The organism is Dysgonomonas sp. 37-18 (genome assembly GCF_001899125.1).
Classification (GTDB): domain Bacteria; phylum Bacteroidota; class Bacteroidia; order Bacteroidales; family Dysgonomonadaceae; genus Dysgonomonas.
The window spans coordinates 57,672-115,342 of record NZ_MKVC01000004.1 but is presented as its reverse complement, the minus strand read 5'-3'; the positions used below and the strand labels follow the sequence as shown (position 1 = coordinate 115,342).

Annotated in this window: 52 protein-coding genes (2 of these 52 cut by a window edge); 27 read left to right on the top strand and 25 right to left on the bottom strand. The window is 34.5% G+C overall.

Features of this window, described 5'->3' with window-relative positions; all coding sequences use genetic code 11:
* From BGO84_RS01535 to BGO84_RS01450, 18 genes are all read right to left on the bottom strand, one after another.
* A protein-coding gene (locus BGO84_RS01535; RefSeq protein ID WP_291027039.1) for a hypothetical protein crosses the window boundary here: on the bottom strand, positions 1–73 show its start. It extends 1,133 nt beyond the left edge of the window; the window shows 73 of its 1,206 coding nt (coding positions 1–73); it begins with the start codon at positions 71–73; the stop codon falls past the left edge of the window.
* 50 nt (positions 74–123) lie between these two features.
* Complete coding sequence (locus tag BGO84_RS01530; protein WP_291027037.1) at positions 124–1,077, bottom strand: hypothetical protein; 954 nt, start codon at positions 1,075–1,077, stop codon at positions 124–126.
* A 62-nt stretch (positions 1,078–1,139) separates the two neighbouring features.
* Positions 1,140–1,835: a WbqC family protein gene (locus BGO84_RS01525; RefSeq protein WP_291027035.1), complete on the bottom strand. Its 696-nt coding sequence runs from the start codon at positions 1,833–1,835 to the stop codon at positions 1,140–1,142.
* Complete coding sequence (locus BGO84_RS01520; protein WP_291027033.1) at positions 1,832–2,953, bottom strand: DegT/DnrJ/EryC1/StrS family aminotransferase; 1,122 nt, start codon at positions 2,951–2,953, stop codon at positions 1,832–1,834. Before BGO84_RS01520 ends, BGO84_RS01525 begins: the two co-directional genes overlap by 4 nt.
* A gap of 6 nt (positions 2,954–2,959) precedes the next feature.
* Complete coding sequence (locus BGO84_RS01515) at positions 2,960–3,814, bottom strand: glycosyltransferase (RefSeq protein WP_291027031.1); 855 nt, start codon at positions 3,812–3,814, stop codon at positions 2,960–2,962.
* A gap of 65 nt (positions 3,815–3,879) precedes the next feature.
* On the bottom strand, positions 3,880–4,725 hold the full coding sequence (locus BGO84_RS01510; protein WP_291027029.1) for a glycosyltransferase: 846 nt from the start codon (positions 4,723–4,725) through the stop codon (positions 3,880–3,882).
* 10 nt (positions 4,726–4,735) lie between these two features.
* Positions 4,736–5,524 (bottom strand): glycosyltransferase family 2 protein, encoded by a 789-nt coding sequence (locus tag BGO84_RS01505; protein ID WP_291027027.1) that lies wholly within the window; start codon positions 5,522–5,524, stop codon positions 4,736–4,738.
* Entirely contained in the window at positions 5,521–6,426 is a 906-nt protein-coding gene (locus BGO84_RS01500) for a glycosyltransferase family 2 protein (protein ID WP_291027025.1), read from the bottom strand. The genes BGO84_RS01505 and BGO84_RS01500 overlap by 4 nt, the downstream gene beginning before the upstream one ends.
* Positions 6,427–6,428: 2 nt before the next feature.
* On the bottom strand, positions 6,429–7,226 hold the full coding sequence (locus tag BGO84_RS01495) for a glycosyltransferase (RefSeq protein ID WP_291027023.1): 798 nt from the start codon (positions 7,224–7,226) through the stop codon (positions 6,429–6,431).
* A gap of 22 nt (positions 7,227–7,248) precedes the next feature.
* A complete protein-coding gene (locus BGO84_RS01490) occupies positions 7,249–8,100 on the bottom strand; it encodes a glycosyltransferase (protein WP_291027021.1) in 852 nt (283 codons plus the stop codon).
* Positions 8,101–8,176: 76 nt separating this feature from the next.
* Positions 8,177–9,289: a glycosyltransferase family 4 protein gene (locus tag BGO84_RS01485; RefSeq protein WP_291027019.1), complete on the bottom strand. Its 1,113-nt coding sequence runs from the start codon at positions 9,287–9,289 to the stop codon at positions 8,177–8,179.
* 6 nt (positions 9,290–9,295) lie between these two features.
* Positions 9,296–9,940: a class I SAM-dependent methyltransferase gene (locus BGO84_RS01480; protein WP_291027017.1), complete on the bottom strand. Its 645-nt coding sequence runs from the start codon at positions 9,938–9,940 to the stop codon at positions 9,296–9,298.
* A gap of 61 nt (positions 9,941–10,001) precedes the next feature.
* Positions 10,002–11,279 (bottom strand): polysaccharide ABC transporter ATP-binding protein, encoded by a 1,278-nt coding sequence (locus tag BGO84_RS01475; RefSeq protein WP_291027015.1) that lies wholly within the window; start codon positions 11,277–11,279, stop codon positions 10,002–10,004.
* A gap of 12 nt (positions 11,280–11,291) precedes the next feature.
* Complete coding sequence (locus BGO84_RS01470) at positions 11,292–12,098, bottom strand: glycosyltransferase (RefSeq protein ID WP_291027013.1); 807 nt, start codon at positions 12,096–12,098, stop codon at positions 11,292–11,294.
* Positions 12,092–13,039, bottom strand: coding sequence for a hypothetical protein (locus tag BGO84_RS01465; RefSeq protein ID WP_291027011.1), 948 nt, complete (start codon positions 13,037–13,039; stop codon positions 12,092–12,094). Before BGO84_RS01465 ends, BGO84_RS01470 begins: the two co-directional genes overlap by 7 nt.
* Positions 13,039–13,899 carry an ABC transporter permease gene (locus tag BGO84_RS01460; protein ID WP_291027009.1) on the bottom strand — a complete coding sequence of 287 codons (861 nt, stop codon included), beginning with the start codon at positions 13,897–13,899 and terminating at the stop codon, positions 13,039–13,041. The genes BGO84_RS01465 and BGO84_RS01460 overlap by 1 nt, the downstream gene beginning before the upstream one ends.
* 161 nt (positions 13,900–14,060) lie before the next feature.
* Positions 14,061–14,282 (bottom strand): hypothetical protein, encoded by a 222-nt coding sequence (locus tag BGO84_RS01455; RefSeq protein ID WP_006843518.1) that lies wholly within the window; start codon positions 14,280–14,282, stop codon positions 14,061–14,063.
* A gap of 177 nt (positions 14,283–14,459) precedes the next feature.
* A complete protein-coding gene (locus tag BGO84_RS01450; protein ID WP_291027006.1) occupies positions 14,460–16,127 on the bottom strand; it encodes an AMP-binding protein in 1,668 nt (555 codons plus the stop codon).
* Positions 16,128–16,317: 190 nt separating this feature from the next.
* Between BGO84_RS01450 and mtaB the strand changes: the two genes are divergently transcribed.
* The 4 genes from mtaB to BGO84_RS01430 all read left to right on the top strand — a co-directional run bounded on the left by mtaB (position 16,318) and on the right by BGO84_RS01430 (position 20,282).
* Positions 16,318–17,628, top strand: a complete 1,311-nt coding sequence (mtaB, locus tag BGO84_RS01445) for a tRNA (N(6)-L-threonylcarbamoyladenosine(37)-C(2))-methylthiotransferase MtaB (protein ID WP_291027003.1) — start codon at positions 16,318–16,320, stop codon at positions 17,626–17,628.
* Positions 17,629–17,630: 2 nt separating this feature from the next.
* Positions 17,631–18,545: a lysophospholipid acyltransferase family protein gene (locus BGO84_RS01440; protein ID WP_291027000.1), complete on the top strand. Its 915-nt coding sequence runs from the start codon at positions 17,631–17,633 to the stop codon at positions 18,543–18,545.
* Complete coding sequence (locus BGO84_RS01435; protein WP_291026997.1) at positions 18,542–19,570, top strand: glycosyltransferase family 2 protein; 1,029 nt, start codon at positions 18,542–18,544, stop codon at positions 19,568–19,570. The genes BGO84_RS01440 and BGO84_RS01435 overlap by 4 nt, the downstream gene beginning before the upstream one ends.
* 88 nt (positions 19,571–19,658) lie before the next feature.
* Positions 19,659–20,282, top strand: coding sequence for a DUF4294 domain-containing protein (locus BGO84_RS01430; RefSeq protein ID WP_291026994.1), 624 nt, complete (start codon positions 19,659–19,661; stop codon positions 20,280–20,282).
* An 85-nt stretch (positions 20,283–20,367) separates the two neighbouring features.
* On the opposite strand, the gene BGO84_RS01425 is transcribed toward BGO84_RS01430, so the two are convergent.
* Positions 20,368–22,017, bottom strand: coding sequence for an alkaline phosphatase (locus BGO84_RS01425; RefSeq protein ID WP_135104375.1), 1,650 nt, complete (start codon positions 22,015–22,017; stop codon positions 20,368–20,370).
* A gap of 520 nt (positions 22,018–22,537) precedes the next feature.
* Between BGO84_RS01425 and surE the strand changes: the two genes are divergently transcribed.
* Both surE and lpxB read left to right on the top strand, forming a co-directional pair.
* The gene (gene surE / locus BGO84_RS01420; protein ID WP_291026991.1) at positions 22,538–23,311 is read left to right on the top strand and encodes a 5'/3'-nucleotidase SurE; all 774 of its coding nucleotides are present in this window, start codon (positions 22,538–22,540) and stop codon (positions 23,309–23,311) included.
* Between the two features lie 26 nt (positions 23,312–23,337).
* Entirely contained in the window at positions 23,338–24,480 is a 1,143-nt protein-coding gene (gene lpxB / locus BGO84_RS01415) for a lipid-A-disaccharide synthase (protein WP_291026988.1), read from the top strand.
* 17 nt (positions 24,481–24,497) lie between these two features.
* On the opposite strand, the gene BGO84_RS01410 is transcribed toward lpxB, so the two are convergent.
* Genes BGO84_RS01410 through BGO84_RS01400 form a run of 3 tightly spaced genes read right to left on the bottom strand, consistent with a single transcriptional unit; the run spans position 24,498 to position 26,346 of the window.
* Positions 24,498–25,460 carry an alpha/beta fold hydrolase gene (locus tag BGO84_RS01410; RefSeq protein WP_291026985.1) on the bottom strand — a complete coding sequence of 321 codons (963 nt, stop codon included), beginning with the start codon at positions 25,458–25,460 and terminating at the stop codon, positions 24,498–24,500.
* 12 nt (positions 25,461–25,472) lie between these two features.
* Positions 25,473–26,093: a hypothetical protein gene (locus BGO84_RS01405; protein WP_291026982.1), complete on the bottom strand. Its 621-nt coding sequence runs from the start codon at positions 26,091–26,093 to the stop codon at positions 25,473–25,475.
* A complete protein-coding gene (locus tag BGO84_RS01400; protein ID WP_135104380.1) occupies positions 26,083–26,346 on the bottom strand; it encodes a DUF2089 family protein in 264 nt (87 codons plus the stop codon). The genes BGO84_RS01405 and BGO84_RS01400 overlap by 11 nt, the downstream gene beginning before the upstream one ends.
* A 181-nt stretch (positions 26,347–26,527) precedes the next feature.
* Here BGO84_RS01400 and BGO84_RS01395 point away from each other — a divergent pair, with 181 nt between their 5' ends.
* The 18 genes from BGO84_RS01395 to BGO84_RS01310 all read left to right on the top strand — a co-directional run bounded on the left by BGO84_RS01395 (position 26,528) and on the right by BGO84_RS01310 (position 48,445).
* On the top strand, positions 26,528–27,601 hold the full coding sequence (locus tag BGO84_RS01395) for a glycosyltransferase family 4 protein (protein ID WP_291026979.1): 1,074 nt from the start codon (positions 26,528–26,530) through the stop codon (positions 27,599–27,601).
* A 394-nt stretch (positions 27,602–27,995) separates the two neighbouring features.
* The gene (locus BGO84_RS01390) at positions 27,996–28,826 is read left to right on the top strand and encodes a polysaccharide biosynthesis/export family protein (RefSeq protein WP_298940134.1); all 831 of its coding nucleotides are present in this window, start codon (positions 27,996–27,998) and stop codon (positions 28,824–28,826) included.
* A gap of 5 nt (positions 28,827–28,831) precedes the next feature.
* Positions 28,832–31,174 (top strand): tyrosine-protein kinase family protein, encoded by a 2,343-nt coding sequence (locus BGO84_RS01385; RefSeq protein ID WP_291026973.1) that lies wholly within the window; start codon positions 28,832–28,834, stop codon positions 31,172–31,174.
* Positions 31,131–32,141: an SDR family oxidoreductase gene (locus BGO84_RS01380; protein WP_291026970.1), complete on the top strand. Its 1,011-nt coding sequence runs from the start codon at positions 31,131–31,133 to the stop codon at positions 32,139–32,141. Before BGO84_RS01385 ends, BGO84_RS01380 begins: the two co-directional genes overlap by 44 nt.
* Positions 32,142–32,146: 5 nt before the next feature.
* Positions 32,147–33,412 carry a nucleotide sugar dehydrogenase gene (locus BGO84_RS01375; protein WP_291026967.1) on the top strand — a complete coding sequence of 422 codons (1,266 nt, stop codon included), beginning with the start codon at positions 32,147–32,149 and terminating at the stop codon, positions 33,410–33,412.
* The gene (locus BGO84_RS01370; RefSeq protein WP_291026964.1) at positions 33,409–34,461 is read left to right on the top strand and encodes a hypothetical protein; all 1,053 of its coding nucleotides are present in this window, start codon (positions 33,409–33,411) and stop codon (positions 34,459–34,461) included. Before BGO84_RS01375 ends, BGO84_RS01370 begins: the two co-directional genes overlap by 4 nt.
* A gap of 1 nt (position 34,462) precedes the next feature.
* A complete protein-coding gene (locus tag BGO84_RS01365) occupies positions 34,463–35,539 on the top strand; it encodes a CapA family protein (protein WP_291026961.1) in 1,077 nt (358 codons plus the stop codon).
* Between the two features lie 5 nt (positions 35,540–35,544).
* Positions 35,545–36,750, top strand: a complete 1,206-nt coding sequence (locus tag BGO84_RS01360) for a glycosyltransferase (protein WP_291026958.1) — start codon at positions 35,545–35,547, stop codon at positions 36,748–36,750.
* 58 nt (positions 36,751–36,808) lie between these two features.
* The gene (locus BGO84_RS01355) at positions 36,809–37,975 is read left to right on the top strand and encodes a hypothetical protein (protein ID WP_291026955.1); all 1,167 of its coding nucleotides are present in this window, start codon (positions 36,809–36,811) and stop codon (positions 37,973–37,975) included.
* 55 nt (positions 37,976–38,030) lie between these two features.
* Positions 38,031–39,575, top strand: coding sequence for a murein biosynthesis integral membrane protein MurJ (gene murJ / locus BGO84_RS01350; RefSeq protein WP_291026952.1), 1,545 nt, complete (start codon positions 38,031–38,033; stop codon positions 39,573–39,575).
* A gap of 7 nt (positions 39,576–39,582) precedes the next feature.
* Positions 39,583–40,599, top strand: a complete 1,017-nt coding sequence (locus BGO84_RS01345) for a nucleoside-diphosphate sugar epimerase/dehydratase (RefSeq protein WP_291026950.1) — start codon at positions 39,583–39,585, stop codon at positions 40,597–40,599.
* Positions 40,596–41,714 carry a capsular polysaccharide biosynthesis protein CapF gene (locus tag BGO84_RS01340; protein ID WP_291026948.1) on the top strand — a complete coding sequence of 373 codons (1,119 nt, stop codon included), beginning with the start codon at positions 40,596–40,598 and terminating at the stop codon, positions 41,712–41,714. Before BGO84_RS01345 ends, BGO84_RS01340 begins: the two co-directional genes overlap by 4 nt.
* A gap of 24 nt (positions 41,715–41,738) precedes the next feature.
* Complete coding sequence (gene wecB / locus BGO84_RS01335; RefSeq protein ID WP_291026946.1) at positions 41,739–42,872, top strand: UDP-N-acetylglucosamine 2-epimerase (non-hydrolyzing); 1,134 nt, start codon at positions 41,739–41,741, stop codon at positions 42,870–42,872.
* A 114-nt stretch (positions 42,873–42,986) separates the two neighbouring features.
* Entirely contained in the window at positions 42,987–44,132 is a 1,146-nt protein-coding gene (locus BGO84_RS01330; protein ID WP_291026944.1) for a glycosyltransferase family 4 protein, read from the top strand.
* A complete protein-coding gene (locus tag BGO84_RS01325; protein ID WP_135104389.1) occupies positions 44,132–44,737 on the top strand; it encodes a sugar transferase in 606 nt (201 codons plus the stop codon). Before BGO84_RS01330 ends, BGO84_RS01325 begins: the two co-directional genes overlap by 1 nt.
* Before the next feature lie 10 nt (positions 44,738–44,747).
* Entirely contained in the window at positions 44,748–45,329 is a 582-nt protein-coding gene (locus tag BGO84_RS01320; RefSeq protein ID WP_135104476.1) for an acetyltransferase, read from the top strand.
* Between the two features lie 4 nt (positions 45,330–45,333).
* Positions 45,334–46,473, top strand: a complete 1,140-nt coding sequence (locus BGO84_RS01315; protein ID WP_291027151.1) for an aminotransferase class I/II-fold pyridoxal phosphate-dependent enzyme — start codon at positions 45,334–45,336, stop codon at positions 46,471–46,473.
* 16 nt (positions 46,474–46,489) lie between these two features.
* Positions 46,490–48,445 (top strand): nucleoside-diphosphate sugar epimerase/dehydratase, encoded by a 1,956-nt coding sequence (locus BGO84_RS01310; protein WP_291026941.1) that lies wholly within the window; start codon positions 46,490–46,492, stop codon positions 48,443–48,445.
* Positions 48,446–48,507: 62 nt separating this feature from the next.
* Here the strand turns inward: BGO84_RS01310 and BGO84_RS01305 are convergent, their stop codons facing one another.
* The 3 genes from BGO84_RS01305 to BGO84_RS01295 all read right to left on the bottom strand — a co-directional run bounded on the left by BGO84_RS01305 (position 48,508) and on the right by BGO84_RS01295 (position 54,145).
* Positions 48,508–49,827, bottom strand: coding sequence for a TolC family protein (locus BGO84_RS01305; protein ID WP_291027150.1), 1,320 nt, complete (start codon positions 49,825–49,827; stop codon positions 48,508–48,510).
* A gap of 114 nt (positions 49,828–49,941) precedes the next feature.
* Positions 49,942–52,977 (bottom strand): efflux RND transporter permease subunit, encoded by a 3,036-nt coding sequence (locus BGO84_RS01300; protein WP_291026939.1) that lies wholly within the window; start codon positions 52,975–52,977, stop codon positions 49,942–49,944.
* Between the two features lie 67 nt (positions 52,978–53,044).
* Positions 53,045–54,145, bottom strand: a complete 1,101-nt coding sequence (locus BGO84_RS01295) for an efflux RND transporter periplasmic adaptor subunit (protein ID WP_291026938.1) — start codon at positions 54,143–54,145, stop codon at positions 53,045–53,047.
* Positions 54,146–54,529: 384 nt separating this feature from the next.
* Here BGO84_RS01295 and BGO84_RS01290 point away from each other — a divergent pair, with 384 nt between their 5' ends.
* From BGO84_RS01290 to nadB, 3 genes are all read left to right on the top strand, one after another.
* Positions 54,530–55,738 (top strand): hexokinase, encoded by a 1,209-nt coding sequence (locus tag BGO84_RS01290; RefSeq protein WP_283687637.1) that lies wholly within the window; start codon positions 54,530–54,532, stop codon positions 55,736–55,738.
* A gap of 141 nt (positions 55,739–55,879) precedes the next feature.
* The gene (gene nadA, locus BGO84_RS01285) at positions 55,880–56,884 is read left to right on the top strand and encodes a quinolinate synthase NadA (protein ID WP_291026936.1); all 1,005 of its coding nucleotides are present in this window, start codon (positions 55,880–55,882) and stop codon (positions 56,882–56,884) included.
* A gap of 86 nt (positions 56,885–56,970) precedes the next feature.
* Positions 56,971–57,671 carry the start of an L-aspartate oxidase gene (gene nadB / locus BGO84_RS01280; RefSeq protein WP_135104396.1) on the top strand. 883 nt of this gene lie beyond the right edge of the window, so only the first 701 of its 1,584 coding nucleotides appear in the window; it begins with the start codon at positions 56,971–56,973; its stop codon lies off the right edge, out of view.

Genomic DNA, 57,671 nt, shown 5'->3' with positions numbered 1-57,671 from the left:
TCTTCTTAATATTTTGAGCATTAAGATTCCAGAATAATGAACTGAAAATAATCAAAGATAAACAACGGGTCATAATTATAGGATATGCTGTTTTATGTTGTTAATATTTATTTGTATCACAAATCAGCTATTTATCACATTTATTATTCTTTCCATATCCTCTTCATCATATCGATGATCGCAAGGTAGAGGCAGCAGGTAGTTGACTATCTTATATTCGGCAGAGCCTTTCTCTACAAGTCCTAGTGTTTCCTTCCAATATGTAGATACATATATTTTGTTATCAATCAGTTTCTTTCTTAAATCACGATCTTCTGAATAGAACATATAACTCAGCGGGCACGTATCTGAGGGAAAGTTATCATATTCAAACTTATTATCTTTCCCCAAGACATAATGTAAATAGTTAAAGTTTTTTATCTGTCTTTCTTTCAGATTTTCGTAGTCTATGTTAGATAGTAATGCAGAAGCAAGATTCGACATACGTTTTATTGGTTGACCAACGAGGCTTGTGCAGTAGTCAAGATAATCCTGATAGGCAGCACTGGCATTACCGTATTCGATCCGTTTCATCAAATGTGTCATATGAGGAATAGAGAAGTCTAGCTCAAGCTCTTCACTAAGAAAGGTATCTGTATATAGATAAGCTCCGTCCGGGAGTCCAAAAAATTTGCGTGGAGAATATATTGTGTCGATACTTTCGTAAGGTTTCGAAAAGAAAGCATGCGTATTATCAACTATCAATTGTTTTCCAAATTCTTTGACAAGCTGCAAAACGGTGCAACACTTTATGCCGTAAGTGTCGGAATAAAAAAATACTTCATCTTCTTTTAATTCTTTATCGAAAATAGGATTGAGGCGGGAATCTACAGAATAGAATTCAGATTCGATCCCTAGTTTCTTTATAGGTTCCCAGATAACTTCAGAATTCAAGTAAGGAATATATATCTTTTTATATTTCTTTGCTCTTAGTATATATTCAAGACAGTTGCGAGCAGTATTTAGCTGTAATGCTCCTTTATGATAATGTTCTCCTTTGCGAAGTTGAAGTTCGAAGTATCCTCCTATCTCTTTCATGTCTTTAATATTTTCTATGAAGTATTACCTTTGATTAATAAGATTTTCGCTTTTTTGTAACGTTAAATCAATTTATACTCATTTAGCATATCTTGTGTTTCTGCCAAACTGTTGAACATCATAACGTCTATAATCGATAGCCAAGGGATGAAATCATTATTGAATTGTTTATAAGCAACAAGATTGGATGATAAGAAGCGGAGGCTTACTCCCTTTTTCTCGAAGTCCTTTGGATGGTACAGTTCTTGTCCGCCAATTGCATTATAATAATCTTTTGCTCCTAGAGTCTTACATATAGCTATTACCTTATCTTGTCCCGCAAGAGTTTGATCTATATCAATTGTTGATGAAATAATAATTTTAGTATGAATATTCAGATATTTACAAACCTCTTTGATTGAATTATAAATATATAAGAAAAGATTTTTCTCTTTGTAGTTGATAATATCTTCCACAATTGGTATCACCTGCTCAAAATAAGGAGCCTTGCGATATGATTCTCTTATCTGATTTATTAATTTTTTCTTATCGAAAGAATCGGCTACAGAGCGATCTTTTATATCCAGATAATCGGAATCTTTTTCTACCGATATTGAGATTAGCGTATCCTTGTTGTTTTGTAGGATGCGATTACGGTTGATCCATCCTTTTTTTGTATATTTAGCATTATCGTATATTACATACTTATCTACGGCATTCAGTAGCTGAAAATAGCCAATGTATGGCATAAAATAAGGCTGCATTATTCCTAAAATCATTTTTCCCAAGGTTTATTTTTAATTAGCTCGCATATTTTTCCTACTTCTTCAAACTCCAAATCTGCGTACATCGGTAAGCATACAATTTCTTTAGACACTTGTGCTGCAACGGGCAGGTTGCTAACACTGGCAGAAGGAAGTCCTCTATATGTCGGGAAATCACTTATAAGAGGATAGAAATAACGGCGTCCGAATATATCATACTCCTGCAACTTGAAATACAGATCATCACGATTCATGCCATACCCAGCTGTATTTACTCGTATTGGATAATAAGGGTAAGTATGCTCTACTCCTTCGCCGACAGTCATATAAGTGATTCCTTTCACATCTTTTAGCAGGTTGTCATATAATTTAGCTAGCTCTAGACGTTTAGCGATATAATTATCTACATGTTTCAATTGCAGTGAGCCATAAGCTGCTTGCAATTCATTCATCTTCGCATTTATACCCGGCTCAATAACAGTTGTTTCGTTCCTGAATCCGAAGTTTTTTAATAAATCGATACGCTGTTTCGTCTTTTCATCCTGACAAACAATCGCACCTCCTTCTATTGTATTGTAAACCTTTGTTGCATGGAAACTGAGAATAGATAAATCACCCCAATTCATTACCGACTGTCCATCTTTTTTAACAGCAAAAGCATGAGCAGCATCATATATTACACGTAGCCCGTAGGTGTCTGCTATGCGTTGTATTTCTTCTACATTGCACGGATTGCCATAGACATGCACCGGCATGATGGCGGTTGTCTTTGGCGTAATGGCCGCTTCTATCTTTTCCGGATCTATATTATAGTTCTTACTATCTATGTCTACAAATACAGGCTTGATGTTGTTCCACCACAATGAGTGTGTTGTTGCAACAAAGCTGAATGGAGTGGTGATAACTTCACCTGTGATACGTAAGGCCTGTAATGCTGTTATTAATGCCAGTGTCCCATTGGCGAATACAGAGATGTGCTTAACGCCAAGATAATCTGCCAGTTCTTTTTCGAACTGTTCATGAAACGGACCATTGTTTGTCAACCATTTATTATCCCATATTTTTTGCAGATAGGGAATAAATTCATCCAAAGGTGGAATCGCCGGTTGGGTAACCATTATTTTTTTGTTCATAATCTTTTACCTAATAAGTTTATTGTATAAGTTTCTAATCCATAAAGGAGTAAAGCTCTTTATTCTGCCTCTGAAAGATTTATCTCCGTAAAGTAAAATTTCGAGTCTCTGTTTATGTTTTGTGAAGGTTTCTGTATAGTTATAGTTCAAATACTTGTCGTATTTATTTATCAGCTCGATAACCTTTGCACACTGGTCTTTTTCGTCCATCCGCGACCATTGTCCGTTATCATGTATCCTATATGCCGAAGTTACGTCTTTGAGATATAGCAAGGGTGCAAATTGTCCCATATACATCCCTAGCATCCAATCGGCTATTTCCATATCAAACAGTTTTGGGTCTAATTGCTGTATATATTTTCCTCTGAATACGCAACAAGACAGATTACCTATGCGGTTTCCCAATGCCAACTGATCGGTAGTGATCAGTTCATAGTCTGTATCAAGAGTCCAGTCAAATGTTTCTTCTCTATGTTGATCTTCAAACAGACATATGTGCCTGTTGTAACTCATAGAGGAGTTTGGTATCTTCTCCAGATGGTTGATATGATTCTCCAGGTGGGATGCCTTTACCCAATAGTCGTCACCTTCCATGATGGCAACATAGTCTCCTGTACATGTTGCAAAAGCCTGTTGGTAATTGCGTATATATCCTACATTTTGTCCTTTATGTAAATAATGGAAAATAAATTTTGTTTTCGATTCATACTCCTTTATAATCTCTACAGTATTGTCGGTAGAGCAATCGTCGGCAACAATAATCTCAACATTGTGAGATGTTTCCTGCATCAAAATACTCTCCAATGCCGGACGTATATAATTGCTGTGATTGTATGTAATGAGTATGATATTTATCTTCATATTTTGTAAAACTCTGTTCTTACATTCGAATATTGTCCAATGGTCTTTTCTCTGTAAAAATACAGTTATGAAAAGAGCTTTCTTAATACTTTTTGTACAAAACGGAATGGTTTGTATATCATTCTACCCAATTTGTATTCTGGGGTATGATAATGCCAGTAAAGTTCTTTATTGTATGTTTCTGCTTTAATCCGATCTCTAACAGGATTCAAATACTCAAGAAACAAAGGTATATGATTCTTAAACATTTGTAAAAGCATTGCATCATTTTTATCTGTTTCACGGAATATACGCATCGATCGTGAAACTTCTTTTATCCTATAATAATAGTGAAAGTCATTAAGTTTTATAACCCTATCATTCGGTGTGATCAACGAAAGGTAAAAATCCCAGTCCTCTATACCGTCAAACATATTCGGATTGTAACCTCCGGCTTCAAGAAAGTCCGATTTTCGGAATATGGCTGAATTGTAGATTTGGTTCTCTGTAAGCATTTTTTCAAATACAAAATCCGGATTTATCTTTTTTTCATTTACATCGCCAAATAATATTGTATCACTATATATTAGTTTTATCTCAGGGTCTTTTGTAAATGCCTTTATTGCCTCGCTAAAATAATGAGGACCTAACTTATCGTCTCCATCCAAAGGAACTATATATTCTCCAATAGCTTGAACAACTCCATAGTTTCTGGTATCACAAACCCCGCTGTTTTTTTTCCAAAAATATTTGAACCGCTTGTCTTTTTCTATCCATAGTTTTGCAACTTCTTCTGTATTGTCAGGAGAACCATCATTAACCATAATACATTCCCAATGAGGATAATCCTGATCGAGAAGTGATTGTAGTGCCTCAGGCATATATTTAGCCTGATTATAGCACGGCATGATAACGGATATGATAGGGTTCATAATATAAAGTTTATAGTTTAAGCCATTTTAGTAAACCTAGCTTCTTTAAGTACCTTACACTTGTTGATGTTTTTAATTTATATAGCTCTTGTCTTTTCTCTATCCAATCTTTGTACAAAGCATTGTAGAGAGGATAAGAGTGAGCTATATGTTCGTTGCGCTCATCTATAAGCAATTGCTTGTTTGAAGCATTCGAACTGATTCCATCAATATAGAAAGTAGAGAAATAACCATCAATATGTCTGTATGTACATCTTAACAGGCATATAGCATCCATAAAGAAAGCCCAGTCTGAAGTTATCTTTTTTTCTTCCGAATAATATCCATATTTTACCAAAAGTTCTTTTTTTATAAAAGAAGCTGTGTGTGGCAGCGTGTCTTCTGCAAAATATTTAAAATCAGGATTGCTGGGATATTGTTTTATATAGCTTGTCTTTGATAAACTATCAGCAATTTCCATATCAAAATATACGATATCTTCCCCTGTAATTTGGGATATAATCGATTGTAAATCACAATCCTCTTTTATAACATCTCCACTGTTTACGAACAATATATATTGCCCTTTTGCTTGCCTGATCCCTTTATTCATAGCATTATATATGCCAGAGTCAGGTTCGCTGATCCAAAAGTTTATTTTGCTTTCATATTTTTTTATAACATCAACACTTCCGTCGGTAGAGTTCCCATCAATAACAATATATTCAATATCATACAGATCATTAGAGATAACGCTATTAATTGTTTTCTCTAACCCCGCGGCATTGTTATAGTTAATTGTTACAATAGATACTTTCATCTTGTTATGAGTCTAGATATTAATCTTTTGAGTTCGTAAAAAGCAACCATCGGGCGTTCCTTTATAAACATTGATAAAATAGCTTTGTTTACAGAATTCGAGTATGAAAACTTTAATTTATATGATTGCCATTTGTAATACCAATTCTTGCTATATTCTTTATCTAACTTCAAATGTAGCCTTTTTACTATAATTTCGGAAACTTTATAACCCTCTAATATTCCCAGTCCTCTGTCTTCGGATTTGTTTGATACATTTACCGAATGTGTTCTAAAATAATTTAGATACTCTTTTACTTCAGACACCGTAACTTCTCCCTCACCGCAAAAGCTGCCCCATAATAACCAGTCACCACAGTATTTGAAATTTACAATATTGTTCCACAGATTTGCGGCTATAGCATCTTTCTTGAAAATTACCATACTGGCATTACAAATAGGATTGCTATATAACAAATAGTTCTTAGTGAACTGATTGATATTCATCGAGTAATCGGGTAGGATAGCGGGTTGCTGCGTTACTGTATTGTTCCCTTTGTCAACGATTGTCGTAAGAGCAAAGCAGAGTACTGAATTATATTTAGAAATAAAATCCATCGTTTTTTCAAGAAACGTAAGCTCTGCATAATCGTCACTTTCAGCAATCCAGATATATTCTCCTTGGGCTAACTCAATCCCTTTCTTCCACTGTTTAAATGTAGAACCGGAATTAGTCTCATTATATATAATATGTGATATATGAGAATTACTTCTATATTCTTCAATTATATCTTTACTATTGTCCGGTGAACAATCATCCAAGATTATCAGCTCAAAGTCCTGGTATGTCTGATTTAGTATTGATTCAATACGTTGTCTCAGATATGGAGCATGATTATAATTGGGAAGAATAACTGATACCATTTTTAGCTGTTTTTAATATCTATTTTCCAGGAGTTGGAATCGCTTGCCGTTTTGAAATAATATATCTCTTCATCTTTTAGATTCTGGTCGTCAATATACCATCCCTTATGTTGTGCTGTATAATCTCCGGCTATTCTTATTGCCGAATAAAAATTCAACAAATTATATTGATATTGTGGTGGATATAAAGCAAACGTTGTATCCAGTTCATTCAAATACAAATTTTCTCCAACGAGATTCTCCCAATGCTTTTTTTCCCACTCTAAAACTTTTGCCTTATGTTGGTAATAGTCAGGAATATCATCAATCTTGAGAGCAAAACCAACTTTGGTAATATGTTTATTATTATCCAGTATACTTATCATTTTATATAAATATTCTAGCGGTAGATTTGCGTTTGGGATAATATCCGAATCTGTTACAATATGATATCCTTTAGAGTATTTCTTATATAAATCTTGATTTTCCCAAAAAACCATGTGACCATAGTTTTTGTGCATATATTCTATCTTAATATCCTTTTCGATCTCTTTATAGTATTCTAAAAGAGGTGGATATGTTGAATTATTGTCAACTATAACAATGTTTTTATGTCTTCTTTCCTGTAAAAATTTTACAAGGATTTTTAAATCGGCGAGACGGTTATAGTTAATTATAATTATAGGAATAATCAGAGGATCATTTTTTTGTTGACGGACCGTCTTATTGAAAAGATAGATCAAAGAATTCTTTCGACGATTGTAGATATACTCTTTCCAAAAAGAATATGAAAACAAACTCAAAAAAACAACCCTTTTCATAAATAAAAATAAATTAATTCTATTATTTTATCAATCCGAACTTCTGTTTGATATTTCGTAAAAAATCATTTAGTTTACTGTATTTCTTTACTTTTTCATATTTATTTTTGAGAATTTCATATTCATATCTAGTAACAAAATTTTCTAAGAAGAAATCTTCGATATTTATACCTCTTCTTTTTGCTGCACTAAGTATTGTAAACCATTTCCAGTAGTATGCTTTATCTGAATTAGATAAAGTTGATATTCCAGAGTTATGAACTCTATAATAATAAAGAAACTTGTCTAGGAAGAATGTTTTCCCTGTTTCGTACAATTTATAATATAAATCTTGATCTACAGCTCTAATTAAATATGAATCTATTCCATCTGTCTTGTCATAAAAGCTCTTTTTGAAAGAAGCAAATGCAGTAAACTCTCCATACATATTGAAAAACATTTTTTCTCCAAAAGGTACATTTTTTGCTGCCGAATATTCCCCTAGTATTTCTAGTTTTTCATCACAAAAATAAAGTTTGGAATGTACTAGAGAACAATCTGGATTTTGTTCATGAGCTGCAATCATTTCAGCCAAAGCGTCTTTCGATAGAATGTCATCCGGATCTAAAAAACCACAGATTACTCCAGAAGCTTCATCAACACATCTTCTTTTGGTATATCCACATCGTTTGTTTTCTGTATTACGAAAAACTTTTATTTTCTCATTCTTTTGATAGTTATCATAAGCATCGGATGACGAATCTGTCGAAAAATCGTCTACAATAATTATTTCCCAATTATTATATGTCTGATCGAATATACTCTGGATAGCATCCTCGATATATATTCCATTATTATAATTGGCTATAAGAACAGAGAATAATGGATTATTCATTTTATCAAAATATATTCAATTCTACATCTATATTATTTTCTATAAAAATATCATCAACATTAAATTGATAGTCTTTTTATTTTGCATATTCAGAGATAATAGAGTTTAAATTATCTATATGAATTTTCATACTGAAATTTTCATAAATATTCATTCTTCCCTTTTCTCCCATCTCTTTTGCTTTAAGTTCATTTTCTAATATATATATCATGTTTTGAGCCATGCCGTCAACATCATGCTCATCTACAAGTAAGCCTGTTTCCCCATCTATTATCACGTCAGGGATTCCTGCATGTTTTGTTGATATTACCGGAAGAGCCGCAGCAGAGGCTTCAATAATAGCAACTGGGGTTCCTTCCATATCGCCATCGATTGCTGTTAAGGAGTGTTGCACAAAAGCTCGAACTTTCTCATAATAGCTCATCAATTCTTGATGTTTGGCTTGCCCTATAAATATAATGTTTTCTTCGATCTTTAGATATTTTGAAAGATTGATACATGTATTTAGTAGTACTCCATCTCCAGCCATATATAGCTTAGCCCTCGGAAACTTCTCTAGCACCTTTTTAAAGGCCAGTATTGTAAGATATGGTGCTTTTTTGTCAACAAAGCGTCCAATAGATAGAAATGCTTCTGACTTATATGAGGGGGTAACGGAGAAGAAATTATCTTCAGGACCATAGGTGATATACTTTAGCTTCTCAGGAGGGCATCCTATTTTAATTAAATTCTGTTCCATTATTTTAGAGACAGCTATGATAACTGAGGCATATTTAAACATTTCTTTATAAGCATCCCTGTATTCCTCCAAAACTCTTGTCATCGAAGCATCATATCCATGGAAATGAACGATAAGTGGCAATCCCATTTTTTTGCATATGTCCATCATTGCATATCCTGTAGGACCATATTCTGCATAAACAATATTAATTTTTTCCCTTTTGAAGCTTTTTTCTAATGCTTTATATTCTGGTGATGGAATATTCTTTATCTGAAATACATTTGCCTTAATATAATCAGCTAATCTTTCTTTGGATGATATCCACAAATGACCACTCCCTTCTAGATGTGTAGGGAAGTGCCCACCATAATAAAACTTCACATTTCCTTCGAAATTTTTTTTATGGTTTTGAATGAATGTTTCTGAATATGCATTCAAGTTAGGAGAAATTAGAGCTATATTTTTCATAAAAGTCTATTTTGTAGCTGTGGCAAATAAATTAGGGATCATCAGTCCTTCGTAGAAGTTCGTAGGTACAGTATCTTTTTTTATTAAAAATTTTATGATTGGTTTTAGAATCTTGGACAGGATTTTTTGTTTTTGACTAGAAATACCACTTCTTTTGACCCATAATCCTAACATTTGTGCCATACTTGCATGCCATCCTCCACTAGATTTAACTTCAATATTTCTGAATCCGACATCTTCTAAGAGCCGACGTAAAGCAAACGGAGTGTATCTATATTCATCATGTGGTGTTTCATGTAGTGGCCATAAGAAGGGAACAGTCAGCAGAATATATCCATCTTTTTTCAATACCCTGTACATTTCTTTCAATACTAGCTCGGGCATAGGGCAGTGTTCTAACACTTCTGTAGCTAAAAGTGTATCATAACTCTCGTCCTTAAATGGCATTTCTTTGCCATCCCATGTATAGTCAGGTTTTATTATCGTGTCGTATTCCATAGCAGTCTCTATATCAAGACCTATATATGTATTCACTTCACTATTTTCTAATATATACTTCTTATATGGCATTTTACCACATCCTACATCCAATAAGGTCCCCTTTAATGATGGTAAAGTATTTTTAACTACATTAAAAATAAAGCTACGCATTAAATATCTATCCAAATTATCTGAGGTAAAAGGAATATTAATAAAATTATCGTATGGTTTCTTATTTGCCATCATCTATTTTTTTTACATTCCATATTGAGTCCTCTACATAAGTCGCATTTCTTGGTCCCCAATAATAATCACGAATTTCTCCAAAAACTTTAACCTCAAAAGGAGTAATATTTTCTATGGTTTCATATTTTTCTCGAGATATCCTATCTGAAAAATGAACGATCAAACTATATGTCCCCGGGTATAGATGTACGAATGGAATAGAAGATTTTAACCTATATATTCCTTCTTCATCACAAAAAGGGTTTTCTTCATATAAGTTCAATATATGGGTTATCGGTACCCCTTCGCTATTAAGTACTTGGTAAGAGACAGCTGCTGACGGTATTCTGTAGGGAGTATGAACATCGATAATAATATCCATCGGTTTCCCAAATTGTTGAATATTATTATTGTGAGATGTTTTACATTCAACTCTAATCACATTGGGTTTGTTATTATTTATCTTGCGTTGATATATATTCTCTTGAGTTCCACTCATAGATAAATATTTCTGAATAACAACATCTGTTCTGTCATAAGTACAAACCTGTCCATTTTCTAATAAAACACTGTTCTGTGTTAATGTTGAAACGGATTGCATATTATGACTTACAAACAATACTGTACGACCATCTCCTTTCGACACATCTTGCATCTTGCCAATCGCTTTTTTCTGAAATTCGGCATCTCCTACAGCCAATACTTCATCCACAACGAGTATTTCGGGTTCCAAATGTGCTGCAATCGCAAAGCCAAGACGAACTGTCATACCCGAAGAGTAACGTTTAACAGGGGTATCTATATATTTCTCTACGCCTGCAAAATCTACAATCTCATCTAGTTTTCTCTTTATTTCAGCTTTAGTCATTCCCATGATTGAGCCATTCATGAAGATATTTTCACGACCGGTCATTTCGGGGTGAAATCCTGTCCCTACCTCCAATAGAGATGCTATTCGACCTTTGGCTCTAATTGTTCCGGTAGAAGGAGATGTTACTCTCGATAATATCTTAAGCAAGGTTGATTTTCCTGCACCGTTTTTACCGATTATGCCTAACACTTCTCCTTGTTTTACATCAAAAGTTATATCTTTAAGTGCCCAGATATATTTGCTGCTAGCCTTTGATGAACGATCATTGACTTCTCCTATTTTCAGATAGGGGTCATCCTTGCCTCTTACAACATGCCACCAGCGGTTTAGGTCGTGTGCTATAGTTCCTGTGCCCACTAATCCTAAACGATATTGCTTAGATATATTTTCAAATTTTATTGCGATGTCTGACATATTCAGATTTGTTTATTTCTGTTGTTTTTGATATTTATATAATCTTATCTCGGCACATGTATCGTACCATGCCCAGAAAAAAGATAATAAGAGTCCATACAATCCATCTTGATACCCTTTCATCTTGAGAAAACAGGAGTGAAAAGCTTTGAATGGACGTTTTATAATGCCTTTTTTTGAAGCAATAAATCCCATGAAATTCCTTGATTCAGCTTCCATTTTCAAGTATCTTAAATGTTTTTCCCGCAATTGAGAAAAATTGATCATCCAATAATGATGATCTATATTTTTCCCTTTGTATGCAATCCAAAACGGTTTATAAGGAGGAAGTACGGTTCTGCCCGCATGTACTACGCCTGTCATTTTACATCTGTCTTTGTGAAACAATAGCATACGGGAGTGAATACCGCCCCAGCGTGTTCCTTTCAATGGATGCTTTTTGTAATAATATATACAAGGAACGAGTATTGCTCCAATATTATCAGGGATTCCTTTTTCAAAAAGTGCTATTATATCTTTATATAGCTCAAAGCTAATTCGTTCATCGGGATCTATTATAAGTATCCAATCATATTTTTCCGATTTGTAATATTCTGCAACAATAGCTTCGCCTAGCGGTACCCTCTCGTGCTCTATGATTTCATTACTATATTGCTTGGCTATTTCTATCGAATTATCATTAGAGCCTTGATCTACATATTTTATATTCTCGCAAAAAGAAATTGACTTCAGACAATCCTCCAAAATATATCCTTCATTGTACCCTGTAACAATGGCGCTGAAAGGAAGCTTTTTGTATGTATTAACATTGTCTACCATATTTGCCAATCTATGTCGATACTTATACATTTAGCAGAGTCCATCCTCATTCCTAGATACATACCCGGATTTGAACCAAAAGTACCTACGAAAAATGTACTGTTGTTTAGCACATCTAATGATGCAAATAGATTTAAATGCGCTTCTTTTATTATAGATTTATTTTCTTTTTTGAATTTAGCATGGTCGTACCCTTGCTCAGACTCTTTACAGAATGTGAATATCGTCCACTCTTTATATTTATTCCTTATTTCAGATATTACTCTAAAATCATCAGTTAATATAAAAGTATTCTTTATATTACTTATATTTTCTGCTCTATTCAGATAACTTGATGTTTCGACTAAATCTTGTTCAATATGCTTATCTCCGCGCCGTATATGAAAACCGATATAATCTTCTGGTAAATTTAGTAATCTTATTTTATTTTTTATCTCTGGAGCAGTTATTTCATTGTATTGCCATGTTAGGGATATTAATTTTTGGCATGCATCCTTTAATGAACAGTTTATAATTCCAATCTCTGGAATATTATATATGTTTTTTTCGTTTTTTCTGTCCCTTATCAGGAGCCATAAATCTTGAGTTAGAAAATTTATTCCATTAAATACCTTATATGCTTTAATTTTCAGTTTGTCTTTTCTTCCTAATCTTTCTTGGATGAAATCGTAGTTTCTAAAGTTATATTTTTTGTGAAAATTATCTTTAACCTCGTCACAAAACGGTAGAAAATAGTCAGTCCACCCGTATTGATACCCGAAATTAGCATCTTCAGAATATAGTATAAATTGGATCTTGTGTGTTAGGCAGTATAACATTGCTAATATCATATTGTTATACTCTGAGAAGAATCCTGCATCATATCCCAGATGAAAAACGAATTTTCTCTTGAAGGATTTATTTAGAGCATAATATTTTTCTCTCATTTCTGTAGCTTCCATCACACTACATCAATAAAGCTGCGTTCTACTTTGTTAAATACCCATGAACCGAGAATGATGACTATTATTGTAACAACAAAACTATAGCTGAGCCAAAACCAATCAACTGTACCTGCTCCCATAAATCCATATCTTAATGTTTCTACGATAGATGTTAATGGATTCAGCTGTATAAGCCACATATATTCTTCATATTTTTCTTTCATTACTGAGAGTGGATATATTATTGGTGTTGCATACATCCACAATCCGGTTACAAAACCAAATAGGATAGCCATGTCTCTATACTTTGTTGTAACAGAAGATATTATGATTCCAAATCCCAGTCCTAATCCGGCTAACATTAAAACCAATAACGGAAAAGAGAGAATATATATATTAGGCTTAATGGCTGTACCATTATATACAAAATAAAAGTATACTGCAAGGAATAGCCCTAGTTGGATTATTAATCGTACTAAATTGGAAATAACACTTGATATAGGAACTACTAATCGAGGAAAGTATACTTTGCTGAATACTCCGGCGTTACCGAGGAAGGTTCCTGAGGCTTTTCCCATACAGTCAGAAAAGTATCCCCAACATAATATTCCAGATAGGTAGAACAATGGCTGAGGTAGTCCATCCGTTGGTATTTGGGCTATATTTCCAAATACAAACATATACATTATTGTAGTAAATAGTGGTTGAATGATGAACCATAGAGGGCCGAGTACAGTTTGTTTGTATATAGTTACAACATCGCGGCGAACGTACATTTGTAATAAGTCACGATATTGCCAGACTTCTTTTATATTAAGGGAAAAATTGCTTCCGCGCGGTTTGATCTCTATATCCCAATGTTCTTTTTCAGTTTCCATTTAGATATTATATTGTTTCTATATTTGTTTGTGTGATTTTGAGTGTGCAAAGATAGTTATTTTTAATGTTAAAGATTTTTAAATAAAAAATAACTATAATAAAAAAACCCGTATGAGTGTATTACCTCATACAGGTTTCATAAATCTTAACTGTCGCTGGATTATTTTTTTACAGCAGTAGCTACAGAGTCAGCAGCAGCTTGAGCAGCAGCAGCGATTGAGTCAGCTTGAGCTTTAGCAGCAGCTTCAGCAGCTACTTGAGCTTCAACAGCAGCTAAAGAGTCAGCTTTAGCCTTAGCAGCAGCTTCTTCAGCAGCTTTGTTATTACATGATGCGAAAGAGATTGCGATAGCAGCAACAGCAAATAAAACTAATTTTTTCATTTTCTTTTCTATTAAAACTTAAACGGTAAATGTATTTGAGTTATAATTTCTGATAACACGATGCAAATATATACATATTTCTTTACATGTTGTACAGCACAATTATATTTTTTTTAGTGTTTTTTTTATTTTTTTCTGAGGGGGGTACTTTTTTACTGTTGCATTGATTGTAATTATCTAATTATCATATAGATATCTTTTTATGCTTTTTTTAGGAGTTTTTTCAAATTCACTCGGGTAAATTTGTACTGCCGATATATTTTCGTATGCTGCAAGCATCTTATTCAGGTTTTGCCTGTTTTGTTCCATTATTGCCGGCAACATTTCGTGATCTACATGGGCGGCATCCATAGTTTCATAATCAGGATGAGCTAATGCAACCAATTTACCATTTCGCTCTACGACGAGGCTTTCCAATACGAACGGCATATTGTTAAGCTTAGATTCTATTTCTTCCGGGAATATATTCTGTCCATTAGGGCCTAGCAACATCGTTTTGCTGCGTCCTCTTATGAAAATGGTGTTATTTCTATCTATAGTTCCCAAATCTCCTGTTTTCAACCAGCCATCTTCAGTAAAGGCTGCTTTGGTAGCTTCTTCATTTTTGTAATAACCTTTCATTACATTTTCTCCCCTTACTTGTATTTCTCCTACAATATTATATGGGTCTTGCGAGTCTATGCGGACTTCCATAATATTGTCTAATATCCTACCGCAAGAGGTGGGTATAAAATCGTAATGATGTTCGTATGAAATTAAAGGAGCACATTCTGTCATGCCATAACCAACCGTAAACGGAAATTTGATTTTGTGAAGAAAGGCTTCCACTTCTCCATTTAGAGCTGCACCACCAATAATCACCTCATGAAAATTACCACCTAAAGCATCTATTAAGCCTTTTCTTATTTTTGCATAAATCTGATCCTTTACAATCGGAATTTTCAAGGCCATTTTTATTGCAGGCTTCTCTATCTTAGGTAAAATTGCTTTTTTGTATATTTTTTCAATAACAAGAGGTACTGTTATAATAAGGTGTGGTTTTATTTCGGCAAAAGCCTCTGTCAATATTTTGGGCGAAGGAGCTCTTCCTAGTAGTGTCGTATGCGAGCCTTCGGTCAAGGAGTACAAAAATTCAAACGCACAGCCGTAAGCATGCGCCAATGGAAGAAAAGAAACGATATCTTGTCCTCTGAATAGTAATTTCAGATATTGGGCATGAGTTATATTTCCTGCAAGGTTATTGGCTGTAAGCATAACCCCTTTGCTAAAGCCTGTTGTTCCCGAAGTATAATTAATGAGTACTACTTCTGAGTTATCTACTTTAGCGTAATTAATATCATTAGGAGAGTAACCATTGGGGTACTTCTCCTTCATTTTTTTGTCTAACTCTTCTACCGCCAGGGAAAGTTTTTCTCCTTTTCCTTCGTGCAAGCAAGTAAGCTTGAAGTTATTAATAGAGAATACTCCTCTTACTCCCGGTATATGATCTTCATCCAGAGAGTCCCATATATTATTGGCTGTGAATAATAATTTTGATTCAGAGTGATTGATTATATGCTGTATATTGTCTGCATGGAAATCCTGTAGGATAGGTACAATGGTAGCACCATAAGTGATAACGGCAAGATAAGTAACACACCAAGGAATATTATTTTTGCCAATAAGAGCAACTTTATCTCCTTTTGCTATTTGAGCATCATCCAGTAATATATGTATTCTAGCTATTTCACGAGCCAGATCTTTATAAAACAATGTTTTTTTTTCGGAATAGTCAGACAAGCCCTTCAAGTCCCAATTGTTTCTAAAACTGTCTTCATATAAGGTTATTAGATTCTTGTCAATCATGATTTGTTGCTCATTTTTATAAATTTTGTGCAAAAATAGAGACTATCATCATAATCTACAACTATTTTATATGTAAAGTTTCACGTAATTGTGTAATTTTGTACTCTTTTTGTATGACAATAATTAATAAATTGCTTGTAGAACAAAGTTATTTATTTCAATATTATTAAATTAGGTTCTGTAATATACAATGATAGATAATTCAATTTTTGAGAATAAAAAAGCAGCCTATCTCACATTGGGCTGTAAATTAAACTTTGCAGAGACATCAGCTATCGGACGACAATTGTCCCAAGTTGGTGTTCGTAGATCCAGAGATGGGGAAGTTGCAGATATATGTGTTATAAATACTTGCTCCGTAACCGAATTTGCAGATAAGAAGTGCCGTCAGGCTGTACGTAAAATGATTAAAGAAAACCCCGGTGCTTATGTTATAGTAACAGGATGCTACGCTCAGCTTAAACCCGAAGATATTGCGGGTATAAAAGGTGTGGATATTGTACTGGGATCGGAGCAGAAGCTTGATGTAGTAGCTTATCTTGACGAACTAAAGAAAAAAGATAAAGGGGTCGTACATACTTCTAAAACGAATAAGATAAAGTCATTTGTTCCATCGTGTTCGCAGGATGATCGTACCCGCTATTTTCTGAAAGTGCAGGATGGGTGTGATTACTTTTGTTCTTTTTGTACTATTCCTTTTGCCAGAGGACGTAGTCGTAATGGTTCGATAGAAAGTATGGTACAGCAGGCAAAAGAGGTTGCTGAAAAAGGAGGGAAGGAGATTGTTCTAACAGGTGTAAATATCGGAGACTTTGGTAGAACCACGGGCGAAACTTTTTTTGACTTGGTTAAGGCTTTAGATGAAGTCGAGGGTATTGAGCGTTATCGGATTTCATCAATAGAGCCGAATTTGCTTACCGATGAGATTATACAATTTGTAGCTCAATCAAAACGTTTTGCGCCTCATTTTCATATCCCTTTACAGTCGGGTTCGGATGCTGTGCTTAAATTGATGCGTCGCCGCTACGATACTGCATTATTCAGACATAAAGTAGAAAAGATTAAATCCGTAATGCCTGATGCATTTATCGGAGTTGATGTTATTGTTGGTACAAGAGGAGAGACCGATGAATATTTTGAAGAAGCAAAAGCTTTCTTAGAAAGTCTTGATTTTTCACAATTGCATGTTTTTACATATTCTGAACGTCCGAATACGCAGGCTTTGAAAATAGATCACGAAGTAGATCCTAAAACTAAGCATGCACGTTGTAAGGCTCTACTTGACCTATCAGACGAAAAATTACAGGCATTCTATCAGTCGCAGCAAGGTACAAAGCGAAAAGTGTTATTTGAGCATACTCAACATGATAGCGTTATGTACGGTTTTACTGAGAATTATATAAAAGTAGAAACTCAGTATCATGCACATAAAGCGAATGAAATAAAAATGATAACTTTGGGCGATTTTAATTCCATAAAAACAGCTCTTACTGAGATCTGACGATGAATAAGATATTATATTATATATTGTATATCTGGATGTATTTGCATGCGCTGTTACCATTCAGAGCATTATATATTTTATCTGATTTCCTCTATTTTCTAGTATATAAGGTTATTCGTTATAGATTGAAAGTCGTACGCATCAATCTTAAAAATAGCTTTCCCGAGAAAACGGATAAAGAGTTGCACGTTATCGAGAAAGAATTTTACCATCATTTTTGCGATTACTTTGTAGAAACACTAAAACTATTACATATCTCCGATGAAGAGATGCAAAAGCGAATGGTTTTTGAGAATATGGATATCGTAAAAGATTTGATGAAGGATGGAAATTCTGCCTTAATGTTCTTAGGGCATTATGGTAATTGGGAATGGGTTCCGTCAATCACGATGTCGTTTCGCAATAAAGAGGATCAAAATAAGCTTTTAGGACAGATCTATAGACCTTTGAAAAATAAAGCTGCCGATGATTTGTTTCTCAAGATACGTAGCCGGTTTGGTTCGTTCGGGATAGCTAAGAATGAAACCTTGCGTGTTATTGTAAAGCTAAGAAAGGCAAAACAGCAAATCTTAATAGGCTTCATGGCTGATCAGACGCCGTCTTTTCATAACATACATTATTGGTCAACTTTTATGAATCAAGAATCTGCTGTTTTTACAGGAGTTGAGCGTATTGCAAAACAAACCGGATTTGCTGTCGTTTACCTTGATATGGAAAAGGTGAAAAGAGGACATTATAAAGGAACGGTAAAATTGATTTCGGATAAGCCCCAGGATGCCCCCGAATTCTATATAACAGAAACTTATATACGAGAGATGGAAAAAACCATTCTGCGTAATCCTGCTTATTGGCTATGGACTCACAAGCGATGGAAAATGACTCGGAAGGAAGTTGAATTAGCACAACATAAATGAAAAAAATAGCTATTGTTATTCTTAACTGGAACGGGAAAAAATTACTAGAAGAGTTTCTTCCTACGGTTGTACGGTATTCATCTTTTCCTGATGTTGAAATTGTTGTGGCTGATAATGGTTCCACAGATGATTCTTTATCTTTCTTAGAGACATCATATCCTCAAATATCATTGATAAGACTGCCTGAAAACTATGGTTTTGCAGGAGGATATAATGTTGCATTGAAAGAAGTCGCTGCCGAATATTTTGTTATTCTCAATTCTGATGTTGAAGTAACCGAAAACTGGTTAAAGACGACTATATCCTATCTGGATGAAAATACAGATGTTGCTGCCGTTCAGCCTAAGATATTGGCTCAACGAAACAAAGCTAGTTTTGAATATGCAGGAGCTGTGGGTGGATTCTTAGACAAGTATGGTTATCCATTTTGCAGGGGGCGTATTTTTCAGAAAATAGAAGAGGATCATCGTCAGTATGATACGCCGATAGATATCTTATGGGCTACGGGAGCTTGTCTTATTATACGTTCTGCAGACTTCTTTGAGGTAGGAGGGTTCGACTCATCCTTTTTTGCACACATGGAAGAAATTGATCTCTGTTGGAGGTTGAACTCAAGAGGCAGGCGTATTGTTTGCTTACCTTCTTCCGTTGTGTATCATGTGGGAGCCGCTACGTTGAAAAAGGAAAATCCCAGAAAAACATTTCTCAATTTCAGGAATAACCTTATAATGCTTTATAAAAATCTGCCTCAGGATAACTTAAAGAAAGTGATGACTATACGGCTGATATTGGATTATATCGCGGCGTTCCAATTTGCTGTCACAGGAAAGTATGCTAACGCAAAAGAAGTTGTTAGAGCCCATAAAGACTTTTATAATAACAGGAAGATGTATCGGTCTGCAAGAAACGAAAACCTTGAAAAAATGATTGTTGAATACCCTGCAACTATCTACCCGAGAAGTATTCTTGCTGCTTATTATCTGAGAGGAATAAAGTTATTCTCAAATTTGAAGTTTGGACGTTAAGCTCTTCAACTGCAATTAAGTTTGATATTTCTTATCTGAATTTTCTTTTTTCTTGTATATTTGGACTGTATTTATACTGCGTAACCCAATGAGAAAGATTGTATTTTCTTTTGTCTTGCTATTATTGGTTTCTGTGGCTCTCAAGTCACAGGAAAAGCAAGATACGTATATAGATATGGCAGTTATCTATCATGGGGATACGATTGCTATTATGAACCTCAAGCCGGTTTATATATATGCTCCAATAAAATTTAAAAATAACAAGCAAAGACAGGAATACTCAAAACTTGTAAGGGATGTCCGCATAGCGTACCCTTATGCAAAGATGATTACAGCTGCTATTGTTGAAACTTATGAATATATGCAATCCTTGCCCAATGATAAAGCAAGAGATAAGTATATGAACGATGTGCAGAAATATATGATGGAGGAATACAAACCCAAGATGAAGAAAATGACTAAGAATCAGGGTAAGGTGTTAGTGAAGCTTATCGATCGTCAATGTAATACCTCGTCATATAATATTGTAAAAGCTTTGGTTGGTAGCTTCAAAGCCGGTGTATATAATGCTTTTGCCGGATTGTTTGGCAATAGCCTGAAAACAGAATATGATCCTGAAGGTAGAGATGCCGAAATAGAAGCTATCGTTACTCAGTTGGAACAAGGTACATTAGATTATTATTATTCCATCAATTATCATGGATATAAATAATTGAGAACAATTAGATTACATAAATAAAACAGCGACAAACCTTCTTAGATTTGTCGCTGTTTTGTATATGGGAATAGCTATCGTCTTATAGCTTATTAATTAGGCTTTTAGGAACATAGAATGTGTCGTTCTTGTCTATGTATACAGTCACTGTACTTAACGAGATTGGCTGATTGTTTAGATAAACTACCGACTTGAACGCAGGTATAGTCAACGTCATATTTCCCTTCTTCACTTTTAATACAGGGAAATCAGTAGACTTATCTATGCTATACTCTAATCCTTTGAAGACTTCTGTGTGTTTAGCAAACACTTCTTCTGTCATATCTTTCAAAGATGTTTTGAGCCCTATAGCGTCAGATAGATATTGGTTTATTTCTACATTCGTATTCATACCTATAGGCAGATCACCATCAGGATGATAAGCTGCGAGAAATACTTCTTCCCCGGTATGTCCTCCCGTTGTGAAACCGAAATATGTATGTTGATTCATTATATTGATAATACTCGAACCCATATTCACGCTGTTGCTTACTTTCATATAGTCAGCTTCTTGGTAGTTCTTAGAGCTGAGAAGTAAGTTTAATTCATCGTCGTTCAGGTCTATATTCGTATATTCTTTAAATATGCTTTTGAAGTCTTCCGGTTTCGATTTTAATAAGATACGCTCCAAACCTTCTCCTGTTTTTTTGTATTGCGATACATTTTTGAATAGTTGATCGATGGTTGCTTTGTCATAGCTTTTCAGGTCTCTACGACCAATTGTGAATCCGCTATTTCCATGATCGGGAAGAACTATTACAGTTGTTTCTCCATTCTTGCGGGCAAAATCCATAACAGTAGCAACTGCTTTGTCGAATGCTAAATATTCTGTAATACAGCCTACAGCATCGTTTCCGTGAGCAGACCAGTCTACTTTACTGCCTTCTACCATGAGGAAAAAGCCGTTTTCGTTCTGAGAAAGCCTGTCTAGCGCTTTTTTAGTCATTTCATTCAGTGACGGAACTAGAGTAGAGTCTCTGTCGATGTCGTAAGGTAGCTCTCTTTCTCCGAATAATGCCCAAACTTTATCTTTTCCATTAAAGTTCCGGAAAGCTTTTAAATCATCCTGAATAAGTCTGGTTCCCGTGTTCTTGAAATGTTGTTTAATGTCGTCAGTAAGTATAGAATTACCACCACCAAACATGACATCTAAGTTTTGATATGCCATTTGTGATGCGATATATTCATATTTGCCTCTGGCATAATAGTGTGCAGAGCAGTCTGCGGGTGTTGCATGTGGGAATTCCACCGTAACAACCAATCCCGTAGCTTTGTTTTGTTGATGTTTAGCAGCTTCCAGTATTGTAGCTAATGGTTGGTAAGCTTTTGCCGGATCTACAGGTACTAAGTCATTTTGAGGATCGGCAACAGGATAGATCGATACATTACCCGTCTGTTGAGGCATACCGGTCATATAACAAGAGGTTGTAGGAGCCGAGTCTCCAATGGGAGCATTTGATGAAAATGTTTTTACAGTACCGCATAGATAAGGGTCGATAGCTAAATTGTTGCTTCCAAGCTTGTTGTAAATCTGATACCAACGTGCGGCAGAAACTACACCGATAGATGTTCCGTCAGGTATCATCACAATCACATTTTTGGTAGGTCTGACATGCTTGCGGTACTGCTGTTGGGCATATATCGCGGTCGAAAAAATCAGCAGAAGCAATAAGACCGTACTTGTTTTTCTCATGTTGGGAATATTTTGAATGATTAATAAATTGAAAAAGTATACCAAAGTTACAAAATATGTTTGCATCGCAAAGACGCTGGATAATAATTTAAAGCCATTTCAAACCTTTTCTAGATAACACAAAAAAGAGTTTGTTTTTTAATGGCTATAATTCATTTAAGTCACGCTTTTTACCGTGCATGGGTGTTACTTTTTTGTGGTTTTGTATGTTGTTGTAGATCATATGTTTAGATATTTAATGTTGTTAAAAAGTAACAAAAGTAACAGTCGTTGTGCTCTTTTTTTAATGTCACTTTTACTTCTTTCAGATCACTATAATGTCTTATATAAGATAAATCTGCAATATAAGATTACAAACAATTATTTGTTGATAAATGTGACTACTCGGAGTCGTTCCTTTCGTCGATTTCTTTTTACAAAGGAAATAAATACGCTCTAAAAATATTGATGTATCTTTGTTTCTTAACTGAAATTTAATTTTTAGTTCTTAGTTTTGTTTTTTAATGATAAATAAAGATAGATGGAGAATAGGAAGCCTCTGATACTGATTACGAATGACGATGGTTATCAGGCTAAAGGTATAGAAGCATTGATAGATAGCGTAAAAGATTTAGGAGATATTATAGTTGTAGCACCCGATGGACCTCGTTCGGGAATGTCGAGTGCAATAACATCATTACAGCCATTACGGGTATATTTGATAAGTCAAAGCCAGAATGTCAAAGTCTATGCGACAACAGGTACTCCTGTGGACTGTGTAAAGTTAGGCATAAGTGAATTGGCTGAACGCAGACCTGATATTGTTCTTTCGGGTGTAAATCATGGTTCGAATGCAGCGGTAGCTGTCCTTTATTCGGGAACAATGGGAGCAGCAATAGAAGGAGCGGTATTTAAAATACCATCTATTGGTTTTTCGTTGCTTGATCATAGTCACAATGCTGATTTTACTTACTCAAAAAAATATATTCACTCTATTACCAAGCAAGTATTGGAAGATGGGCTGCCTAGTGGAACATGTTTGAATGTAAATATTCCGAAAGGAGACGATATAAAAGGAATCCGTGTTTGTCGTCAGACATCCGGACAGTGGGTGAATGAATTTATGCAGTCGAAAGATGGCGCTGATAAAGATATATATTGGTTGACAGGAAACTTTGAAAATGATGAGCCTAGTGATGAAATGACGGATGAATGGGCTTTGGCTAACAGGTATGTTTCAGTTGTGCCGGTGAAGGTGGATATGACAAATTATGATCTTATTGCCTCAATAAAGTCTTGGGAAGCCATTCTTTAATACTCTATCGATAAAATCACAACACAATGAAATATTTTTTGGTGGCAGGAGAAGCTTCGGGAGATTTACATGGGTCTAACTTGATGGCAGCACTCAAAGCGCAGGATGCAGAAGCTGAATTTTGTTTTCTGGGGGGCGATCTCATGTTGGCTCAGGGAGGACGACTCGTAAAACATTATCGCGAAATGGCTTTTATGGGATTTATTCCTGTACTTCTCAATCTGAGGACTATTCTTCGTAATATGAAGATGTGTCAAAAGGAGATTATGGCGTTTAATCCCGATGTGTTGATATTGATCGATTATCCCGGATTTAATCTGAAAGTTGCCAAATATATTAAAACGCATACCAACATTCCTGTATATTATTATATCTCCCCAAAAGTATGGGCTTGGAAAGAATATAGGGTGAAATCGTTTAAAAAATATGTTGACGAAATGCTTTCTATCCTTCCTTTTGAAGTCAATTTCTATAAGAAGCATAATTATCGTATCAATTATGTGGGGAATCCTGTGGTAGATGCTGTAGCCAATTTTAGAGAAGAGAATAAGGATGACATTAAAGGTAAGTTTATAGCGGAAAACAACTTAGATAATAAACCTATTATAGCTTTACTTGCCGGTAGCCGCCAACAAGAGATAAAAGATAATCTGCCCGCTATGCTCGAGGCAATTGAAGGCTTTAAAGATTATCAAGCTGTGATAGCCGGAGCACCCGGTATAGATCCTGATTATTACAAAGAATATATAGGTCGTAATTCTTGTAAAATTGTATTTGGTCAAACTTACAGACTTTTGCAGTATGCTGATGTGGCATTGGTGACATCCGGCACGGCTACATTAGAAACTGCTTTATTCAAAGTTCCGCAAGTTGTCTGTTACAAAACGCCTATTCCTCATGTGGTTTATTGGGCATTCAAGAATATACTTCATACAAAATATATTTCGTTAGTAAATCTGATAGCCGATAGGGTAGTGGTACAAGAGCTTTTTGCCAAATTATTCTCTGTAGATACAATTAGGGAGGAAGTTAATAAGCTTTTGAATGACAAAACCTATCGTGAAACGATGTTAGCCGACTATGATGAAGTTATAAGAATATTGGGTGAGTCTGGTGCGTCGCAAAGAGCTGCAGATATTATTATACAAAAACTAAAGAGAGGAAAATAATTCCTCTCTTTCGCTTTCTAATTTTTTATAAAGTTTATTATAACTTTTCCTATTTCTTTGTTTAGCGGAATACTTTTGTTGCTGTATGTTGGCGTTTGTTCTGCCATGTCGCTACTTTTGCAGTCTTTCAATACATGGTTCATATTCTCTATAACAACCTTTTTTGCTTTAGGATTTGCTACAGATAGTAGGTTTGCCTGTTCTGTAGGTACTTGTATGTCTGTTTTTCCTTGTATAATTAAAGTTGGAATCGTAAGTTTTGCTATCTCTTTCTGAGGATTGTATTTCATTACTGATATCATATATGGTTGTACGCTTGGGCGAAATAGTGCATTGAGCGTTGGAGGTACATTTGAGATGGTTTCACCTTGTTTCAATTTATCTAAATAAGAAAATATCAGATCTTTTGTAGCTTGGGGCTGTCCCGCCAATTGCTTTTCTAATTGTTCTTTGAGTATCACATCAAAAGGTACACCCATCCCTGCTATAGAAATGTATTTTGTAACTTTTGGGTTATTTTCTGCGGCAATCATCCCAATCAACGAACCTTCGCTATGCCCTATAATTATTATGTCAGAAAACCGCTTGTCGTTCGACAATAAATCTATCCACCTTTTTACATCTTCAATATAATTCTCAAATCGGATATCCGATTCATCTTTCATTGCAGACTTGCTCGCTGCTATACCTCTTTTGTCGAAGCAGAGCGTAGCTATTCCACTGTAGAATAATTCATCAGACAACATTTTATATGCATCGTTTTGAGTAAGTTGACTATTTCCATTGCGGTCTGTTGGTCCCGAACCTGCTATAATAATTGCTATTGGTACAGGAGTTTTACTATTCGGAACTTTTAATGAGCCAAATATATCGCCTGTTTCCGTTTTTAATACAATAGGCTCTTCACTTACGATTAATTGTGCTGATATATTTAGGGATAAGAGTAATAATAAAATAAATGATAGTTTTTTACGATTCATAGTGGTCTGTTTTTAGTGTAAATAAGGTATGGTGATAAAAATAAGTACTTTAACTAATATTTCGGATATGATAAGAGCTGCTGTAAAAGAGATTCCTCCAATAACTCCTTTTATATTACCCGAAACGGAATAGGCATTGTATTTAAGAACAATGGACCAAGCTAATATTACAACAGACAGTAGAGAGGCTATTACTAATATTCCAATATTATCTTTCAGTATAGAAAATATTTCATTTGTATTTACTGCATTTATGTTTCCAAAATCTAAATGAACAGCGGGTATTAAGCCTACTAGCCCAAACAAGATATGGGGTGCTTGTGATAAAGACATTGTGCCTGCAATATCAATAATACGGACAGAAGATTTGGATACAATGCGGGCCGCAATATAGAAAATCACTGTCATAGAAATGAGGGTGATGATCTGATAAACTATGTGGACTGCATAGTATTGAGGTTGATTTGGTGGCGCATATTGCATCCCGATCACTCCATTGAAATGAGTATTTCCCAGATACCCCAAAACCGATAGTAATAACATTACAATTAGCCCTAGTATAAGAACTTTTGTACCGGCAATGTATTGAAATGGTTTGAATAACCAGCTTGCCACAGAAAATTTACTTTTCATATTCTTTCAGTTTATCAATTATATCGTCTAATAAATTTCTCACGGTAGGGTAACTCAATTTTAAATCTTTAGCCATCTCTTTTAAACTTCCACTATTTTTTACAAATTTTAGAATAAAGTCTTGATCTTCTACAGACAGACGGGCTAATATCGGGAGTGCATAGAGACCGTGTACCTCTGTAGCACAGTTTTCACAAACAAGGCTTTTGACTTTTAATTGTGTTTTACAACTTGGACAATTACATGGTAACATATTTACTGTATTTTTTTACAAACATAATATTTTATTTAATAATATTAAATATGTATTTAATAAAATTATTTTTATTTTAATTTTATGTTCGCTGTATTGTTTTTAGAGTTTCTAAATAAGAGTTTTAATAATGATAAAAGAATTGCGAAACTCATTATATTTGTGAAGAAAAGATGAAGAAATGAAGAACAATATAAAAATTAATTTTATACTACCATTCAAGCCTCGTCGTCCGGCAGGTGGATTTCGGGTTATGTACGAATATGCAAATCGATTGGCTTACATGGGGTATCAAGTTCATCTAACATTTCCTATCAAAACAAAGTATATGAAGTACCGTTTTCCATACTTCGTACGCTGTATTTTATCTAAAATTGAACGATTTGATAGAAATAAATGGTTCGAGTTTGATCCGGATATTACGATGTCTTATGTAAAAGAAGTAAAGGACAAATATGTGGTTGATGCTGATATTGTTATTGCTACTTGGTGGTCTACTGTATTGGATATGGGAACACTATCTCCAGAAAAAGGTAAAAAAATCAACCTTATACAAGGCTATGAAAATTGGGAAGGACATGAAGATTTACTCTATTCTTCTTATAACTTGAAAGATACGATTAATATCGTTGTTGCTTCTTATTTAAAAAAAATAGTAGCAAAGCATACCAATAATAGAGTAGAATTGATTGAAAATGGAGTTGACAACAATGTATATTACATTAAGGAAAGAATAGAGAATAGAGAGATTGCAACCGTTGCTATGATGTATTCTGTTCAAGAAATAAAAGGTTCTAAATATGGGTTAGAAGCACTACATCTTGTAAAAGAGCAGATTCCCGAGCTTAAAGTTGATTTATTCGGCATTTATCCCTCACCTGAAGATTTGCCCGACTGGATTCATTATCATAGAGATCCGGATGATTTGTGTGCAATCTATAATCGTAACTCTATATTTATATCCAATAGCTTTACTGAGGGGTTTGGCCTGGTATCTGTAGAGTCTATGTTTTGTGGATGTGCTCTTATATGCACCAATATAGAAGGGCATAAAGAATATGCGGTTGAAGGAGAAACGGCATTGTTGGTAGAACCTGGTGATGCGAAAAATATGGCTGATAAAATTTGCTATTTGATTAAGGATAATGAATATCGTATAGACTTGGCTAAAAGAGGACATGAATATGTGCTTCGTTTTAGTTGGGATAATGCTATAGGAAAAATGGAAACCATTATTAGAGGTATGTTAGACTAAAGTTTTAATAGTGAGTGATTAAAGTGAATAAAAGTTGTTTTTCTCATGGTTTGAGTCTTAAATCCTTTATCATGATCGTGGATATTGATATTGTTAAAGTTGTGTGAATAAAGGTTAATTTGATAAGGCTTTTAAACGATTTGTTTTCTTTTTTGTGAATTTTTACAGCATTTTTTGGATTAATACCCAAATTCTTAAATCCTAGATACCATAACACTTTCAAGATTTTTTTTAGTCTTATTTCTTATTTTTTTTAGGCTTTTTCCTTTTTGTTTATTTAATGTTGATTCTATTTCTTAAAAAAGTTATTATTTTTTCTTTAGTCAAAAAAGATAAAAAATAAATTATCTTTGGCAGGAAATCTCTTTTATAAAACATTATTTATTTTAACACAATGAAATCAAAAAGGAGTTTGCTCAGAATTCTTCACTCATTAATAGTTTTTTTCTTAGTCGTTTTTTTAGCTTCATGTTCGGGTTATAAACAGTTGCCTTATTTAAAGAACGCAGAAACAGTTTCCCCTGAAATTCTATCAAGCGTGGCTGCTATTCATGAAGCGAAAATTATGCCTAATGATATAATTACCATTACTGTCAATTCTAATATACCAGGTGCTGCAACAGATTTCAACCTACCAATGGTACCTACTAATTTAACCTCTCCAATACAGACAACGGTAGTATATGCAAATACAACCGGTAGTTTACAAAACTATTTAGTAGATAAAGATGGGAAAATAAATTTTCCAATATTAGGAGAATTAAGTATAGGAGGGATGACGTCTAAGGAGGCTCAAAATTACATTGTATCGTTAATTTATCCACGGTATATAGCTGAAAAACCGGTTGTAAATGTTCGGTTCGTAAATTTTGGAGTATCTGTTCTTGGCGAAGTTGCCCGCCCCGGAGTATATACTACACCCAATGGTCAAATGACAATTTTAGATGCTTTGGCTGCAGCCGGAGATATGACAATATATGGACGTAGAGATAATGTGTTGTTGCTCAGAATACAAGAGAATGGAGAGATTGCGATGCATCGAATTGATATGCAAGATAAGAACTTAGTGCTTAATAAAGATCTCTTTTATTTACAACAAAATGACAAGTTATATGTTGAAACTAATAAAGCAAAAGGAAATAATTCTCGATTTGGAACCTTTGAATCGATTAGTTTATCCGCATTATCAATCGTAATCTCAGTAATTGCTATCATAACCCGCTAAATTAAATGGAAACCAATAAAAACTGGAAAGATACAAGTGCTTCAACTTCTGTAACTGATATCATATTTGATTATTTACGCTACTGGAAATGGTTTATTCTATCAGTAGCTGTGTTTTTGATTATTGGAGTCACAATCATTCTTGTTACTCAAAAGCAGTATAAATCTTCACTTTCTATATTGCTGAACGAGGATAAAGGAACAAGTAAAGGAAATGCAGCTGCAGAGTTTGATTTAGAGGCTCTCGGTTTGCTTTCTACAACAAACAATATAGAAAACGAAGTTGCAATTTTATCTTCTCCCGATTTGATGCGTTCTGTTGTAGATACACTGAATTTGCAAACTGTATATTATATTACGCAGAGACTTAGAAAGGTTGAATTATACAATCAAACGCCTTTTCATGTCACTTTAGAACCTGTAGATAAAAAAGGAATAGGAAATATTCAATTCTATATACAGAAAAATGGAACGGGATATGAAATTAGCGGGACATATGAAGATTTATTTGCTTCAGAGGAGAAAAAAATAAATGAAAAATATGAGTCTCTTCCGAACGAAATAAAGTTAGACGATGCCGCTATCAAAATTGAATTGACAGGTAAAAATGTAATAGAACATGAAAAATACTATGTTCAGATTAATGATATATACTCTACTGTTTCTGCTCTAAATGGCGCATTATCAGTTTCGCCAACAAGTAAAACGTCTTCTGTTCTTAATATAGGATTGATTGGTAATAATACTGCCAAGGGTGCTGCTATTCTTAGAGAACTTGTGAAGCAGTATAATGAAATGAACGTAAACATAAAGAATGAGATAGCATACAATACTGCAATCTTTATTAATGATAGATTGAAAGAAATATCTGTAGAACTAGGAGATGCAGAAGAGAATGTTGTTGATTTTAAACAAAAGAATCAAATAACAGATCTGAGTACAGAAGCACAGCTGTTTGTACAACAAACAGGTGAAAATGAACAAAAGTTATTGGAGGTAGAAACCCAACTCAATGTGATATCTTTAATAGAGCGTTTTGTGCAAAATCCTGCAAATAAATTTTCAGTGATACCTAACATTGGAATTGCTGATCTCGGTTTGGCTCAAATAATAAATGATTATAACAATAAACTACTTGTTTCAGAAGTTCAGTTAAAAGGGCTGGGTGAAGAAAACCCTACACGTATAAGACTAAATGATGATATAAATAATATGCGTAGCAGCATATCCAACTCTCTAAAAAATGTCAAGCAGACATATAATATATCGAAACAAGATTTATTGAAGCAATCATCATCTACAAAATCCAGAGTATTGTCAGTCCCTCAACAGGAAAGAGGACTCATTGAAAAAGTAAGGGAGCAACGGATTAAAGAGAATTTGTTTTTATTCCTAATGCAAAAACGAGAAGAGACTAATTTATCTATTGCTTCAACCGCGAATAAGGCACGTATAATCGTTTCACCACTCGAAGATATTCATCCAATAGCCCCTAAGTCCAATATCATTGTTCTTTCGGTATTAATACTTGGTTTTTTATGTCCGATTGTAATTATATATTTAATCAACCTATTCAAAGTTCAGATAAGAAGTAGAAGTGAACTTGAAAGATTATCGGAAGTACCTATTATCGGACAGATAGGGAAAAATGAGGTTAAGGATCAGGTTGTAATCAGGTCAAATCAAAGTTCCGGTATAGCTGAAATGTTCCGGTCATTAAGAAATAATTTAAATTTTATACTTAAGCATAAGTCAAATCAGACAATATTAGTGACCTCTACTGCTTCCGGTGAAGGAAAAACTTTTATAAGCGTCAACTTGTCGATGAGCTTTGCTCTATCGGGTAAAAAAGTTTTAATCGTCGGTGGGGACATAAGGAATCCGAAGCTCAGAAATTATGTTCAAGTATCAAGAAACAAAGGTTTGAGTGATTATCTAGTTAGTGATGATTCTTGGCGAAACTATGTTAATGATTCGGGGCTAAATGATAACTTGAAAGTGATGGTAGCCGGAACTATTCCACCTAATCCGAATGAGTTATTAATGGAACCACGCTTAAAAGAATTTATGCTCGAAGCAAGAGAAGAGTTTGATTTTGTAATATTTGATACTGCTCCGGTAGGATTAGTCTCGGATACATATCTAATTGATGAGTATGTGGATGTTACATTGTATATTGTTAGAGAAAATGTAACACCTAGAGCTGCTGTAGACTTCATGAATATGCAAAAAGGTGAAGGTAAATTAATAAATATGTATCTGGTGCTCAATGATTCATATTTAGATAGTAGTTACAGATATGGATATGGAAAAGAATATGGATATGATTCAAAATCAAAAACTCGATAATTCAAGAATTCTTATTACCGGAGGAGCCGGCTTTATAGGTTCTAACCTTTGCGAAGAGTTATTAAAGTACAATTGTGAGGTTATCTGTTTTGATAATTTTTCTACAGGTAAAATGGAAAATATACTTCCATTCTTTGATAAAAAAAACTTTCGGTTAATAGTAGGAGACATTCGCAATTATGATGATTGTTTAAATGCTATAAAAGGCGTTGATTACGTTCTTCATGAAGCGGCTTTAGGCTCTGTTCCCCGTTCTATAAAAGATCCGATAACAAGTAACGAAGTGAATGTGTCGGGCTTCTTGAATATGCTGTTCGCTGCAAAAGAAGTTGGCGTTAAGCGGTTTATTTATGCTGCAAGTTCTTCTACTTACGGAGATTCTGTCTCGTTGCCCAAAGTAGAAGACGTTATTGGCAAACCCTTATCTCCATACGCAATAACTAAGTATGTTAATGAGCTTTATGCTGATGTGTTTTCACGTACATACGGAATTGAATGTATTGGGCTAAGATATTTTAATGTATTTGGAAAGCGTCAAGATCCCAATGGAGCATATGCTGCTGTTATACCGTTATTCGTTAAGAAGTTAATCAATCACGAATCGCCTGTAATTAATGGTGACGGTGAGTATTCAAGGGATTTCACTTATGTAAAGAATGTAATACAGATGAACTTGCTGGCTCTGACTACATCTAATCCTTCAGCATTAAATACAATATATAATACAGCTTTTGGAGAAAGAACAACTCTAAATCAATTGGTAGAATATCTAAAAGAATATCTGAGTGAGTATGATCCTCAGATTGCAATGGTGGATATTATACATGGCCCAAATAGAGTTGGAGATATCCCGCATTCATTAGCAAGTATAGATAAAGCAAAAGCTTTGTTAGATTACAATCCGAAATATAGTATGAAAGAAGGATTGAAAGAGGCTGTAGAATGGTATTGGAGTAATTTAAAATAACACAAATGAACAAAATTAAGATCGCAATTATTGGCCTAGGGTATGTAGGCTTACCTCTAGCTCGGCTTTTTGCCACCAAATATCCGGTAGTCGGTTTTGATATTAATAAGGCACGTATAAAGGAATTAATGTCTGGTGTTGATCATACCTTAGAGGTAGATGCTGATATTTTACAGTCTGTTTTGAAAAACGAAAATAGTGACAATATTGGCTTGTTTTGTTCTTGTAACTTAGAGGATATTAGTGACTGTAATTATTATATAGTAACTGTTCCAACACCTGTAGATAAAAACAATAGGCCCGATTTGACCCCTTTATATAAAGCGAGTGAAACAGTTGGGAAGGTAATCAATAAAGGAGATATCGTTATATATGAGTCAACAGTTTACCCCGGAGCTACAGAAGAAGATTGTATTCCTGTTGTAGAAAAGATTTCAGGTCTGAAATATAATGTTGATTTTTTTGCCGGTTACTCTCCTGAAAGAATAAATCCGGGAGATAAAGAACATACTGTCGAAAAAATTAAGAAAGTAACATCCGGTTCTACACCTGACGTCGGAGAAAAAGTGAATGCCCTTTATTCCTCAGTTATTAAAGCAGGAACGCATTTGGCTCCAACTATAAAAGTGGCAGAAGCAGCAAAAGTTATTGAAAACTCGCAACGGGATATAAATATTGCATTTGTAAATGAATTAAAGAAAATATTCGATAGAATGAATATTGACACCAATGCTGTATTACAAGCTGCCGGAACGAAATGGAATTTCCTTCCATTTAAGCCCGGGCTGGTTGGAGGGCACTGCATCGGTGTAGACCCATATTATTTGGCTCAAAAAGCACAGGAATATGGTTATCACTCCGAAATAATACTTGCCGGTCGCCGCCTGAATGACAGTATGGGCGAGTACGTTGCTAGTGAGGTTGTCAAGAAGATGATTAAACAAGGTATACAAATAAAGGGGTCTAATATACTAGTTCTAGGAATTACATTTAAAGAAAACTGTCCCGATGTTCGTAATACAAAGGTTGTCGATGTAATTCGCGAACTAAAAGAATATGGTACAAATATAACAATTTATGACCCTTGGGCTAATCCGGAAGAAGTGGAGCATGAATATGGATTGGATATAAAATGTAACCTACCTCAAGGAAAGTTTGATGCAATAGTATTGGCTGTAAATCATAAGGAATTTGATACAGTTAATATTAGATCTTTATTAAAGAGCAATGGAATAGTATCAGGATTAAATAGTGGTATAAACTATATATGAAAAATAGAAAAGTTCGTGTAGCAATTCATTATAATGAATCAATTTTTAAGCATAGTACCTCATGGCATTTTGCTTGGATAAATTATTGCGAAGCAAATAATATTGATTATAGCATTGTAGACTGTTATAAGTATGATATTCTTGAAACTCTTAAAAATTACGATTGTCTGGTATGGCATTTTAGTCATTATTCATTGCAAGATATGCTTTTTGCTAGAAGTATCTTAATGAGTGCCGAAAATATGGGTTTGAAAGTATTCCCGGATATTCCTACTTCTTGGCATTTTGATGATAAAATAGCAGAAACATATTTGTTGGAATCGATTCAAGCATCTACACCTAAAGCTTATATGTTTTATACATTAAAAGATTTTGTAACATGGCTTGATAATGACTCTAAATTTCCAATAGTAGCAAAGTTAAGATGTGGTTCCGGCTCTAATAATGTTAAGCTCTTAAATAGTAGAAGTGATGCATATAATTATGGAAAAAAGATATTCGGAAAAGGACTAGTGTCAACACCTAGTATCTTATACAAGGGGAGCTCACAACTTAAATCAGCAAAAAGTTGGGCAACTATCAAATCCAGAATAAAAAGGATACCGGACTTCATCGAATCTTTTTCAAAGGCGAGACGACTGCCACGGCAACAAGGGTATGTATATTTACAAGAATTTATTCCCAATGCAGGCTTTGATTTAAAAATTGTTGTTATCGGCGATAAATTAAGTTTTATTGCTAGAAATATTCGAGAAGGAGAATTTCGTGCATCAGGAAGTGGCTCGTTTTATTTTGATAGATCTTTGGTAACAAAAGATATAATTGATTCTGCTTTTAGTGTTTCTGATAGATTGAGATTCCAATGTATGGGGTATGATTATGTTATTGATGATAGAGATAATATAGGGAAGATTATAGAAATGAGTTATGGCTTTTCACATACAACATTATTACAGGCTGGGGGCTATTGGGATAGAAGTGGAGAATGGCATGATGAGCCACTGAATGCACCCGAAGAAATATTGAAGCATCTAATTGAAGTTGAGTAATATGAAAATAGCTTTTTTAGGGGATATCGCTTTCGTCGGAAGATTTGATTTACAACAAAACTCACATGTATATGAGAATTTGAAAGATATTGCTGAATTTTTAAATACATTTGATTACGTAGTTGCGAACCTAGAGTCTCCTATTACTGATATTTCTGCCGCAGACTCTTATAAGGCGATTCATCTCAAGACTTCCTCCCTAAGCGTAGATTTATTAAACTATCTAAATATAAAAATTGTCAACCTTTCAAACAATCATATTTTTGATTATGGTGTTGCAGGCTTCGAAGAAACAATCTGCTTGCTAGATAAAAATAAAATAGAATATTTTGGTATAGACGATAAAGAACTTATTCTTGAATTTGAAAATAATAAGATCGCTTTTAATGGGTACTGTTGCTATTCAGCAAATGGAATTCGTTATAAAGAAGAAAGTAAGTCGCCATATATAACTCCAATAAATATTGAGAGTGTTGAAGATCGATTAAAAGCAAATCAGGAAAACGGATATTTAAGTGTTTTAAGTTTCCATTGGGGAATTGAAAATGTCAATTATCCTGCATATGAACATATTCAATTTGCAAGGAGCTTAGCAGAAAAGCATAAATTCATATTATATGGACACCATCCGCACGTAGCTCAAGGTGTAGAAAAGATTAATGATTCAATAATTTCATATAGTTTAGGAAATTTTGTTTTTGATGAAGTCTTGTCTACAAGCATAAAAGGCTTAAAAAATAAAATGGATGATAATAATCGAACTTCGTTTATACTATCTCTAGAGATAAATGATAATAAAATAGAAGATCTTAGCCTTATCCATATTTTTGAGGAGGACGGAAGAATATCCATAAAGGGTAACCCTCTATTTGAAACATATTGCGAGACTCTTTATCTATCCAAAGACGAGTATCAAAACTTAAGAAAAGAAAAGCTTGGAGAATACCTGCTAAATAATAATATAAAACACGATTTTAGTTGGTTTATCAAACGATTAAACAGAAATTTTATAGAGGCATATTTGAGAGGGAGGCGTAATGCATCTATTTATAATAAGATGTTTAATAAATATAAATGAATCAGATGGATAAAAAAGGAGAAATAGTATATATAGGTAATTTTTTATATCCGGATGGTAATGCAGCAGCACATCGTGTTGTATCTAATGGGCGCTTATTTAGGTTACTTGGTTATAAGACTACTTTTATTGGATTAGATAAAAATACAAAGAATACCGACAGCCTAAAAAAGACGCGAATCATTTATGATGACTTTGAAGGTTATAGCATTCCCTATCCCAATGGAATAAAAGGATGGTTATCTTATAAAACACAATTTAGGAAAGTTAAATGTTTTTTGGAGCAAGTTGACAATCTTAAAATTGTTGTGATGTATGGTGCTCCCACCATCTCTCTTTTTTGTGCATTGTTAAGACGATGGTGTAAAGAAAATGATATAATATTACTTACCGATGCTGTTGATTGGTTGTCGGCATCAGTGGGTAGTATCCCTTACAGAATTATAAAATATATAGATACTGTATATCAGAAGGCATATATAAATTCTCATGTAGACGGAGTTATATGTGTAAGCAAATATCTGAATAACTATTATTCTCAGAAAGGATGTAAAACAGTGATCATTCCACCTCTGACAGATTGTAACAGATTCGAAAGGTGTGATAATACTCAACCCAAGGCTTCATTAGTATATGTTGGTATGCCATTCGCTTTGAATGGGAAGAAAGTATCGCCTAAAGATTTTAAAGACAGACTCGATAAAGTAATAGAATGTCTATACGAACTATCAGAAGTAGGTTCTGATTTTGAGTTTAATATATATGGATTGACTAGAGAACAATATTTATCAGTAATGAGTAGCCACCGTCAACTGCTTGATAAACTAGAAGGTAAAATAGCATTTAATGGCTCTGTTTCTCACGATCTGGCTATGAAGAAAATAGCAGAAGCTGATTTCAGTATTTTTTTTAGAGATATAAATAAAGGAACTACAGCTGGTTTCCCAACTAAATTTTCGGAAAGTATTAGCTGTGGAACTCCCGTTATTACAACCAACACAAGTGATATAAAGGATTATCTATTAGAAGGAGAAAATGGCTATTTTGTCGACATAGATGATACGCAAAAGATGATACAGAAGATGAGTTATATTTTAACTCTATCAAAAGAGCATATTAATAACATGAAAGATAATGCTTTTAACTCCAAGTTATTTGATTATAGAAATTATAAAAATATTATCGAGGACTTTTTAAATAATAAATCTTGATTTATTTACCTAATATTTGTTTTGTATTATAATATATTTTAGATAAAAAATGACAATTATGCTTTTTGTAGATATTGTTTGGCTAATATTTTTTATATTTATTTCAGGTGTATTTGTAATCGAATACTCAAAAAAGCATGGATTAAATTTATCTATATCTATTAGTATATATATAATACATTTTATAATGACTGTGTTTTATTGGCAATTTTCGATTATAAATAATATTGACTCAGTCGTTTATTATAATATGGCATTAACTGAGAAGAATATTTTAAATACTTTAGGTATCGGTACGAAATTTATTGTATCAATAACTCTTCCACTAGTCCAATATCTTGGTTTCAATTATTTTAATTGTTTTGCTTTTTTCTCATTTTGTGGTCTTATTGGTTTTTTTAAATTGTATAAATTATTAGATATTTTAGATAGAGATAATAAAATCCGACTGTTCAAAATAAGGATAATCTATATAATATTACTTTTACCTCAATTTCATTTTTGGACATGTGCGTTAGGAAAAGACTCTTTGAGCTTTTTAGCCACAATTTTGATTATTGAGTCTGTACTTAAAAATAATAAATTTGTATATTCTGTTCAATTTATATTATCGGTTGCCCTTTTATTTTTGGTAAGACCATATCTTTTTATCTTCCTTATTCTAGCATTTGTAATATCTAGAATTATCTATGGAAAAACTCATGTTTTATACAAAATTTTATTCTCTTTTCTTATTATAGGATTATTTCTATTTTTTAAGGAGTCTTTATTGTCATATTTTAATATAGAAGATTTTAGCCAAAAGTCAGTGGATTCAACTATTAATTTTTATAGTGAATATTCTCAAGATAGAAGCGGATCTTTTATTGATCCAGCATCTACAAATTTTTTCATGTTAGTTTTTTCCTATTTATATAGACCTTTCTTCTATGATGCTAAAGGAGCATTGCAGTTATTTTCTTCAATAGAAAATTTATTCCTATTAGTCATTTTTATAAAATTCTTTTCATTAAATTTTATAAAATATATTTTTAAGGACTCTATATTATTATTTCTTATGACATATTTCTTTATAAACTTAATTATTAAGTCTCTTACATTATATAATTTAGGTTTAGCCAGTCGACAAAAATATATAATAATACCAGTCTTCTTTATAGCTTTCTATTATTTTAAGGAGATGTATAATCGTCGACAATTGTTTTTAGAAAGTATAGATAGATGACTAATAATTTAGAAAGAGTATTGATAAAATTGTACTATTGGTATTAATTTGGATAATGAATATAACAAAACAAAAAACGGTTACGGCGGGCTTTCTAGTGTTGATTTTTTCTATTCTAGGAAAAATAGTTTCTTTTGTTAGGGAGATTAGCTTTTCTGCTGTATTTGGTACAACAAACTTGACAGATGCCTATTTTTCAGCCAATGTAATTCCCAGCATTTTAAATATTCCTATCACTATAAGCGCATTAATGTTCTTTATTCCCTTATACAACGATCGTAGAGTGAATAATGGATATAATGCAGCTAATGTGTTTTCTTCTAACGTGTTAAATGTTTTTACGTTAATAACGATTTGCTTGACTATTTTTGTTCAGATATTTGCTCCTTTATTGATTCGACTTGTTGCACCTGGATTCGACGAAGAAACTTTTAAGTATTCAGTAGAATTGCTACGTCTCCTTTGTTTGTCATTTCCTATAACTCTTGTAACATCAGTATTTATTAATATTTCAAACGCAAACCAAAAACATTTCTCACCTCAATTATTGGTTGTCATAAATAGCAGTATAACAATTTTAGCTATACTTTTTTTGGCTCCTAAATATGGAATATATGTAGTCCCCATTTCCGGTTTAGTAGCATGGTTCTTTCAACTATTTCTTCAGCACTTTTTTATTAAGGATATGTTTACATATAAATTCATAATCAATTTTAAAGATCCTTATCTTCGGAAAATAATAATATTGGCTATTCCTGTTATTATAGCTTCATTTGCTGAGCAAATAAATTTGATGGTTACGAATATATTATGTTCTCAATTAGGGGAAGGTAGTATTTCTATTATAAACTATGCATTACGTATCTTAAATCTGGTAAATGGTACAATTACAATAGCAATCCTAACTGTTATGTATCCTGTATTCTCATTATTAATGGCTCAAAAGGATTATTCAAAATTTTCTCAATCATTTAATTCATCCATAAAGATTTGCTTATTAACAGTTACTCCGCTTGCAGTATTATGTCTAATTGGTGGATTTGAAATTATTAAAACAATATATTATAGAGGGAACATGATGTTGGATGCTGTTACAGATATTTCGGTGGTATTCATTTTTTATTCTATAGGGATTATATTTATTGCACTTAGAGAAATATACGTTCGTATATTCTATACCTTGAACAATTCAATACTGCCAATGTATATTAGTTTAGGATGTTCTACATTGAATATATTACTAAACATACTACTAATAAAAAAAATGGGGATAAGCGGAGTTGCGTTAGGAGCGTCGATTTCTAATATATTGTACTTTGTATTAGTGCGATCCTTTTTAGTACGAAAGTTTTCATTTGTAAGTTATTCGATTGAAAAGAAGTTTTATAAAGAATTATGCCTAGCTCTTCTAGCTTCCATTATAATTTGGTATTTATATAAATACTTTTTCTATATCGATAATATTGCTTATTTCTTTATTGCTTCATGCTTAACCCTAGGTATGTATGTCTTAATCCTATATTTATTAAAAAACAGAGAGATGATATTTCTAATATCGGGAATAAAGGATAAGGTAAATATGTATATAAACCGTAAATAATAGAGATATGAATTATTTTAGAGATAAAACACTCCTTATAACAGGAGGTACTGGATCCTTTGGAAATGCTGTATTAAAAAGATTTCTAGATTCAGATATAAAAGAGATTCGCATTTTCTCTCGTGATGAAAAGAAACAGGATGATATGCGTCATGCGTTACGTAATTCGAAAGTTAAATTTTATATAGGTAGTGTTCGAGACAAACGTAGTGTAGATAACGCTATGCGTGGGGTGGATTATATATTTCATGCAGCAGCATTAAAACAGGTTCCTTCATGCGAATTTTTTCCAATTGAAGCTGTAAATACAAATGTACTAGGTACACAGAATGTGCTGGATTCGGCAGTTGAGTTTGGCGTAAAAAATGTAGTGGTTTTATCTACTGATAAAGCAGCCTATCCGATCAATGCTATGGGAATAAGTAAAGCAATGATGGAAAAAGTTGCTGTAGCAAAAGCGCGTACACTGGAAGGAACAAGTACTATAATTTCGTGCACCCGTTATGGAAACGTAATGGCTAGTAGAGGATCTGTTATTCCTTTGTTTATTGAGCAGATTAAGGAGGGTAATGATTTAACGTTGACTGACCCTAATATGACACGTTTTATGATGACTTTAGATGATGCTGTAGACCTGGTTCTTTATGCATTTGAACATGGTCAAAACGGAGATTTGTTTGTTCAAAAAGCTCCTGCTGCCACAATTGGTATATTAGCCCAAGCTATTATTGAATTAGCCGGATCGAACTCTAAAATAAAAGTTATAGGAACGCGTCATGGTGAGAAGCTCTATGAGACGTTGGTTACGCGTGAAGAGATGGCCAAATCTGAAGATATGGGGAATTATTTTAGAATTCCTGCCGATAACAGAGATTTGAACTATGATAAGTATTTTGTGGAAGGACAACAGAAAATATCATCTATCGAAGATTATCATTCTCACAATACGAATAGACTTGATATTGAAGGAATGAAAAAGCTTTTACAGAAGTTGGATATAATTAATGAAATTACAAAAAAATGAAGATACTAGTTACCGGATCGAGAGGTTTTGTTGGTAAGAATCTTGTATCCGAACTCCGCAACAGAAACTACACCGAAATATTTGAATTCGATATTGATACAGATCAAAGTCTTTTGGATAAATATGCAAGAGAGACCGAGTTTGTGTTTCATCTGGCAGGAGTGAATAGACCTGAAAATTCTGAAGAATTTATGGCTGGAAATTTCGGCTTTACATCACTACTGCTCGATTCTTTGAAAAAGAATAATAACAAAGCTCCGATTCTGATTACATCTTCTATACAGGCACTATTAGACAATCCTTATGGAAAGAGTAAGAAAGCAGGTGAAGATTTGATTTTTAATTACAGTTTGCAAAACCAAGTTCCTGTTTATGTATATCGTCTACCCAATGTTTTCGGAAAATGGTGCAGACCAAATTATAATAGTGCTGTAGCTACCTTTTGCAATAACATAGCAAATGATTTGCCTATCCAAGTAAATGACCCAAGTGTAGAAATGTCTTTGGTTTATATTGATGATGTTATTAAATCATTTATAGATAAATTGAGTGATAGTGACAAGAAGAAAAATATTGCTGAAAAAATAGAGCAAGTAGATACTGTTCATTCTATAAAATTAGGAGATATTGTTGATTTACTTTATCAATTTAAGGAGAATCGTCAGACTTTACAGGTTCCTAATCTAAATGATCCGTTTGAGAAAAAGTTGTATTCTACATATTTAAGCTATCTTCCAAAAGACAAATTTAGCTACCCATTGAAAATGAATATTGATGATAGAGGGTCTTTTACTGAGTTCTTGAAATCGAATGACAGAGGACAAGTCTCTATAAACATATCCAAGCCGGGTATTGTAAAAGGAAATCATTGGCATCATACTAAAAATGAAAAATTTTTGGTTGTTAGTGGGAGGGGAGTTATACGTTTTCGTAAGATAGACTCTGATGAAGTGATAGAATATTTTGTGTCAGGTGACAAATTGGAAGTGTTGGATATTCCGGTCGGATATACACATAATATTGAAAATTTGGGTGACTCGGACATGGTTACAGTGATGTGGGTGAATGAAATTTTTGATAGCGAACATCCGGATACTTTTTTCTTGAAAGTTTAATTTTTAATTTAAATGAATTTGATTATGAGTAAATTAAGAGTAATGACTGTTGTAGGAACTCGACCTGAGATTATTCGCCTTGCTTGTGTCTTGAAAAAACTAGATCAGTCAAATGCAATCGATCATATATTAGTGCATACAGGTCAGAATTACGATTATGAATTAAATGAAGTTTTTTTTGAAGATTTAGAACTTCGTAAACCAGATTATTTTCTCAATGCGGCAGGTAAAAATGCTACAGAAACAGCTGGTTTGATACTTATAAATATTGATTCTGTATTAGAAGAAGTAAAGCCAGATGCATTTCTTGTACTAGGTGATACAAACTCTTGCCTATGCGCGATTGCTGCAAAAAAACGACATATCCCGATTTTTCATATGGAAGCTGGTAATCGTTGTTTTGACCAACGCGTTCCGGAAGAAACAAACCGGAAGATTGTTGATCATACAGCTGATATTAATTTGACGTATAGTGATATTGCAAGGGAGTATTTACTTGCGGAGGGATTACGTCCTGACCGGATAATTAAAACCGGTAGTCCTATGTTTGAAGTATTGAAAGACTATATGCCTAAGGTTGAAAAGTCTCAGATATTAGGAACGTTAGATCTAAAAAAGAATAATTATTTTGTTGTATCAGCTCATAGGGAAGAGAATATTGCATCTGAGGAAAAATTCTTTAATTTGGTTGAAATCCTTAACTCTATAGCCGAAAAATATAATATGCCTATTGTTGTTTCAACACATCCGCGTACACGTAAGATGATAGAAAAGCATGGAATAGAATTTCATCAAAATGTAAAACTGATGAAACCTATGGGCTTGAGCGATTATTTGGCTCTACAAATTAATTCCTATGCCGTTCTTTCCGATAGTGGTACTATCAGCGAGGAATCTTCAATATTAAATTTTAAAGCTTTAAATATTAGGGAAGCTCATGAACGGCCAGAAGCAATGGAGGAAGCATCGGTAATGATGGTTGGATTGAACCCAGAACGTGTATATCAGGGATTGATTCAGTTGGAGTCCCAGAATGTTGGAGATATACGCAGTTTCCGTCCTGTATCTGATTACAGTATGCCTAACGTTAGTGACAAAGTGGTTCGTATAATTTTGTCGTATACCGATTATATTAAACGTGTTGTATGGAATGAGTAAATTCTTTTGTGTAGGAATTTTATATAAATGTTATAGTTAAAAAGATTCCATATTACACGAAGTTAAATCAATCCTATTTTAAGCTTTATTAAAAGAATAGAAGGATACTAAATCATGAATAAGCTCATTCGCATAACCACAGTTCCAATATCTTTGGATAAGCTTTTAGACAAGCAGATGGCTTTTATGAAAGATTATTATAAAGTCATCGCCGTTTCTTCAAATGAATCTTTACTGAAGAGAATTGGAGTAAAAGATGGTGTTGATACCTACTGTGTTGAAATGACAAGAAAGATTACACCTTTTCAAGATGTAAAAGCGATATGGAAACTTTATTGTTTTCTCAAGAGAGAGAAACCTTTATTTGTGCATACCCATACGCCGAAAGCTGGTATGGTTGGCATGATCGCGGCATTGTTGGCAAAGGTTCCTAATAGACTACATACTGTAGCGGGTTTGCCACTCATGGAAACAAGGGGGCTGAAGCGAAAAGTACTGAATCTTGTAGAAAAAATAACTTATAAATGTTCTACAATAATATATCCTAATTCGAAAGGTTTAAGAGAGATTATAATAAAAGAGAAGTTGTGTCCTGAAAAAAAAATAAGAATAATAGGAAATGGTAGTTCCAACGGAATAAATACATCCTACTTTGATCCCATTAATATTTCTACTCTGGAAAGAGCCGATTTAAAAGAGTCTTTAAATATTGATAGTGATAACTTTGTATTTATTTTTGTTGGACGCTTAGTTACGGATAAAGGAATAAATGAGTTGATCAGTGCTTTTGATGATATATCACATCGTAATAGAAAAGTGAAGCTCTTACTTGTTGGTAATAGAGAGCCTGAACTCGATCCATTGAAGGAGGAAACTCTGGAGATAATTTCTAAAAACTCGAATGTTATAGAGGTTGGTTACCAGCCTGATGTAAGACCATATTTTGCTATTTCTGATGTACTAGTATTTCCTAGTTATAGAGAAGGGTTTCCGAACGTAGTTATGCAAGCCGGAGCGATGGGGTTAGCGTCTATCGTTACTGATATAAATGGCTGTAATGAGATTATAATCAATGATACAAATGGAGTTATTATTCCTCCTAAAAACTCATTTGAATTGCAACGTAGAATGGAATTGTATTTAAATAATAATGCATTACTTGCAGAACATAGGTCTAATTCACGAAAAATGATTGTATCTCGATATGAACAGGAAATTATTTGGAAAACTTTATTATCAGAATATAAATCCTTAGAGTAATGTATCGCAACTTGTTTAAACGCATTTTAGATTTTGTATGTTCACTAATAGGCTTCATAATTCTATTGCCAATATTTCTATTTCTGACAATATTTCTGACAATAGCAAATAATGGGAAACCTTTTTTCTTTCAACAACGCCCCGGTAAGAACAATAAGATATTTGAAGTTGTTAAGTTTAGAACAATGAATGATAAAAAAGATGCGCAAGGAAATCTACTGTCAGATAAAGACAGATTAACGTCTCTTGGCAGATTTATTAGAAAAACTTCATTGGATGAAATTCCTCAATTAATAAATGTAATAAAAGGAGATATGAGTTTAGTTGGTCCTCGTCCTTTACTTCTCGAATATCTTCGTTTATATAATGAAAAGCAGATTCGCAGACATGAGGTTCGTCCAGGAATAACAGGATGGGCACAAATTAATGGTCGAAATGCTATTTCGTGGAAAGATAAATTTGAATTAGATGTATGGTATGTAGATAATATATCTATATCTTTGGATATAAGGATACTACTCCAGACCATATTAAAAGTGTTTAAATCGGAAGGTATAAGTTCAGACACAAGTCTTACCATGGAAAAATTTGAAGGGAACAAATAGGATGAAGAAGGTGTATTTATATGGTGCAGGAGGGCATGCTAAAGTAATATTAGATATTCTTCAGTTAAACAATATCGTTGTTGAAAAAATATTTGATGATGATATAACCATAAAAGACTTTATGGGAATTCCTGTATCAAGAGAGAGCAGATCACCTCTGATTGTAAGTATAGGAGATAACATGATACGAAAAAAAATTGTTTCCACCTTCTCTAACATTAGATATGAAAGAGCAATATCACAAAAAGCAATAATATCTGGATCTGCTTTGGTAGAAGAAGGTACGGTGGTAATGCAAGGCTCAATTATACAATCTTGTGCTCGTATCGGCAAGCATGTAATAATAAATACTGCATCAACTATAGATCATGACTGTATTATTCACGACTTCGTACACATTGCACCTGGCTCAAATCTATGTGGAGAAGTTGAAGTAGGGGAAGGAACTTTGATTGGTGCAGGATCTACAATTATACAAGGAGTTAAAATAGGAAAATGGTGCAAAATTGGAGCGGGATCAGTAGTTACTCGAAATATTCCGGATAATGTAGTCGCTATAGGAGCTCCTTGCAAAGTAACAAAACTTTTATAAAATGATGAATACTAATGAACGTATCTGGCTCTCTCTAGCACATATGGGAGGGCACGAACAGCGGTTTGTTCAAGAAGCTTTTGATACCAATTGGGTAGTGCCCATGGGCCCAAATGTGGATGCTTTTGAAACGGAATTAGCCGCATTCCTTCAGAGCAATGTATATGTCGCTGCATTAAGTGCAGGAACAGCTTCTTTACATTTAGCTTTGATTATTTTAGGTGTAAAACAAGGAGATGAAGTACTTTGTCAAAGCTTTACTTTTTCGGCATCGGCCAATCCTATAGTCTATCAAGGTGCAACTCCTGTCTTTATTGACAGTGAGAAAGATACGTGGAATATGTCTCCGGAACATTTAGAAAGAGCTATAAAGGATCGGATATCTAAAGGCAAAAAACCGAAAGCAATTATACCCGTGCATCTCTATGGTATGCCCGCAAAGATAGAAGAGATACAAAGTATTTCCTCAAAATATGAAATACCGATCATTGAAGATGCCGCAGAAGCATTAGGATCGAGATATAAAAACCAGCATTGTGGAACTTTTGGTGAAATGGCTGTACTCTCCTTTAATGGGAATAAAATAATTACGACATCCGGAGGTGGTGCACTTGTCGCCCATAATGAGGAATATATAAAAACGGCACGATTCCTGGCAACTCAGGCTAGAGATGCTGCGCCACATTATCAACATTCACATATCGGATATAATTACCGAATGAGCAATGTCGTAGCCGGAATTGGTAGAGGGCAAATGCTTGTTTTAGAAGATAGAATCAAACAAAGACGAACAAATAATGAGTTTTATCGTAAAGGTTTAGAAAAAGTTGAAGGAATAAGTTTCCAAACAGAGCCTTCATCTGATTATTTTTCTAATTATTGGCTGACATCTATACTTATTAATCCTTTAAAAACAGGAGGGAAAACGAGAGAAGATATATATGATGTATTAAACGAAAATAATATAGAATCCAGACCTTTATGGAAGCCAATGCATATGCAACCAATATTTAGCGGTTGCTCATATTATGGAGACGGAACATCTGAACGATTATTTAGAGATGGGTTATGTCTTCCGTCTGGGACTAGTTTAAGTTTTGATGATATAGATAGAGTAATAAAAGCTATAGAGAGTATGTTCTAAACTCAGAAGAATAAAAATGATAAACAACACTACACGAAAAATATATAAGAGATTCTTAGAGAATCGTCTGCTGAGCAGATGGTTCGTCTTGTTGATCGATTTGGCAATAGTCACTTTTGCGACTATCATATCATATATTCTAACACTTCAGATATACAAAAATATTCATATAGTATATCATCCGGTATTCTTCGAATATCTGGCTATAACCGTATTATTTAATGCAGTCTGTTTTAGTATATTTAAAACATATAAAGGAATTGTCCGTTATTCTACAATTCATGAATTTCAAAAGATACTTACATCCTTGTTATTTGCTGATTTACTTATATTTCTTACATTATATAAAGTTATAGGTCCATCAGGAAGCGTTGCTGTCGCATATTGTAGTACCCTCTTTTTAGTTTCATTGGTTTGTTTGTACGGGTTTCGCCTAGTTGTCGTTTATACTTATCAGACATTAACCCGACGGTTTGGGAATAATCCTTCTATACCTGTATTTGTGTGGGGGTTAAATGAAGATAATATTGTTCTTGCACAACTGTTGAGTACAGGAAACAATAGATTCAGGATTATAGGCTTTCTTACAACAGAGCCTGATTCAAAGTTAAAGAAACTCACAAACGTACCGGTTCTTACTATTCAGAAGCCCGAAGATTTCGTAAAATACAAAATAAAAGATATATTGTTTACCAAAGAAGATGAACTAAAGAATGAAGCTAATTATGTTGAAAAACTATTAAGCTTAAATATTCGCATCTATATAAGTAAACAAATGAATATAGATAGTTTATCTCAACTGTCAGATATTAGTCGGAGTATTCGTCCTGTTCAGATTGAAGATTTGCTTGGACGTCCCGAAATAAATATCAGCATGAATGTTATCGCTGAGAATGTTCAAGGTAAAAATATTTTGGTGACAGGTGCTGCAGGTTCAATAGGAAGTGAAATCGTCAAACAGCTAGCTCAATTTTCTCCTGCTTCTATTATTTGCCTCGATCAGGCTGAAACACCATTGAATGATTTGGATATTGAATTAAAGAAGTTGTATCCTTGCTTAAACTATACTACTATTATCGGAGATGTCCGCAATCATACAATTATCAATTTTGTGTTTGATAAATATAAACCTAATATAGTTTATCATGCCGCTGCTTATAAGCATGTTCCTATGATGGAAAGATATCCATGTGAAGCTATAATTACCAACGTATTAGGTACAAAGGTGTTAGTCGATTTAGCAATTGAGTATGATGTTGAGATGTTTATTATGGTTTCAACAGACAAGGCTGTAAACCCTACAAATATCATGGGGGCAACTAAACGCATCGCAGAAATATACGTTCAGTCTTGTGCTGCTGATCAAAAGAAAAATAAGTCTCATACTAAATTTGTGACAACACGCTTTGGTAATGTATTAGGAAGTAATGGCTCTGTTATTCCATTATTCAGAAGGCAGATAGAGAAGGGTGGTCCAATAACTGTAACAGATCCTGAGATCACTCGTTATTTTATGACCATTCCGGAGGCATGCCGCTTGGTTTTGGAAGCTTCTGTCATCGGTAAGTCCGGTTATATTTACGTCTTTGATATGGGACAGCCTGTAAGGATCTATGATTTAGCAAAAAAAATGATAGAGTTGGCCGGTTTAGTTCCGGAAAGAGATATCGAAATTCAATTTTCAGGATTAAGGCCCGGAGAGAAGCTGTATGAAGAGTTATTGAATGACTCTGAAATAACAGAACAGACTTCGCACAAAAAGATTATGATGGCTAAAGTAAGGGAATACCATTTTCAGGATATTTTACCTCAAATAGAGCAGTTAATTTTAGTCGCCCAGACAAATGATAAATACAAACTCGTACGACAGATGAAAGTACTCGTACCTGAATTTGTTAGCAATAATTCAGAATTTGAACAACTTGATCAAAATAATATAGATACCACTAGCAATTCTCAAATTTGGGTATAAAAGAAATACCTGTATTTGTTTTTACAAAACAGACAACAGAATCCGACAGATGCTCATTGTATTTACTCCGAATATGAAATCACTTGCCCACTAATTTGCATAAGCGATATTTCACATAATTTTGTATTATATTCAGCTTGAACAAGTCTTTCTTCGGCTTCTAATAGACTGTTTTGTGCCTCTCGTAATTCTATACCTGACAGGTCTCCAAGTTTGTATCGTTCGATAGCTATTTCATGGTTTTCTTTTGCTGTTTGTACATTTTCTTTTTCAAGATTTGTCAGATCTATATTATTTCTATAAGCCATCCACATATTCGAAAAATCGGCTTTTATAGAGAGTATAGTTTGCTCGTATTGGAGTTCTTTGTTTTCAACTTCTATACGGGCATTCTTTTGTTTTCTTTTTCTATTGAAGCCATCAAACAGGTTGAAACCTAGAGTTAATCCATAGGTTAAGCCCAAATTGTTTTGATTATCTATAGTCCCCGTATTGTAAATGTTTTTTGTATAACCATAGCCTGCATTAAGTTTCAAATACGGATAGTTCTCACTCTGAGCTGTTTTTAAATCAAGCAAACTAAGATTCTTGTTTTTATTTGATAACAAAAGGAAAGTATTCGAAGATAGCGTTTTTTGCCAAACATCTTCTTTATTTATAAACTGATTGAATTCAATTATAGAGTCCGTGGTTACAATGAGTTGCTCGATATTGTCTGCAGCCATCATTTGGTTAAGTGATATGCGAGATGTATATAATACTTCATATTGTTTAATCAAGCGAGAGCTGTCACTGTTGAAGTCTACCTTTGCTTGTTGAAGATCGAGTCGAGAGCCTGCTCCAATTTCGTATCTAGCTTCAACTATGCGTAATCTTTCTTTAGATAACTTAACGGCTGATTTCAAGTTTTTTAATCGGATATTCTGCTGGATGTAATTGTAATATTCTGAAGTTAACCCCGATACGAAGTTCTCTATCGTTAAGCGGGTATTCAGTTCCCCCATCTTTTGCAGCTCTTTTAAGCGTTGGTGATTCGTTTGGATATTGAAGCCATCAAAAACAGTCCAATTCAAGTTGACGCCTGCATTCAATAATTGGTTGTGAATGCCGTTATTCTTATTTTTCTCTCCATTTGCCAAATTCTGTGTTATATTGTTTACCGAACCCGAATAACCCGTTGTGAGATCTACAGACGGAAGGTATCCTGCATTTCCCACAGTGAGATTGTTGTCCGATATTTCCTGATTATTGCGCATAATACGAATATCATAGTTCTTTTGCAATCCCCTTTCTATACATCTTTTCAGATCGAATACAACCTGAGAATTACATATGCTTGGTGCAGCTATTGCTAGAATGATAATTAATATATATTTTTTCATCATCAAAATTCTTCTTAGTCAAAAGGTGACAAAAGTAACAGCTTTTATCTCTTTTTTATTTGTTACTTTTTGTCCTAGTATATAGTTGTTATATTATAGATAAATTTATATTTACTAAATCCTATCTTTCTTCTTACTTCTGTCGGTAGATATATATAAATACATAGCCGGTACAATGAATATCGTTAATAGAGTAGAAATCATCATTCCTCCAATTACAGCCACTCCCATAGCCATACGCCCATTGGCTCCTTCGGCACTGGCAAATATTAAGGGTAACAATCCCAACACGGTGGAGAAGCTTGTCATAAGGATCGGACGCAAACGTTGTACTGCAGCTCCCTGTATAGCTTCAAGTTTACTCATTCCTGCTTCTTGACGCTGATTTGCAAACTCCACAATAAGAATACCATTTTTAGCGACCAGCCCGATAAGCATAATAATTCCTATCTGGCTGAATATATTCATCGTTATATCTTTGATATACATAAACAAAAGGGCTCCGGCAATTGCAAGGGGGACTGTAAGCATAATAACAAATGGATCTTTGAAACTTTCGAACTGTGCTGCAAGGATCAAAAAGATCAATAATATAGCAAGTATAAATGCAAACATCAAACTGGAAGAGCTTTCGCTAAAATCCTTCGAATCTCCCGCCAATGCTGTTCGAAATGTATCATCAAGGGTTTCTTTCGCTATGCGATCCATTTCTTCCAACCCGGCGCCGATTGTTACTCCCGGAGATAGACCCGCGGATACTGTTGCAGACTTAAATCTGTTATACCTGTATAGCTGGGGAGGGGCGACACTTTCTTCTAAGCGCACAAGGTTATCCATCTGAATCATATTCCCTCCTAAGTTTTTAAGATAAATAGATTTCAGGTCGAGAGGTGTATTCCTTTGTTGGCGATTAATTTCCCCTAATATCTGATATTGTTTCCCATTCATATAAAAATAGCCCATACGTTGCCCACTTAGTGCATATTGCAATGTTTGTCCTATATCTCTGGTACTTACTCTTAGTATGGCGGCTTTATCTCTGTCTATGATAATACGGGTTTCAGGTTTCGTGAATTTAAGGTTTACATCGGCCATTTGAAACATTGGGCTCTCTTGTACTTTTCTCATAAATTGAGGGATGAATTCCTCTAACTTTTCAAGGTTGGTAGCTTGCAATACATATTGTATAGGCATACTCGATCGTCTTCCACCGAAGGTAGACTGTTGTTGCACAAATGCCCGTGCCTCTGTTTCTTTTCTTACAGCCTTTGTCAGTTCGTTGGCAATCTCCATTTGGCTTCTTTCTCTATCTTTAATATTGGGCAACATGAGGTTTATCATCCCGCCTCCCGTCCAGGCTCGCATTGTATTAATGAGACGTTCGGGTGCAACGGAATCAGCTATCACTCCAATCTTTTCTGTATAATTTCGATTAAATTCATAAGTAGAGCCTTCGGGTCCGCTGGTTCTTATTGTTATCTGTGAGCGGTCTTCCAATGGAGCCATTTCGGAAGGGATCGCACTGACTAAATAACCTATTCCTGCGAGTGTAAGGATTATGATAGGCCATATTATTATCTTATGTTTAAGGAAATGGTGCAAACCATTGTCGTAAGCTTTGGTCAACCATTGAAAGAAAGGATCTGTTTTACGGTAAAACCATCCCGCCTGATCTTTCTTTTTCAATAACTTGGTAGCAAGCATCGGTGTAAACGTAAGAGCTACAAATGCTGAAATAAGGACAGCCCCGGCAATAACAATACTAAATTCACGGAACAAACGTCCTGTCATCCCTTCAAGAAAGACAATAGGGAAAAATACCGCAACCACAGACACTGTTGTTGAGATAACGGCGAAGAATATTTCTTTAGAACCCTCTATCCCTGCTTCCTTGGGAGTCATACCTCCCTCAATTTTCAGATAGATGTTCTCTGTGACCACAATAGCATCATCGACTACCAATCCTACAGCCAGAACTACGGCTAACATGGATAAGACATTGATCGAGAATCCTGCAACATACATCACAAAGAAAGCTCCTACTAGTGATACGGGAATAACAACGCAAGGAACCAACGTCACACGCCAGTCGCGAAGGAAAAGGAATATTATGATAACGACCAATGCAAAAGCTATATATACCGTTTCTTCCACTTCTGCTATCGAAGCCCTTATAAATTTAGTATTGTCGAAGGCGACATCTATTTTGACATCTTCCGGTAAGTCTTTCTTTAGTTGTTCGAGACGAACCATCGCTTCATCAGAAATTTCAATCTGATTGGCTCCCGGTTGTGGAATAATAACAGTACTTACAGCAGGAACACCATTGCGACGCATAATACTCTTATAGTTTTCTGTACCCAGCTCCGCTGTACCTACGTCTCTAAACCTTACAACATTATAATTGTCTTCTTTGATAATCATATTGTTGAATTCTTCGGGAGTCTGCATCAACCCTAATGTTCGTATAGAAAGCTCAAGGTTATCGCCTTCTATGCTGCCGGAAGGCAATTCCACATTTTCTTTATCTACGGCACTTTTTACATCCATCGGGGTAATGCCATACGATGCCATTTTTACCGGATCGAGCCATAGTCGCATCGAATAGCGGTTTTGTCCCCAGATCTCTACAGCGCTCACATTGGGTATGGTTTGTAAACGCTCTTTTACTGTCAACTCAGCTATTTCACTTAGTTCGAGCAAAGAACGCTTTTCGCTTTGTATACTTATTTGTATAATCGGGTTGGCATCGGCATCAGCCTTCGATACAGTAGGAGGGTCGCAGTCGCGAGGCAGATAACGTTGTGCCCGCGAGACTTTATCCCGCACATCATTTGCTGCTGTTTCGAGGTCTACAGATAATTCAAATTCCACAGTTATACGGCATGAACCCTGACTACTGCTACTTGTCAAAGACCTGATGCCGGGTATCCCATTTATATTTTGTTCTAGTGGTTCTGTGATCTGATTCTCTATAATTTCGGCATTAGCCCCGGGATAACTCACGTCTACCGAAATAATGGGGTTATCTATGTTGGGATATTCGCGCACCCCTAAATATGTATATCCGATCAATCCTAAAAGGAATATAATCAATACAAATACAGTGGCTAATACCGGGCGCTTTATACTTAATTCAGATATAGTCATCTTTTAGAGGTTTTGGATGTTTAGAAATCTACGATTTTAAATATCCGAAGCTATTATATAAATTGTTTTACTGATTGTTTTCTATAAAATTATCGATAATAACAGGCAAACCGTCACGCAATTGCATGACACCCGTTACCAAAAGAGTATCGCCAACATTTAATCCGTTTAATACCTGAACGGATGACGCTGTACGCATACCTTTCTTTAGTACTATCTGATGGGCTACGCCGTTCTTATATACGTATGCAATATCACGTCCCATTTCTGCTATCGTAGATAAACTAGGGATGACTAAAGTATTCTTTATCTCCTGCAATTTTATCTCAACATTAGTAGAGAGACCCGGTTTTAATTTTCCTCCGGGATTGGCATACAAAGCTCTGGCTTTTAGAGTGAGTGTTTGTCTATCGAGGTTAGACTCTACGGCATAAACTGTAGCTTGGTATTTGTTTAAATCATTATCGAATGTAAAGGTGAGAGGTGTTCCGGGCTTTACATTATTTACTTCTGATTCATTTACCGAAAACTCTATTTTTAATGGAGTTATTTTGGTTAGCCGAGATATTATTATAGAAGGTGAAGCATATGTTCCTTCACTCACTTGTCTCAAACCTATGATACCATCAAATGGAGCACGTAGTTCCGTCTGGGCTATTCTTGTTTTTACCAGTTCAATATCAGCCTTCAATTTTTCCAACTCTGTATTGACAGACTCGTAAGCTTCTTGACTTACTGCGTCTTTTGCCAATAATGCCTTTTGACGGTAAACTCTGTCTTCGGCAAGAGGTATTTGTGTTTGTAATTTCTTCAACTCAGCTTGTAGCGGTTTATCATTCACTTTGGCTAAAAGCTGTCCTTTTTTTACATTCGAACCCTCTTTGAAGTGTATTTCTGTTATCATACCTGATGTTTCGAATGATAGATCAACTTCCTCATCAGGGATCAATACACCTTTCACCCTGATGGTATTATCAAGGTTACCGTATTTTAAGATCTGGGCATTAACATTCAGTATCGTACGATTGCTTGTCCCTTTGTTTCCTGGTGGAGTTGGTGACGGATCGGCATTCGTGGTTAAAAGACCTTTGATCTTTGGGTAAAAAGCCATTCCGGCAATAAATAAAAGAATAACAATCAGAAGTCCTATTTTTGTTTTTTTGTTCATAGTAAATATTCTATTTTGGGCTTATAATACAGGTTTCCAAGAATACGATTTAAAATAGAAGGAAAGGTTTAATTTATCGGATGTATTTTAATTTTTGTTTGCATTACTAAACAAAAATTAAACAAGACTTATTCTTCTCTCCATTTTCTTTTGGCTCATTGTTTATTGAGAATCTTTTTTAAGTTTTGTGTCGATCTATTTTACAAATATAATATTTAAAATAGAAGTGTTACAGGATTATAAAATGTCCTTAAAAAGTGATGTCTTAGAATGTCCTAAAAATAGTTATTTATTCAGATTCATTGCCTCTGCAATGGCTCAATATTCAAATGAGATAGTTATATTTGTAGAGTTTAAAAAATAACCTAAACATAAAGATACCTTATGAAGAAAGATATTTTTCATCTTAAGTCGAAACAACTAAAAGAAATAGCCCAGTCGCTCCAACACAAGGTAGAGGTTGGTCTGAGTAAAGAGAATGCCGAAATACAGTGTATTCCTACTTATATTATACCTAAAACAACCAGTGTGAACGGTAAGGCTACTGTTTTAGATTTAGGAGGAACTAACTATCGGGTTGCTGTAGTTGACTTCGTTGATGGTAAACCAACAATTCATCCTGAAAATGGATGGAAGAAGGATTTGTCTGTTATGAAAACTCCGGGTTTTACAGAAGAAGATTTGTTTAAAGAACAAGCCGATCCCATAGGAGAAATCAAGCGTGATCAAGAAACTCCAATAGGATATTGTTTTTCTTATCCGGCTGAATCTCTGCAAAACGGAGATGCCAAGCTTCTTAGATGGACAAAAGGTGTTGACATCAAAGAAATGGTAGGAAAACCCGTAGGACAACCATTGGTAGATTATCTGAATCAACGTAATGATGTTAAATTCAATGGTGTAAAAGTAATCAACGATACAGTCGCAAGCTTATTTGCCGGACTTACTGATTCTAGTTATGACGCTTATATCGGGCTGATTGTTGGAACAGGTACAAATATGGCTACTTTTATCAACGCTGATAAAATAAAGAAACTAAATCCTGATTACAAACTGAGCGGGCTGATTCCTGTAAACTTAGAGTCAGGTAACTTTAACCCTCCTCATCTCACAGCTATCGATGATAAGGTAGATGCTTGCTCTGATGCAAAGGGTGCTCAACGTTTCGAAAAAGCTGTATCGGGTATGTATTTGGGAGAAATCCTTAAATCGGTTTTCCCGTGCGATGAATTCGAACAAAGATTTGATGCTCAGAAGCTGACTAATATCATGAATTATCCTGATATTCATAAGAAAAGATATGTAGAGATTGCTCGTTCAATATACGAAAGATCAGCCAAGCTAGTTGCTGCATCTATCGCCGGATTGGTTTTGGTGCTTGTATCACATGACCCATCTATCAAGAAAATAAGATTGGTAGCCGAAGGTAGCTTATTCTGGAGTGAATACAGAAAAGGCAAAAACTATAAAGATATGGTAATGTCTGAGTTACAAAAACTTCTTACAGAGTTTAATCATGGAGATGTTCATGTACATGTGGCTCAAATGGACAATGCAAACCTTATAGGTTCTGCTATAGCTGCTTTGTCGTAAACTAAAGATATAATAGCAAGTAGGGGTTTGGATGTTTCCAAATCCCTTTTTTCTTATAATCAATATCGGTTAAGTCACTTTTTATAAGTATTTTTGCCCTGCAAATAACTATTTGTCGTTTTATTTTATCTGGACTATTATATGACTATGTTAGAAAAAGCAGTTGCCGCACTCCCTATAAAAGGATATCTGAATATGGAAATACCGAAAGGTATAAATCTGGTAGAAGAGATTAATAAAATGCGAAAAGAAAAGAATGCTATCATTCTTGCGCATTATTATCAGACAGGCGATATTCAGGATATAGCCGATTTTTTGGGAGACAGTTTACAACTGGCACGTGCCGCAGAAAAGACAAATGCAGATCTGATTGTATTCTGCGGAGTGCATTTTATGGCCGAAACGGCTAAAATTTTGAATCCGACCAAAAAGGTAGTTCTTCCTGATTTATTGGCCGGTTGTTCTTTGGCGGATTCTGCGTCAGGGGAGGGGATTCGTGAAATGAAGAAGAAATATCCGAATGCCATTGTTGTGAGTTATATCAATTGTGACTCTACAGTTAAGGCTGAAAGTGATATAATTGTTACGTCATCCAATGCCGAGCACATCATAAACTCTTTGCCGGAAGATCAAGAAATTATATTTGCTCCTGATAAAAATCTGGGTAGATATATCAATCAAGTGACTGGACGAAATATGATACTTTGGGACGGCGCTTGTATTGTGCATGAAGCATTCTCTCTGGAACGGATTGCGCAGCAGATGTTAGAACATCCGAAGGCTAAACTTATAGCTCACCCCGAAGCTCAAAAACCGGTTTTACAGGTAGCTCACTATATTGGCTCTACAGCCAACTTGCTCAATTATGTAGTGAACGATAGCAGTCAGGAATTTATTGTGGCTACAGAAGAAGGTATCTTGCACGAGATGAGAAAGCGTGCACCACACAAAACTCTAATTCCTGCACTGACGATTGATGATAAATGCAATTGTAGCGAATGTCATTTTATGAAATTAAATACAATGGAGAAATTGTATTTGTGTATGAAATATGAGCAGCCTGAGATATTGATGGAAGAAGAAATCCGACTAAAAGCATTGAAGCCTATAAATAGAATGTTGGAATTGTCTAAGGCTATTAAATAAACAAATAACAAAAAGTGATGATTTATGAATTGTGAGCACATAATGTTGTGTGTTTGTAATCCGTAATTTATAATTCATAACAAAGAATGATATATACTGATGTTTTGGTGATAGGTTCAGGAATATCCGGCCTGTCGTATGCTTTAAAAATAGCACAACAGAGACCCGATACTAGGATAACAATTATCACAAAATCAGACGATGAAGAGTCGAGTACCAAGTATGCACAAGGAGGGGTTGCTGTTGTAACCAATTTCGAAAAAGATAGCTTTGATAAGCATATTGAGGATACATTACGAGCGGGAGACGGATTGTGTAAACGTGAAGTTGTAGAGATCGTAGTGAAAGAAGGCCCTGAGCGTATCCGCGAAATGGTGGAGTGGGGTGCTAATTTCGATAAAGACGAGTTTCAAAGTTATGATCTGGGACGTGAAGGCGGACATACCGAAAACAGGGTAGTGCACCATAAGGATATAACCGGAGCAGAAATAGAAAGAGCATTGTTGCAAGCTGTAGAGCGACTCGAGAATGTTACTTTACTCAACCATCATTATGTTATCGATTTGCTTACCGAGCATCAAGTACCTCAATCCGAATTTGATAAATATAACCTCCACTGCTATGGAGCATACGTGTTGGATATGAAAGCCAGCCGGATCATTAAAATGACGGCAAAAATTACACTAATGGCTACCGGAGGATGTGGGCATGTATACAAAAACACGACAAACCCGACTATAGCTACAGGTGACGGTATTGGCTTGGCTCATCGTGCAAAAGCCAGAAT

Bases quoted from the DNA above. Each gene is read 5' to 3' on its own strand.
- BGO84_RS01530 (WP_291027037.1), bottom strand. From the start codon at position 1,077: ATGAAAGAGATAGGAGGATACTTCGAACTTCAACTTCGCAAAGGAGAA.
- BGO84_RS01525 (WP_291027035.1), bottom strand. From the start codon at position 1,835: ATGATTTTAGGAATAATGCAGCCTTATTTTATGCCATACATTGGCTAT.
- BGO84_RS01520 (WP_291027033.1), bottom strand. From the start codon at position 2,953: ATGAACAAAAAAATAATGGTTACCCAACCGGCGATTCCACCTTTGGAT.
- BGO84_RS01515 (WP_291027031.1), bottom strand. From the start codon at position 3,814: ATGAAGATAAATATCATACTCATTACATACAATCACAGCAATTATATA.
- BGO84_RS01510 (WP_291027029.1), bottom strand. From the start codon at position 4,725: ATGAACCCTATCATATCCGTTATCATGCCGTGCTATAATCAGGCTAAA.
- BGO84_RS01505 (WP_291027027.1), bottom strand. From the start codon at position 5,524: ATGAAAGTATCTATTGTAACAATTAACTATAACAATGCCGCGGGGTTA.
- BGO84_RS01500 (WP_291027025.1), bottom strand. From the start codon at position 6,426: ATGGTATCAGTTATTCTTCCCAATTATAATCATGCTCCATATCTGAGA.
- BGO84_RS01495 (WP_291027023.1), bottom strand. From the start codon at position 7,226: ATGAAAAGGGTTGTTTTTTTGAGTTTGTTTTCATATTCTTTTTGGAAA.
- BGO84_RS01490 (WP_291027021.1), bottom strand. From the start codon at position 8,100: ATGAATAATCCATTATTCTCTGTTCTTATAGCCAATTATAATAATGGA.
- BGO84_RS01485 (WP_291027019.1), bottom strand. From the start codon at position 9,289: ATGAAAAATATAGCTCTAATTTCTCCTAACTTGAATGCATATTCAGAA.
- BGO84_RS01480 (WP_291027017.1), bottom strand. From the start codon at position 9,940: ATGCGTAGCTTTATTTTTAATGTAGTTAAAAATACTTTACCATCATTA.
- BGO84_RS01475 (WP_291027015.1), bottom strand. From the start codon at position 11,279: ATGTCAGACATCGCAATAAAATTTGAAAATATATCTAAGCAATATCGT.
- BGO84_RS01470 (WP_291027013.1), bottom strand. From the start codon at position 12,098: ATGGTAGACAATGTTAATACATACAAAAAGCTTCCTTTCAGCGCCATT.
- BGO84_RS01465 (WP_291027011.1), bottom strand. From the start codon at position 13,039: ATGGAAGCTACAGAAATGAGAGAAAAATATTATGCTCTAAATAAATCC.
- BGO84_RS01460 (WP_291027009.1), bottom strand. From the start codon at position 13,899: ATGGAAACTGAAAAAGAACATTGGGATATAGAGATCAAACCGCGCGGA.
- BGO84_RS01455 (WP_006843518.1), bottom strand. From the start codon at position 14,282: ATGAAAAAATTAGTTTTATTTGCTGTTGCTGCTATCGCAATCTCTTTC.
- BGO84_RS01450 (WP_291027006.1), bottom strand. From the start codon at position 16,127: ATGATTGACAAGAATCTAATAACCTTATATGAAGACAGTTTTAGAAAC.
- mtaB (WP_291027003.1), top strand. From the start codon at position 16,318: ATGATAGATAATTCAATTTTTGAGAATAAAAAAGCAGCCTATCTCACA.
- BGO84_RS01440 (WP_291027000.1), top strand. From the start codon at position 17,631: ATGAATAAGATATTATATTATATATTGTATATCTGGATGTATTTGCAT.
- BGO84_RS01435 (WP_291026997.1), top strand. From the start codon at position 18,542: ATGAAAAAAATAGCTATTGTTATTCTTAACTGGAACGGGAAAAAATTA.
- BGO84_RS01430 (WP_291026994.1), top strand. From the start codon at position 19,659: ATGAGAAAGATTGTATTTTCTTTTGTCTTGCTATTATTGGTTTCTGTG.
- BGO84_RS01425 (WP_135104375.1), bottom strand. From the start codon at position 22,017: ATGAGAAAAACAAGTACGGTCTTATTGCTTCTGCTGATTTTTTCGACC.
- surE (WP_291026991.1), top strand. From the start codon at position 22,538: ATGGAGAATAGGAAGCCTCTGATACTGATTACGAATGACGATGGTTAT.
- lpxB (WP_291026988.1), top strand. From the start codon at position 23,338: ATGAAATATTTTTTGGTGGCAGGAGAAGCTTCGGGAGATTTACATGGG.
- BGO84_RS01410 (WP_291026985.1), bottom strand. From the start codon at position 25,460: ATGAATCGTAAAAAACTATCATTTATTTTATTATTACTCTTATCCCTA.
- BGO84_RS01405 (WP_291026982.1), bottom strand. From the start codon at position 26,093: ATGAAAAGTAAATTTTCTGTGGCAAGCTGGTTATTCAAACCATTTCAA.
- BGO84_RS01400 (WP_135104380.1), bottom strand. From the start codon at position 26,346: ATGTTACCATGTAATTGTCCAAGTTGTAAAACACAATTAAAAGTCAAA.
- BGO84_RS01395 (WP_291026979.1), top strand. From the start codon at position 26,528: ATGAAGAACAATATAAAAATTAATTTTATACTACCATTCAAGCCTCGT.
- BGO84_RS01390 (WP_298940134.1), top strand. From the start codon at position 27,996: ATGAAATCAAAAAGGAGTTTGCTCAGAATTCTTCACTCATTAATAGTT.
- BGO84_RS01385 (WP_291026973.1), top strand. From the start codon at position 28,832: ATGGAAACCAATAAAAACTGGAAAGATACAAGTGCTTCAACTTCTGTA.
- BGO84_RS01380 (WP_291026970.1), top strand. From the start codon at position 31,131: ATGGAAAAGAATATGGATATGATTCAAAATCAAAAACTCGATAATTCA.
- BGO84_RS01375 (WP_291026967.1), top strand. From the start codon at position 32,147: ATGAACAAAATTAAGATCGCAATTATTGGCCTAGGGTATGTAGGCTTA.
- BGO84_RS01370 (WP_291026964.1), top strand. From the start codon at position 33,409: ATGAAAAATAGAAAAGTTCGTGTAGCAATTCATTATAATGAATCAATT.
- BGO84_RS01365 (WP_291026961.1), top strand. From the start codon at position 34,463: ATGAAAATAGCTTTTTTAGGGGATATCGCTTTCGTCGGAAGATTTGAT.
- BGO84_RS01360 (WP_291026958.1), top strand. From the start codon at position 35,545: ATGGATAAAAAAGGAGAAATAGTATATATAGGTAATTTTTTATATCCG.
- BGO84_RS01355 (WP_291026955.1), top strand. From the start codon at position 36,809: ATGCTTTTTGTAGATATTGTTTGGCTAATATTTTTTATATTTATTTCA.
- murJ (WP_291026952.1), top strand. From the start codon at position 38,031: ATGAATATAACAAAACAAAAAACGGTTACGGCGGGCTTTCTAGTGTTG.
- BGO84_RS01345 (WP_291026950.1), top strand. From the start codon at position 39,583: ATGAATTATTTTAGAGATAAAACACTCCTTATAACAGGAGGTACTGGA.
- BGO84_RS01340 (WP_291026948.1), top strand. From the start codon at position 40,596: ATGAAGATACTAGTTACCGGATCGAGAGGTTTTGTTGGTAAGAATCTT.
- wecB (WP_291026946.1), top strand. From the start codon at position 41,739: ATGAGTAAATTAAGAGTAATGACTGTTGTAGGAACTCGACCTGAGATT.
- BGO84_RS01330 (WP_291026944.1), top strand. From the start codon at position 42,987: ATGAATAAGCTCATTCGCATAACCACAGTTCCAATATCTTTGGATAAG.
- BGO84_RS01325 (WP_135104389.1), top strand. From the start codon at position 44,132: ATGTATCGCAACTTGTTTAAACGCATTTTAGATTTTGTATGTTCACTA.
- BGO84_RS01315 (WP_291027151.1), top strand. From the start codon at position 45,334: ATGAATACTAATGAACGTATCTGGCTCTCTCTAGCACATATGGGAGGG.
- BGO84_RS01310 (WP_291026941.1), top strand. From the start codon at position 46,490: ATGATAAACAACACTACACGAAAAATATATAAGAGATTCTTAGAGAAT.
- BGO84_RS01305 (WP_291027150.1), bottom strand. From the start codon at position 49,827: ATGAAAAAATATATATTAATTATCATTCTAGCAATAGCTGCACCAAGC.
- BGO84_RS01300 (WP_291026939.1), bottom strand. From the start codon at position 52,977: ATGACTATATCTGAATTAAGTATAAAGCGCCCGGTATTAGCCACTGTA.
- BGO84_RS01295 (WP_291026938.1), bottom strand. From the start codon at position 54,145: ATGAACAAAAAAACAAAAATAGGACTTCTGATTGTTATTCTTTTATTT.
- BGO84_RS01290 (WP_283687637.1), top strand. From the start codon at position 54,530: ATGAAGAAAGATATTTTTCATCTTAAGTCGAAACAACTAAAAGAAATA.
- nadA (WP_291026936.1), top strand. From the start codon at position 55,880: ATGACTATGTTAGAAAAAGCAGTTGCCGCACTCCCTATAAAAGGATAT.